The 56,743-nt window shown below is 34.6% G+C and carries 59 protein-coding genes, 3 tRNA genes and 1 pseudogene (1 of these 63 cut by a window edge); 28 read left to right on the plus strand and 35 right to left on the minus strand.

Features of this window, described 5'->3' with window-relative positions:
* The 3 genes and pseudogenes from DNJ73_RS01460 to coaBC form a co-directional block, all read right to left on the minus strand.
* Positions 1-648 (minus strand): annotated as a pseudogene (locus DNJ73_RS01460) (sulfate adenylyltransferase); the annotation flags it as partial.
* A gap of 143 nt (positions 649-791) precedes the next feature.
* Positions 792-1,595, minus strand: a complete 804-nt coding sequence (locus DNJ73_RS01465; RefSeq protein WP_158465961.1) for a photosystem II manganese-stabilizing polypeptide — start codon at positions 1,593-1,595, stop codon at positions 792-794.
* Positions 1,596-1,820: 225 nt separating this feature from the next.
* Complete coding sequence (coaBC, locus tag DNJ73_RS01470) at positions 1,821-3,080, minus strand: bifunctional phosphopantothenoylcysteine decarboxylase/phosphopantothenate--cysteine ligase CoaBC (protein WP_158465962.1); 1,260 nt, start codon at positions 3,078-3,080, stop codon at positions 1,821-1,823.
* 213 nt (positions 3,081-3,293) lie between these two features.
* Here coaBC and DNJ73_RS01475 point away from each other — a divergent pair, with 213 nt between their 5' ends.
* Positions 3,294-3,623 (plus strand): DUF565 domain-containing protein, encoded by a 330-nt coding sequence (locus DNJ73_RS01475; RefSeq protein WP_374027152.1) that lies wholly within the window; start codon positions 3,294-3,296, stop codon positions 3,621-3,623.
* Between the two features lie 6 nt (positions 3,624-3,629).
* On the opposite strand, the gene DNJ73_RS01480 is transcribed toward DNJ73_RS01475, so the two are convergent.
* Both DNJ73_RS01480 and DNJ73_RS01485 read right to left on the minus strand, forming a co-directional pair.
* A complete protein-coding gene (locus tag DNJ73_RS01480; protein WP_158465964.1) occupies positions 3,630-4,649 on the minus strand; it encodes an aspartate carbamoyltransferase catalytic subunit in 1,020 nt (339 codons plus the stop codon).
* Positions 4,646-5,272, minus strand: coding sequence for a DNA-3-methyladenine glycosylase (locus tag DNJ73_RS01485; RefSeq protein ID WP_315968940.1), 627 nt, complete (start codon positions 5,270-5,272; stop codon positions 4,646-4,648). Before DNJ73_RS01485 ends, DNJ73_RS01480 begins: the two co-directional genes overlap by 4 nt.
* Positions 5,273-5,404: 132 nt before the next feature.
* Here DNJ73_RS01485 and gatC point away from each other — a divergent pair, with 132 nt between their 5' ends.
* Positions 5,405-5,692 carry an Asp-tRNA(Asn)/Glu-tRNA(Gln) amidotransferase subunit GatC gene (gene gatC, locus DNJ73_RS01490; protein WP_158465966.1) on the plus strand — a complete coding sequence of 96 codons (288 nt, stop codon included), beginning with the start codon at positions 5,405-5,407 and terminating at the stop codon, positions 5,690-5,692.
* Between the two features lie 12 nt (positions 5,693-5,704).
* Here gatC and crtR read toward each other — a convergent pair whose 3' ends face one another.
* Together crtR and DNJ73_RS01500 are read right to left on the minus strand one after the other, a co-directional pair.
* Positions 5,705-6,739 carry a beta-carotene hydroxylase gene (gene crtR, locus DNJ73_RS01495; RefSeq protein WP_158465967.1) on the minus strand — a complete coding sequence of 345 codons (1,035 nt, stop codon included), beginning with the start codon at positions 6,737-6,739 and terminating at the stop codon, positions 5,705-5,707.
* 50 nt (positions 6,740-6,789) lie between these two features.
* Positions 6,790-6,871, minus strand: a tRNA-Leu gene (locus DNJ73_RS01500).
* Between the two features lie 202 nt (positions 6,872-7,073).
* On the opposite strand from DNJ73_RS01500, the gene DNJ73_RS01505 reads away from it, so the two are divergent.
* Together DNJ73_RS01505 and ileS are read left to right on the plus strand one after the other, a co-directional pair.
* On the plus strand, positions 7,074-7,526 hold the full coding sequence (locus tag DNJ73_RS01505) for a hypothetical protein (protein WP_158465968.1): 453 nt from the start codon (positions 7,074-7,076) through the stop codon (positions 7,524-7,526).
* Between the two features lie 117 nt (positions 7,527-7,643).
* Positions 7,644-10,547 (plus strand): isoleucine--tRNA ligase, encoded by a 2,904-nt coding sequence (ileS, locus tag DNJ73_RS01510; protein ID WP_158465969.1) that lies wholly within the window; start codon positions 7,644-7,646, stop codon positions 10,545-10,547.
* A gap of 34 nt (positions 10,548-10,581) precedes the next feature.
* Here ileS and DNJ73_RS01515 read toward each other — a convergent pair whose 3' ends face one another.
* Positions 10,582-11,193: a DUF3177 family protein gene (locus DNJ73_RS01515; RefSeq protein WP_158465970.1), complete on the minus strand. Its 612-nt coding sequence runs from the start codon at positions 11,191-11,193 to the stop codon at positions 10,582-10,584.
* Between the two features lie 283 nt (positions 11,194-11,476).
* On the opposite strand from DNJ73_RS01515, the gene trmB reads away from it, so the two are divergent.
* Both trmB and DNJ73_RS01525 read left to right on the plus strand, forming a co-directional pair.
* Positions 11,477-12,121, plus strand: coding sequence for a tRNA (guanosine(46)-N7)-methyltransferase TrmB (gene trmB / locus DNJ73_RS01520; RefSeq protein WP_158465971.1), 645 nt, complete (start codon positions 11,477-11,479; stop codon positions 12,119-12,121).
* A gap of 89 nt (positions 12,122-12,210) precedes the next feature.
* Entirely contained in the window at positions 12,211-12,786 is a 576-nt protein-coding gene (locus tag DNJ73_RS01525; RefSeq protein ID WP_158465972.1) for a thioredoxin domain-containing protein, read from the plus strand.
* On the opposite strand, the gene thyX is transcribed toward DNJ73_RS01525, so the two are convergent.
* The 3 genes from thyX to DNJ73_RS01540 are packed head-to-tail and all read right to left on the minus strand — an operon-like array spanning position 12,783 to position 14,614.
* Entirely contained in the window at positions 12,783-13,421 is a 639-nt protein-coding gene (thyX, locus tag DNJ73_RS01530; RefSeq protein WP_158465973.1) for an FAD-dependent thymidylate synthase, read from the minus strand. The genes DNJ73_RS01525 and thyX overlap by 4 nt on opposite strands.
* Positions 13,422-13,423: 2 nt before the next feature.
* Entirely contained in the window at positions 13,424-14,017 is a 594-nt protein-coding gene (dcd, locus tag DNJ73_RS01535; RefSeq protein ID WP_158465974.1) for a dCTP deaminase, read from the minus strand.
* Positions 14,018-14,614, minus strand: coding sequence for a cob(I)yrinic acid a,c-diamide adenosyltransferase (locus DNJ73_RS01540; protein WP_158465975.1), 597 nt, complete (start codon positions 14,612-14,614; stop codon positions 14,018-14,020).
* A gap of 319 nt (positions 14,615-14,933) precedes the next feature.
* On the opposite strand from DNJ73_RS01540, the gene ntcA reads away from it, so the two are divergent.
* From ntcA to DNJ73_RS01555, 3 genes are read left to right on the plus strand one after another with little or no spacing between them, the layout of a single operon-like run.
* A complete protein-coding gene (gene ntcA / locus DNJ73_RS01545) occupies positions 14,934-15,665 on the plus strand; it encodes a global nitrogen regulator NtcA (RefSeq protein WP_158465976.1) in 732 nt (243 codons plus the stop codon).
* A 56-nt stretch (positions 15,666-15,721) separates the two neighbouring features.
* Positions 15,722-16,651, plus strand: a complete 930-nt coding sequence (locus DNJ73_RS01550) for a DUF3084 domain-containing protein (protein WP_158465977.1) — start codon at positions 15,722-15,724, stop codon at positions 16,649-16,651.
* Positions 16,648-17,085: a hypothetical protein gene (locus DNJ73_RS01555; protein ID WP_158465978.1), complete on the plus strand. Its 438-nt coding sequence runs from the start codon at positions 16,648-16,650 to the stop codon at positions 17,083-17,085. The genes DNJ73_RS01550 and DNJ73_RS01555 overlap by 4 nt, the downstream gene beginning before the upstream one ends.
* On the opposite strand, the gene DNJ73_RS01560 is transcribed toward DNJ73_RS01555, so the two are convergent.
* From DNJ73_RS01560 to psbH, 4 genes are all read right to left on the minus strand, one after another.
* The gene (locus DNJ73_RS01560; RefSeq protein WP_158465979.1) at positions 17,069-17,326 is read right to left on the minus strand and encodes a DUF3146 family protein; all 258 of its coding nucleotides are present in this window, start codon (positions 17,324-17,326) and stop codon (positions 17,069-17,071) included. The genes DNJ73_RS01555 and DNJ73_RS01560 overlap by 17 nt on opposite strands.
* A 3-nt stretch (positions 17,327-17,329) precedes the next feature.
* Positions 17,330-17,947, minus strand: coding sequence for an aminoacyl-tRNA hydrolase (gene pth / locus DNJ73_RS01565; protein WP_158465980.1), 618 nt, complete (start codon positions 17,945-17,947; stop codon positions 17,330-17,332).
* Between the two features lie 64 nt (positions 17,948-18,011).
* Positions 18,012-18,227, minus strand: a complete 216-nt coding sequence (locus tag DNJ73_RS01570; RefSeq protein WP_158465981.1) for a TatA/E family twin arginine-targeting protein translocase — start codon at positions 18,225-18,227, stop codon at positions 18,012-18,014.
* Between the two features lie 33 nt (positions 18,228-18,260).
* Positions 18,261-18,458, minus strand: coding sequence for a photosystem II reaction center phosphoprotein PsbH (gene psbH, locus DNJ73_RS01575; RefSeq protein ID WP_158465982.1), 198 nt, complete (start codon positions 18,456-18,458; stop codon positions 18,261-18,263).
* A 372-nt stretch (positions 18,459-18,830) separates the two neighbouring features.
* On the opposite strand from psbH, the gene DNJ73_RS01580 reads away from it, so the two are divergent.
* Both DNJ73_RS01580 and DNJ73_RS01585 read left to right on the plus strand, forming a co-directional pair.
* Positions 18,831-18,959 carry a photosystem II reaction center protein I gene (locus tag DNJ73_RS01580; RefSeq protein ID WP_011294252.1) on the plus strand — a complete coding sequence of 43 codons (129 nt, stop codon included), beginning with the start codon at positions 18,831-18,833 and terminating at the stop codon, positions 18,957-18,959.
* Between the two features lie 81 nt (positions 18,960-19,040).
* Positions 19,041-21,074 carry a DUF3769 domain-containing protein gene (locus DNJ73_RS01585; protein ID WP_261792580.1) on the plus strand — a complete coding sequence of 678 codons (2,034 nt, stop codon included), beginning with the start codon at positions 19,041-19,043 and terminating at the stop codon, positions 21,072-21,074.
* Between the two features lie 2 nt (positions 21,075-21,076).
* Here the strand turns inward: DNJ73_RS01585 and DNJ73_RS01590 are convergent, their stop codons facing one another.
* From DNJ73_RS01590 to DNJ73_RS01610, 5 genes are all read right to left on the minus strand, one after another.
* Positions 21,077-21,691, minus strand: a complete 615-nt coding sequence (locus DNJ73_RS01590) for a 3-isopropylmalate dehydratase small subunit (RefSeq protein WP_158465984.1) — start codon at positions 21,689-21,691, stop codon at positions 21,077-21,079.
* Between the two features lie 23 nt (positions 21,692-21,714).
* Positions 21,715-23,124: a 3-isopropylmalate dehydratase large subunit gene (gene leuC, locus DNJ73_RS01595; RefSeq protein ID WP_158465985.1), complete on the minus strand. Its 1,410-nt coding sequence runs from the start codon at positions 23,122-23,124 to the stop codon at positions 21,715-21,717.
* A 23-nt stretch (positions 23,125-23,147) separates the two neighbouring features.
* Positions 23,148-24,440: a competence/damage-inducible protein A gene (locus DNJ73_RS01600; protein WP_158465986.1), complete on the minus strand. Its 1,293-nt coding sequence runs from the start codon at positions 24,438-24,440 to the stop codon at positions 23,148-23,150.
* Positions 24,427-25,662: a serine hydroxymethyltransferase gene (gene glyA / locus DNJ73_RS01605; protein WP_158466736.1), complete on the minus strand. Its 1,236-nt coding sequence runs from the start codon at positions 25,660-25,662 to the stop codon at positions 24,427-24,429. The genes DNJ73_RS01600 and glyA overlap by 14 nt, the downstream gene beginning before the upstream one ends.
* Before the next feature lie 124 nt (positions 25,663-25,786).
* A tRNA-Arg gene (locus tag DNJ73_RS01610) sits at positions 25,787-25,860 on the minus strand.
* Between the two features lie 172 nt (positions 25,861-26,032).
* Here DNJ73_RS01610 and DNJ73_RS01615 point away from each other — a divergent pair.
* Both DNJ73_RS01615 and DNJ73_RS01620 read left to right on the plus strand, forming a co-directional pair.
* Entirely contained in the window at positions 26,033-26,329 is a 297-nt protein-coding gene (locus tag DNJ73_RS01615) for a DUF3181 family protein (RefSeq protein WP_158465987.1), read from the plus strand.
* A gap of 25 nt (positions 26,330-26,354) precedes the next feature.
* Positions 26,355-26,618 carry a cytochrome-c oxidase gene (locus DNJ73_RS01620; RefSeq protein ID WP_158465988.1) on the plus strand — a complete coding sequence of 88 codons (264 nt, stop codon included), beginning with the start codon at positions 26,355-26,357 and terminating at the stop codon, positions 26,616-26,618.
* On the opposite strand, the gene murJ is transcribed toward DNJ73_RS01620, so the two are convergent.
* Complete coding sequence (gene murJ / locus DNJ73_RS01625; protein WP_158465989.1) at positions 26,605-28,212, minus strand: murein biosynthesis integral membrane protein MurJ; 1,608 nt, start codon at positions 28,210-28,212, stop codon at positions 26,605-26,607. The genes DNJ73_RS01620 and murJ overlap by 14 nt on opposite strands.
* A gap of 73 nt (positions 28,213-28,285) precedes the next feature.
* Here murJ and sfsA point away from each other — a divergent pair, with 73 nt between their 5' ends.
* The 4 genes from sfsA to DNJ73_RS01645 all read left to right on the plus strand — a co-directional run bounded on the left by sfsA (position 28,286) and on the right by DNJ73_RS01645 (position 32,731).
* Positions 28,286-29,050, plus strand: coding sequence for a DNA/RNA nuclease SfsA (gene sfsA, locus DNJ73_RS01630; protein ID WP_158465990.1), 765 nt, complete (start codon positions 28,286-28,288; stop codon positions 29,048-29,050).
* Positions 29,051-29,321: 271 nt separating this feature from the next.
* Positions 29,322-30,812, plus strand: coding sequence for an ammonium transporter (locus DNJ73_RS01635; protein ID WP_158465991.1), 1,491 nt, complete (start codon positions 29,322-29,324; stop codon positions 30,810-30,812).
* A gap of 117 nt (positions 30,813-30,929) precedes the next feature.
* Positions 30,930-32,135 carry a 4-hydroxy-3-methylbut-2-enyl diphosphate reductase gene (locus DNJ73_RS01640; protein ID WP_158465992.1) on the plus strand — a complete coding sequence of 402 codons (1,206 nt, stop codon included), beginning with the start codon at positions 30,930-30,932 and terminating at the stop codon, positions 32,133-32,135.
* Between the two features lie 62 nt (positions 32,136-32,197).
* Positions 32,198-32,731: a DoxX family protein gene (locus tag DNJ73_RS01645; RefSeq protein ID WP_158465993.1), complete on the plus strand. Its 534-nt coding sequence runs from the start codon at positions 32,198-32,200 to the stop codon at positions 32,729-32,731.
* Positions 32,732-32,791: 60 nt separating this feature from the next.
* On the opposite strand, the gene purH is transcribed toward DNJ73_RS01645, so the two are convergent.
* Entirely contained in the window at positions 32,792-34,348 is a 1,557-nt protein-coding gene (gene purH / locus DNJ73_RS01650) for a bifunctional phosphoribosylaminoimidazolecarboxamide formyltransferase/IMP cyclohydrolase (protein WP_158465994.1), read from the minus strand.
* A 60-nt stretch (positions 34,349-34,408) separates the two neighbouring features.
* Between purH and DNJ73_RS01655 the strand changes: the two genes are divergently transcribed.
* A complete protein-coding gene (locus DNJ73_RS01655; RefSeq protein WP_257473284.1) occupies positions 34,409-35,017 on the plus strand; it encodes an alpha/beta hydrolase in 609 nt (202 codons plus the stop codon).
* On the opposite strand, the gene DNJ73_RS01660 is transcribed toward DNJ73_RS01655, so the two are convergent.
* Positions 35,014-35,382 (minus strand): DUF3155 domain-containing protein, encoded by a 369-nt coding sequence (locus DNJ73_RS01660; RefSeq protein ID WP_158465995.1) that lies wholly within the window; start codon positions 35,380-35,382, stop codon positions 35,014-35,016. The genes DNJ73_RS01655 and DNJ73_RS01660 overlap by 4 nt on opposite strands.
* Before the next feature lie 318 nt (positions 35,383-35,700).
* Here DNJ73_RS01660 and DNJ73_RS01665 point away from each other — a divergent pair, with 318 nt between their 5' ends.
* Positions 35,701-36,822 (plus strand): sensor histidine kinase, encoded by a 1,122-nt coding sequence (locus DNJ73_RS01665; RefSeq protein ID WP_158465996.1) that lies wholly within the window; start codon positions 35,701-35,703, stop codon positions 36,820-36,822.
* Here the strand turns inward: DNJ73_RS01665 and DNJ73_RS01670 are convergent.
* Positions 36,803-37,585 carry an adenosylcobinamide-GDP ribazoletransferase gene (locus DNJ73_RS01670; RefSeq protein WP_315968941.1) on the minus strand — a complete coding sequence of 261 codons (783 nt, stop codon included), beginning with the start codon at positions 37,583-37,585 and terminating at the stop codon, positions 36,803-36,805. The genes DNJ73_RS01665 and DNJ73_RS01670 overlap by 20 nt on opposite strands.
* 73 nt (positions 37,586-37,658) lie before the next feature.
* Here DNJ73_RS01670 and tgt point away from each other — a divergent pair, with 73 nt between their 5' ends.
* Both tgt and DNJ73_RS01680 read left to right on the plus strand, forming a co-directional pair.
* Complete coding sequence (gene tgt / locus DNJ73_RS01675) at positions 37,659-38,789, plus strand: tRNA guanosine(34) transglycosylase Tgt (RefSeq protein WP_158465998.1); 1,131 nt, start codon at positions 37,659-37,661, stop codon at positions 38,787-38,789.
* Between the two features lie 34 nt (positions 38,790-38,823).
* Positions 38,824-38,967: a photosystem II reaction center protein K gene (locus tag DNJ73_RS01680; protein ID WP_158465999.1), complete on the plus strand. Its 144-nt coding sequence runs from the start codon at positions 38,824-38,826 to the stop codon at positions 38,965-38,967.
* A gap of 145 nt (positions 38,968-39,112) precedes the next feature.
* Here the strand turns inward: DNJ73_RS01680 and DNJ73_RS01685 are convergent, their stop codons facing one another.
* From DNJ73_RS01685 to DNJ73_RS01695, 3 genes are all read right to left on the minus strand, one after another.
* Entirely contained in the window at positions 39,113-40,135 is a 1,023-nt protein-coding gene (locus DNJ73_RS01685; protein ID WP_158466000.1) for a Gfo/Idh/MocA family protein, read from the minus strand.
* A 37-nt stretch (positions 40,136-40,172) separates the two neighbouring features.
* Positions 40,173-41,441: a hemolysin family protein gene (locus DNJ73_RS01690; RefSeq protein ID WP_158466001.1), complete on the minus strand. Its 1,269-nt coding sequence runs from the start codon at positions 41,439-41,441 to the stop codon at positions 40,173-40,175.
* A 14-nt stretch (positions 41,442-41,455) separates the two neighbouring features.
* A tRNA-Ile gene (locus DNJ73_RS01695) sits at positions 41,456-41,528 on the minus strand.
* 110 nt (positions 41,529-41,638) lie between these two features.
* Between DNJ73_RS01695 and pyrE the strand changes: the two genes are divergently transcribed.
* Positions 41,639-42,217 carry an orotate phosphoribosyltransferase gene (gene pyrE, locus DNJ73_RS01700; protein WP_158466002.1) on the plus strand — a complete coding sequence of 193 codons (579 nt, stop codon included), beginning with the start codon at positions 41,639-41,641 and terminating at the stop codon, positions 42,215-42,217.
* The gene (locus tag DNJ73_RS01705) at positions 42,217-43,065 is read left to right on the plus strand and encodes a folate-binding protein YgfZ (RefSeq protein WP_158466003.1); all 849 of its coding nucleotides are present in this window, start codon (positions 42,217-42,219) and stop codon (positions 43,063-43,065) included. The genes pyrE and DNJ73_RS01705 overlap by 1 nt, the downstream gene beginning before the upstream one ends.
* Positions 43,066-43,081: 16 nt before the next feature.
* Here the strand turns inward: DNJ73_RS01705 and DNJ73_RS01710 are convergent, their stop codons facing one another.
* Positions 43,082-44,536, minus strand: coding sequence for a TM0106 family RecB-like putative nuclease (locus DNJ73_RS01710; RefSeq protein WP_158466004.1), 1,455 nt, complete (start codon positions 44,534-44,536; stop codon positions 43,082-43,084).
* 52 nt (positions 44,537-44,588) lie between these two features.
* Between DNJ73_RS01710 and DNJ73_RS01715 the strand changes: the two genes are divergently transcribed.
* Positions 44,589-46,049, plus strand: coding sequence for a phosphoglucomutase/phosphomannomutase family protein (locus DNJ73_RS01715; RefSeq protein ID WP_158466005.1), 1,461 nt, complete (start codon positions 44,589-44,591; stop codon positions 46,047-46,049).
* Positions 46,042-46,632, plus strand: coding sequence for an RdgB/HAM1 family non-canonical purine NTP pyrophosphatase (gene rdgB, locus DNJ73_RS01720; RefSeq protein ID WP_158466006.1), 591 nt, complete (start codon positions 46,042-46,044; stop codon positions 46,630-46,632). Before DNJ73_RS01715 ends, rdgB begins: the two co-directional genes overlap by 8 nt.
* A 3-nt stretch (positions 46,633-46,635) precedes the next feature.
* Here the strand turns inward: rdgB and DNJ73_RS01725 are convergent, their stop codons facing one another.
* The 3 genes from DNJ73_RS01725 to fabI all read right to left on the minus strand — a co-directional run bounded on the left by DNJ73_RS01725 (position 46,636) and on the right by fabI (position 49,643).
* On the minus strand, positions 46,636-48,129 hold the full coding sequence (locus DNJ73_RS01725) for a carotenoid oxygenase family protein (RefSeq protein ID WP_158466007.1): 1,494 nt from the start codon (positions 48,127-48,129) through the stop codon (positions 46,636-46,638).
* Positions 48,130-48,218: 89 nt separating this feature from the next.
* Positions 48,219-48,830, minus strand: coding sequence for an imidazoleglycerol-phosphate dehydratase HisB (gene hisB, locus DNJ73_RS01730; RefSeq protein ID WP_158466008.1), 612 nt, complete (start codon positions 48,828-48,830; stop codon positions 48,219-48,221).
* A 30-nt stretch (positions 48,831-48,860) separates the two neighbouring features.
* Positions 48,861-49,643: an enoyl-ACP reductase FabI gene (gene fabI, locus DNJ73_RS01735; protein WP_158466009.1), complete on the minus strand. Its 783-nt coding sequence runs from the start codon at positions 49,641-49,643 to the stop codon at positions 48,861-48,863.
* Positions 49,644-49,760: 117 nt separating this feature from the next.
* On the opposite strand from fabI, the gene DNJ73_RS01740 reads away from it, so the two are divergent.
* Together DNJ73_RS01740 and DNJ73_RS01745 are read left to right on the plus strand one after the other, a co-directional pair.
* Positions 49,761-50,381, plus strand: coding sequence for a thioredoxin family protein (locus DNJ73_RS01740; protein ID WP_158466010.1), 621 nt, complete (start codon positions 49,761-49,763; stop codon positions 50,379-50,381).
* Between the two features lie 52 nt (positions 50,382-50,433).
* Positions 50,434-51,603: a DegT/DnrJ/EryC1/StrS family aminotransferase gene (locus tag DNJ73_RS01745; RefSeq protein WP_158466011.1), complete on the plus strand. Its 1,170-nt coding sequence runs from the start codon at positions 50,434-50,436 to the stop codon at positions 51,601-51,603.
* A gap of 1 nt (position 51,604) precedes the next feature.
* Here the strand turns inward: DNJ73_RS01745 and DNJ73_RS01750 are convergent, their stop codons facing one another.
* The 3 genes from DNJ73_RS01750 to folK all read right to left on the minus strand — a co-directional run bounded on the left by DNJ73_RS01750 (position 51,605) and on the right by folK (position 54,293).
* Positions 51,605-53,086 carry a cryptochrome/photolyase family protein gene (locus DNJ73_RS01750; protein WP_158466012.1) on the minus strand — a complete coding sequence of 494 codons (1,482 nt, stop codon included), beginning with the start codon at positions 53,084-53,086 and terminating at the stop codon, positions 51,605-51,607.
* Positions 53,083-53,643, minus strand: coding sequence for an NUDIX hydrolase (locus tag DNJ73_RS01755; RefSeq protein ID WP_158466738.1), 561 nt, complete (start codon positions 53,641-53,643; stop codon positions 53,083-53,085). The genes DNJ73_RS01750 and DNJ73_RS01755 overlap by 4 nt, the downstream gene beginning before the upstream one ends.
* A 68-nt stretch (positions 53,644-53,711) precedes the next feature.
* A complete protein-coding gene (gene folK / locus DNJ73_RS01760; RefSeq protein ID WP_158466013.1) occupies positions 53,712-54,293 on the minus strand; it encodes a 2-amino-4-hydroxy-6-hydroxymethyldihydropteridine diphosphokinase in 582 nt (193 codons plus the stop codon).
* Between the two features lie 47 nt (positions 54,294-54,340).
* Between folK and bchD the strand changes: the two genes are divergently transcribed.
* Positions 54,341-56,488 (plus strand): magnesium chelatase ATPase subunit D, encoded by a 2,148-nt coding sequence (gene bchD, locus DNJ73_RS01765; RefSeq protein ID WP_158466014.1) that lies wholly within the window; start codon positions 54,341-54,343, stop codon positions 56,486-56,488.
* An 11-nt stretch (positions 56,489-56,499) separates the two neighbouring features.
* Here the strand turns inward: bchD and DNJ73_RS01770 are convergent, their stop codons facing one another.
* On the minus strand, positions 56,500-56,743 hold the 3' end of the coding sequence (locus tag DNJ73_RS01770) for an MlaD family protein (protein ID WP_158466015.1). It continues 602 nt past the right edge of the window; only the last 244 of its 846 coding nucleotides appear in the window; the start codon falls outside the window, past its right edge; the stop codon is at positions 56,500-56,502.

A 56,743-nucleotide genomic window follows, 5' to 3' on the forward strand; every position in this document is an offset into this window, starting at 1 on the left:
TGGAGGAAAAGGTGGGCAAGGAGTCATACGAATTGCAAAGGACCTATGAATTGGGTTCCTGCACTGGAATGCAACTACATCTTCTCCAGAAGGAAGGTTTTTTCTTACTTGAGCAGGAGTTTTACAATTAAACACTCTTGTAGGTAATTCCAACCCTTTTATCGAACCTCCCAAATAGTATTTTTTCCTTTCCATAGAAATCATTCTGACCGCAGGATGTTCTAAAGAAGTTGTTCCATAACAAGATTTGGCCTCTATTATCTTGTTGGGTTCCCATTTGTCTTGTATTTCAAAAATTGCTAGATCTTGACCGTTATATCTAAGTAAAGCTGTATCTCCAGGATTTATATCCTCTCTATCTGTATCCATGACAATGGGTAGGCCAAAAAGCAAACCTGATTCGATTCGATTCTCTTGAACAACTGAGTTGTAATTTGCTTCGCTCATGAACCCTCTCAAAGGAGAAAAAGCACCAATGAGCAAAAGTTCAATATCACAAGCATTTCTATCTGAACAACTTAAAACTTGAAATGAACTTTTTTTTACCTCGTTTTTTTCCTTATCTGATGCCATTAGGTTTATTAGCTCTCCGCCATAAGGTTTTATCAAACCTTCAGAATTTTTATTAGAATTTTTTTTGATAATCATTTTCCCTTGAAGTAACCCGGCAAATTCTCCCAGACAAAGGGCCCATATTTGTAATTTTGTTTTCTTCGAATTCAGCAAAGAAAAAAGGGTGGGGGCAATACCCCCCACCCTTTTTTCTTTTGTTGATGATGAATATTCTTTATTTAGGCTTTGCGACCATAAAAGATACCCTTGATTTGAACATCAACAGGATCTTTTGATCCAAGATCGTTGTCTGAAGGCTGGACAGCAACAAATTGGCCACCAAATTCCTCAGTGTCGGCATCAACAGATTCGACAGTAAGTGTTATTTGACCTTTACCGCCAAGATCATCTTTAACATTTTCTCTTGCAAGATCCTCATCATCACCACCAAGAGCAATGAGAGCCTGTGCATATTCAACACCAGTTGATTTTGCGCGACTCTTTGGATCAAGAAAGTCTGCAGATCTATAACTTGGTGTAGTTGTTGGACCAGAGAACTCAGCTCCTGGCTCAATTGATTTTCCTTTCTTTGATTCAGCAACCATTTCTTTTACAGAAAAGGCAAAAGGAAATTCCTCTCCATTTGGAGCTAGAACTGTAATAAGAGAGAAGTCAATACCACCTTTTTCAGTGAATTTTCCTCCAGAAAGATCTCCATAAACTTCATCCAGGCTTGTGTTAAAGCGAGGGCTAATGATTTTTGCAATTGCAAAATCAGATTTATTTCGCTTGTTACCTGGAAGTTTTACTGAAACTTCTGTTGGCTGAAGGCATAAGCTTTTGAACTGACCATCAGCATTAATAGAACCCGATGAACCAGCAGGTAAAACAGTGCAAGCATCTGCTTGGCCAGTATTTACAACGTTGCCAAATCGAGCATTACCTTGTTCGCGCCCTTTTAAAGCTGCAGATGCGCTAGATGGGAGAGTTGTAAAGGTGAGACAAAAAGCCAGCATCAAAGCCAGCAGAGGACGAAATCGCATGAGAGGGCTAGATGACTGCGGTCGAAACCGCCCAATTAATTCAGTTGGGATATTACAGGTGTCAAATACTTCTTATCACAAGCATTTTGCAGCTCTATACAACCCGTAGCTTTTGCTTGGTCAGCCATGAGGTACTTATTTCCTTCAAAACCCTTTTGTAGCAAGCATTTACGGCATTAAGGCCCTGATTCTTGAAAAAAAACTAATACAAAAAATATTTAAAATTTAAGTTTTAAAATCTTGAATTTCATCTAAAAGTTGATGGGATATTGAAAGTTTTGTTGATAAAGGCAAGTTTTTAGCCATTTTTTTTGGACCTAATAAAAAACCACTGTTGAAGTTTTTATCAAATCCCTGCCCATCTCTATCAATTGGATTGGCCATGAGAAGATCACACCCTTTTGAAATTCTTTTTTTCTCTCCCTTTTCTTTGATTTCCATATCACTTCCTGACTCAGCAGCAAAACCAAGGAAAATTTGATTTTCTAATTTCCTGCCAGTTAGATCTTTAATTAAGTCAGGGGTTAGTTCAATATCATCAAAAATCGAATTTAGAAAAAGTTCTTTAGAGATTTTCTTTTTTGTTGGAATCTTTTTTTTGAAATCTGATACTGCTGCAGCCATAACGATAACTTGTGCAAAGGATTTTAAATGTTCGATTTTTTCTCTCATCTCAATTGAGTTTCTGACTGAATAGGTATTGAGACCTTCAAGAAGTTCTCTTGATACGCTTATTGGCCCATGTACTAGATCAACCTCTGCTCCTCTTAACTTTGCAGCTTGAGCTATCAAAATACCCATTCGCCCACTGCTTCGATTTGTTAGTTGTCTAGCCCCATCAAGATCCTCGACGGTCGGTCCAGCTGATACAAGAAACCTTATATTTTTTAGATCTTTGGTAAGAAATTTATTTTGTGCACGGAAAATAAAGGCACTTTCAGCGGCTAATTCAATAACATCTAAACTAATCATTTTTCCATCACCAATTCTGTCGCAAGCTAAAAGTCCCTCGCTTGGTTCTAGGGTAATTACTTGGTCTATTTCCTTTAAGTTCTTCCAGTTATTTTTGACTGCTTGATTTGACCACATTGAAGTGTTCATTGCCGCAGCAACAACGATCTGCGATTCTGCTGCTAGGAGAGTGCTTGCTAAAAGTCCCTCTGCATTTCCATTGATAAATTTTGATAAAGATGTTGCACTCATTGGTGTAACGAGAACTAAATCTGCCCATTCAGCTAAAGCAATATGCAAAGGTTTTGTTTGGTAGTCCTGCCACTGATCTCTATCTTGGTAGCATTTATTTCTGCTTAAAGTAGATAAAGATAAGGGGCTAACTAATTTGGCTGCACTTTGAGTTATTACGCACTTCACTTCTGCCCCAGCTTTAATTAATCGACTAACTAAAATTGGAGTCTTTACAGCTGCAATACTTCCTGTAACTGCAACTAATATTTTTTTTCCAGATACAGAAGTCGGATTATTCATGATCAGTAGATTTTATATCAAGTAGGCCTTTAAAAAGATTTTTTCAAATTTTAAATAATATGGATTTTTTCTATATTAATGAAAATATGAGTTATTATTTACGTTCGATTTTGATTGAAAATATTTTCTTTGCTTTATATTATCTTTCATTTATTATTATGTTGGTTGATAAATATAAAGTAATTTTTTTATCTTTTTCTTATGCCTCAAAGAATGCAGAAAACAATTTTATATAAATCATCTGCAAAGATTATAGATAGGTTAGCGAATTGGGCTGCTAATCCTTGGAGAAGGTATTCATTATTAGTGATAATTTTTTTGTTTGGTTTTTTGATAGGAAGCTCTTTAGGTATGATTAATGGTGTACTTGCATTGATGGATCCAGTTGGAGCATTTATTACATTAATATTTTTGGAGATACTTATCAAAGCTAGATTCTTTTTCCTAGAATCAAAAAAACCAATAATACTTATTAGAATATTTGATATGTTTAGGATTGGAATGGTTTATGGTCTTTTTTCAGAGGGCTTGAAACTTTTATAGATATATTTAATTATTTTTATTTAACCCTAGCAAATACAACAATGCCATTCTTGTAGGTATGCCATTTTCGACTTGTTTGCTAATAAGGTTGATTGAATTATCTTCTACTAACTGACTACTAATTTCAATACCTCTATTTACTGGTCCTGGATGAAGAACAGGAACTTTTTTTTCACACCATTTTAAGCTTTGATGAGTTATGCCGTATGTTTCATGGTAAGTTTCAAGATCTGTAAGCATATTTTGCTTCATTCTCTCTTTCTGTAATCGAAGCGTCATAACTGCATCAGCATTTTTTAATGCATGTTTTAGTGATCTTTCTATTGAAATAGAACCTCGCTTATTAATTGGATCAATTTTTTGCCCTGGCGGAGGATTTAAAACAAAGTCAATGAATTCATTAGGTAGAAGGCTAGAAGGGCCGCAAAGTGTTACGTCTGCTCCACACGCAGTCAAGGACCAAAGATTTGACCTGGCGACTCGAGAATGAAGAATATCTCCAACTATTGTTATTCTTTTATTAATAAGACTATTCGTTGATGGTTCGCTTGGATTAAAAAAAGTGGCAAGAGTATATAAATCCAATAGCCCTTGACTTGGATGACTGTGATATCCATCTCCTGCATTAAGAATTGATGTATTAATATTATTTTTGTCTACATAATTAGCTAAATCTGCGGGGACATTTGTTGACTCATGCCTAATTATTAAAATATCAGCCCCCATCGAGATATAAGTGAGAATAGTGTCTAGAGGAGTCTCTCCTTTGCTTAAAGAACTTGCTGAGACAGAAAAATTTTGAACATCGGCAGAAAGCCTCTTCGCAGCAAGTTCAAAACTTGTTCTTGTTCTTGTACTTGGCTCAAAAAATAAGTTTGTAATTAAACGTCCTTGAAGCGCGGGAAGTTTTCTAGAACTTGATTTATGTACATCTTTAAATCTTGTAGTTAGTTCTAAAACTGTTTGGTAATCATCTAAAGAAAATGTAGACAGATCAAGAATGTGATTATGTTTCCAATTATTCATAATCCCTCATGTGAGGAAGGGTACCAACATTTATTTGTTGGAGGAATTTTATCTCCTTTAACCCTTTTACTAACACTTCTACTACTTTCAAGATACCAGCGCCAAGGTATATCTTTAGCTTTAGATATACCAATTCTTGTTGTTTGAACAATATTGCCCATTTTTTTGAAATCTTTTCTGTTTGTAAACCAAAAATTATTTTCTGGTGATAAGAGTAAATTGTCATGTTTTCTATTTAATCCAAATCTTTTCGCTAATAAGCCAGGTCCAGCGGCAATACGCTCATCTTCGTCTCTAATTGCTATCGATCTAAGGAGAACACCATTGGCCCAATTTTTCTTTCCAGTGACAACATTTACGCAATGATAAATTCCGTATGAAATATATATATATAAATTACCAGGTTCACCAAATAGGGTTTCATTCCTTTTCGTTTTCCCCGAGAAGCCATGGCATGAATCTTCTTCTTGTGAATAGGCTTCAGTTTCAACAATTACACCAGAAAGATTTTTGTTTTTTGAAACACGTTTATTTAAATAGCAGCCTATTAAATCAGGTGCTACCAAATGGGATGGCCTAGAGAAGAATTCTTTTGTAAGAATTGCGATTGCCTTACTGTTTATTCAGAACCTATATTACTAAATAATTATTTCTTTCAATTTTCCTGTTGGCCTAATTTCAATCCTTAGGATTTTGGAAAAAGGTCTTTATACTATTGATTTAGGTTCTTGAAAATTTTCTAACTAAACCAAACTATGAGTAAAATTTCTAAATCAGATGTTCAGAAGGTTGCTCAGTTAGCTCGCTTAGAACTCCCAGATGATCAGATTGAAACTTATACATCTCAACTTGAAGAGATTCTTTCTTATGTTGATCAATTGCAAGAAATAGATACTAAAAACATTCCACCAACCACTAGAGCTGTAGAAGTAGTTAATGCTATGCGAGATGATTTAGTCGAAGTTAATTGCTCAAGGGAGGATATCCTTAATCAAGCACCTCAAAGAGAAGGTGATTTTTTTAGAGTTCCAAAAATACTTTAAATTGATTAGTAATTAATTTTTATTTTCTGTTCTAATAGTTGTTTGGTGTATTAATTTAATATATTTTTTTCTCCAATTATTTATAGGTAATATTCTTGCGATAGATCTCATTTTGCTCCTTCTTTTTTTATGACTTCTAATTCCAACTAGTACATCATAAAGAAAATTTAGACTATCTTTTTTAGTTTCAAAAATCCCCATCCTTTGAGGAGATCCCTTGTGGTCTAAAAGTGGTTTTGTTGTTTCATACGCTGGTTTATATTCAAACCAAGGAATAGAGGGCCATAAATGATGAACTAAATGATAATTCTGCCCCATTATTAATAGATTCATTAATTTACTAGGATAAACCCTTGCATTTTTCCATCTATTTCTTGATTGAAAAGGTCTATGTGGAAGATAATCAAAAAATATTCCTAAAGTCACTCCAACCATTAATGCAGGTCCAAACCATAGATTATAAATAACATTCATAAAATTATATTTAATCCCTGCAATGACAATGCATATGAATATTCCTCTCTCAATTCCCCATTGCATAAGTTCAAACTTTCTCCAAAGTTTTCTCTCAAAGAAAAAATATTCATGATAAAAAAATCTTGGGGCAATTAACCAAACAGGACCAAATGTGCTAACTATATGATCAGGGTCATTATTAGGGTCATTAACATATTTGTGATGCTCGAGATGAACTCTTGTGAAAACGGGGAAACTAAAACCTAACAATATTGCTGCTCCATGCCCCATGAACTGATTGATCCATTTATTGGGATGGGCAGCATTGTGGCATGCGTCATGGATAACTGTTCCCTCCATATGAAGAGCTAGAAAAGATAATGCAACTAAGATTGGTAAAGGCCAATTCCCTTGATACCACTGCCATATGCTTATTATTGCTAGACAATATCCGCCTAAGAAAAGCCCTAAAGTTACGTTTAAAGGCTTAGGGGGATCTAGATATTCCTGGATTTCATTTTGCCAGTCGCGTAATGATTTCAGCTTTTTGGTTGTTTCATTTTTGTCAGACCTCGGTAAGCACTGGGTCATTGCTTGATGTGAATGAGATTAGGTTAAACCTGTACAGCTTAAGTAATAAATGCCCACCGGGAGACTTGAACTCCCACGACCGAAGTCACTGGTACCTAAAACCAGCGCGTCTACCAATTCCGCCAGGTGGGCCAAAGGCTTTCACCGATTGTCAATTAATTCTAGCAGCTCATTGATTGCTATTTAAAGACTATTTTTGATTCGTGATGGTAAAAAGATTAATGTGTTTTTAATATTTATCAATTAAGAATTTGGAATCTTCTTTGTTTTACTCACCATTTTTAGTTTTTAGGTAAGCCTCTATCAAGGCTTCACAAATACATATTGAAAAAAAATGTTTATTTCTATTTTTGGTTACATATTACTTTTTGTTGGATTTTTGATATTGGTTTTACCATTAATTCTTGTCGAATTAAGTAGACCCCGAGATTGGTTAATAAGCGGTCTTTTTTTATTTTTAGGTTTATTTCTTTTGGTGGAGAATGATCTTTTGAGAGGTTCAATAAATTTATTAATTATTTCTATGGTATTTTTGTACGGGAAAATGATGTCAGAAATCATTCAAAACAGATGGAACCATCTTAGCGTAGAAGAAAAAAAACGGATAGGATCTTTCGATAGATGGTTTGAATCTTTTAAACAACTTGGTCAAATTTTTTCTCAACTTGGAAATAGCTTTTTAAATTTGTTTAAAAGCTCTATTAATCAATCTGAAAAACCTCTAAAGGAAAAGAAATGGGTTCATCCTAAATTGAAAGAGGAAATCAATAAGAAAGAAGCTGATTAATCTGATTTTCCTGATACCAATAACATTAGAAATCTAAAATTAACTCAAAAATGAATAGACTTCTTGATATGGTTATAGTGCCTAAGGCACTAAGATGATTATTGAATATTTCTCCAAGTGAATAAGGTCAATAAAGGTTCTCAAAAGGATCGTTCCACTTACAAAGAGACTCTCAACCTTTTGCAAACTGAATTTGGTATGAGAGCAAATGCAACTCTTAGAGAACCTGAGTTGCAAGCTTTTTGGACTGAAAAAAAGATAGATTTTGAGCTGGGTTTGAAAAATGCAGGAGAGACTTTTACTTTGCATGATGGCCCTCCATATGCAAATGGAACTCTTCATATGGGCCATGCACTTAACAAAGTATTAAAGGACATAATAAATAAATACAAAATAATGGAAGGTAAAAAAGTTTGTTACGTTCCCGGATGGGATTGCCATGGATTACCTATTGAATTGAAAGTCCTTCAAGCCTTAGATAAATCTCAACGAGCTGCTTTAACGCCTATTAAGCTGAGAAAAAAAGCTGCTGCTTATGCAAAAAAGCAAGTATCTAATCAAATGGATGGTTTTAAAAGATGGGGAATATGGGGTGATTGGGATAATCCTTATTTAACTTTAGATAAACAATTTGAATCCTCACAGATTAAATTGTTTGGAGAAATGGTGTTCAAAGGATACATATATCGAGGTCTAAAACCAGTTCATTGGAGTCCAAGTTCTCAAACTGCATTGGCTGAAGCGGAATTGGAATATCCCAATGGTCATGTAAGTCAAAGTGTTTACGTAGGATTTAAGGTTAATCAAATACCAAAAATTTTAGCCCAAGAAATATCTAACCAGGCTCCAGATTTATTTGACTCTGAAGGGATTTTAAAAGAAGTTAAACTCTTAATTTGGACTACTACTCCTTGGACACTCCCTGCAAATGAGGCTATATCGGTTAATAAAAAATTAGATTATGTAATTGCTGAAAGACCTGATAAGTCATTTGCAATTATGGCAAATGATCTTTTAGAAAAAGTATCTAATACTTTGGGAATTGACTTTAAAAAAAGATTATTAATTAAAGGATCTTTGCTAGATGGAGTTATATATAATCACCCATTATATGATAAAAAAAGCCCTGTAGTTTTAGGAGGAGATTACATAACAATTGATTCAGGAACGGGATTAGTCCATACTGCGCCAGGACATGGTGTAGATGATTTTAATACTGGAAAAAAATATAACTTACCGATTTCTTGCCCAGTTGATGAAAAAGGATTTCTCACAAATGAAGCTGGTAAATTTAAAGGACTAAATGTATTAAAAGACGCTAATAAAATAATAATTGATGATTTAATTAATGAAGAAGCTTTGATTAAAGAAATTCCATACGAACATAGGTATCCATATGATTGGAGAACTAAGAAACCAACAATTTTCAGAGCTACAGAACAGTGGTTTGCTTCTGTTGAAGGATTTAGAGAAAAGGCACTATCAGCAATAAAAGATGTTACTTGGCTTCCTTTATCAGGAAAAAATAGAATTGACTCTATGGTAAGAGAAAGAGGCGATTGGTGTATTTCTCGTCAAAGGACTTGGGGTTTACCAATACCAGTATTTTATGAAAAGAATGGTAAGGATATTCTGCTAAATAAAGAAACTATTTCTCATATTGCAGATTTATTTTTAACTCATGGAGCAGATATTTGGTGGGAATATGAGGTATCTAAGCTTTTGCCTCCTTCTTATGTTAATGAAGCAGACAGATGGCAGAAAGGAACAGATACTATGGATGTTTGGTTTGACTCTGGATCTAGTTGGTCCTCAGTTATTTCTAAGAAAAATAATTTTAATTACCCAGCAGATTTATATTTGGAAGGATCTGATCAGCATCGTGGTTGGTTTCAATCTTCGCTATTAACATCAGTTGCAGTTAATGAACACGCACCTTTTAAAAAGGTTCTTACACATGGTTTCGCTCTCGATGAGAATGGTAGAAAAATGAGCAAATCTTTAGGAAATATTATTGATCCTTTAGTAATAATTAATGGTGGTTCAAATAAAAAGTTAGATCCTGCATATGGAGCTGATGTTTTGAGGCTATGGGTTAGTTCAGTTGATTATTCTGCGGATGTCCCTATTGGATCAAATATACTCAAGCAAATTTCTGATGTTTATCGTAAGATTAGGAATACTTCTAGATATTTATTAGGTAATATCTATGATTTTGACAAAAATAATGACGCCATTGATATTTCTGAATTGCCTTTGTTAGATAAATGGATGTTGAACAGAACAGCAGAGGTAATAGATGAAATTACTGATGCCTTTTCTAATTTTGAATTTTCGAAGTTTTTTCAAACTATCCAAAATTTTTGCGTAGTAGATTTATCAAATTTTTACTTAGATATCGCAAAAGATAGATTATATGTCAGCTCTAAAAGTGATTTTAGAAGGAGAAGCTGTCAAACAGTTTTGTCCTTAGTGATTGAGACAATATCTGGTTTAATTGCACCTGTTTTATGTCATATGGCAGAAGATATTTGGCAGAACATTCCCTATAGTTTAGAAGAAATATCAGTCTTTAAAAGAGGATGGCCTAAAGCACCTGAAATTTGGAGAAATAACAGTCTTAATGAACATGTTGTTGAACTTCGTAAACTCCGAACAGTTATTAATCGTATGTTGGAGAGTTGCAGAAATAAGCAAGAATTAGGTTCCTCTTTAGAAGCATCAGTTAGAGTTGATATCACTGATGAAAAAGTTCGAACCGCGATTGAATGGTTATCTGGATGCGAATCTAATAATGTTGATGTCCTTAGAGATTGGTTCCTTGTATCATCTTTACAAATTGGAGGTGAACCTTGGGCTGAGGTTTTAGTTAGCGAAGAAAGTGATATTGCTTCAGTCGATATTGCAAAAGCTAGAGGGTTCAAATGTGAAAGGTGCTGGCATTATGAAATTGAAATGAGTAATAATAAAATACACACAAACATCTGTAAGCGATGTGAAAAAGTAGTAATTGCTATTTAAATATTTTCTAAATTGAATATTAGATAAATCTTTTCTAGAATTTACCTGCAAATCGCCCATTTTTTGGTAATTGTACAATTAACCATTGAAATAAACCTGTTAAATATAATATTAAAGCTAAATATCCAAAAAATGTTGAAAGAACAGTAGTCCAATTTCCATCTAAAATAAATCTTATAATTATTTTTGTTGTAATAAATGAGTCGTATGGGATTTCTCTCCATGTGTCGCAATAGATTCCATTAATAGAATTTAAACACCTCCAACTAAATATATGTAGAATAGTATTTAATATACCCCAAAAAGATAAAGTCAATCTCCAAATTCTTGTAGTTAATGAAATGGGCCTGTAAATATACATTTCTTCAATTTCTTCATTTAGATCAACCCAAAACCAAATAGAACCAACCATTAAGATGGGTGAAATCAATGAAAGTAATTGACCTACTTGACTTTCACTACTAAGGAACAAAAGATTAATCGCGTAAAGACTAGAAACTTTCCAGTAAATTGATAGTAGTCGGTCAATAGCGCTTGAATTTGTGATTTTTGCCCAAATCAATAAGAACAATGGTAGTCCAAATGCGAAAGTAGCCGCAATTCGATATGAGAGCCAAACTAGAATTTGGAATTGAGGTTCAGTCAAGAAAAAAATCTCATTCATATTTATTATCAACCTTAATGTATTCTTTTCATGCTTATTCTTAATTATTAAATAGTTTTCTCCATATTTAGAAAAAGTCTGTAATCTGATGATCAAATTCCTTCAAAAGTTTTGTTGATCATTAGTAGTCCATCAAACAAAAAAATAATAATAAACTAGATTAATAAGTTTATTATAAATTGATTTCTTGTTTATATTTCCTTCTGAAACTTTGAATTAACTTGCTAATATAAAAATCTGATTTATCAATATCAGGCTTCATTCTGTGAGACAGCATGTAAATCCTTTAAGTCAATTTTTCCAACTACCTTTATCATTGCCTAGTAAGTCTATTCTTTTTAGGGATTCGCATTACCCAATTCATTTAGATATAGGATCTGCTAAAGGTGAATTCCTAATTGAATTAGCTTTAAAATATCCAAAGTGGAATTTTCTTGGGCTTGAGATAAGAGAACCTCTTGTTGCTTTGTCTGAAATAAAAAGAAAAAAATTAGAATTGCAAAACTTAAAATTCCTCTTTTGCAATGTGAATGTAAGTTTAGACGAATGGCTATCTGATTTGAATCATGGTCAATTGAAAAGAGTTTCAATTCAATTTCCTGACCCATGGTTTAAGAGAAAGCACTTTAAAAGAAGAGTTGTTCAGACAAGCTTGATCAATTCTATAGCTAGATCAATGAGTAAGGATGGAGAATTATTTATTCAAAGTGATATATTTAAGCTTATTAAAACTATGACTGATGTTATTGATAATAGTAGCTATTTTGATAGAAAGAAGTTAAATGGATTGCAATGGCTTGATAAGAATCCTTACGCTGTATGTACAGATAGGGAATTATTCGTTCTCAAGAAAAATTTGCCAATTTATAGAGCTATTTACATTAGAAATAGAAGATTATCTATCGATTAATCAAATTGATAATTTCTACTATTAAATATTCTATTAAATAAAAAATTTTGTATATAATTAGTAAATTAGTTGTATGAAAACAATCAATTATGAATGATACAACAAATACAGATAAAGAGCTTAGTTTCTTGGAGAAATGTTTTTTGGTTTTTCTTAGTATTATTCTAGTTATTTCTTTATTCTTTTTCCGTAGTGGGTTTAGGGCTAATGCAATTTTGGATGAATTGGCAAAAAACTCTCTTTTACCCGAAGTGGCCTTGTCAAATGGCAGACCTACAGTTTTTGAATTTTATGCAGATTGGTGTGAAGCTTGTAAGGAAATGGCTCCTGCAATGATTGATGCGAAAAAACAAAATCCAAACAAATTAGATGTTGTATTACTAAATGTTGATAATCCTAGGTGGGTTGATTGGATTGATAAATATGATGTAAATGGTATACCTAAATTAATTTTCTTTGATGATAAAGGCGAACTTAAGGGCGTTTCTTTGGGTGTAAGAAAATTTAGTGAACTTAATGAGATCTTTTTTGCTTTAATAAATAATTCAGAATTACCTTCTTTTTCTAAATTATCAAATTCAAGTAATTTAACTTCTGAAACTTATTTAGAACAAAGAAATGTTAATAAGATTCTTAACTCTGTAAATCCAAGAGATCACAATTAGGTTAACCAATTTAAGGCTCTTGATACGACAGGATATTCTTGTGAAAAAATATTTTTACATTCTTCTGCAATATTCATATGCTCTTTTTGTGTTCCATGCCCAGTTCTTAGATTTATATAATGAATCCAGGAACGACAAGAACCTGTCATGTAAATTCTGGTAGGTGTAGCTAGTGGCAGTACAAACCTAGCACATTCTTTTGCTATACCAGCTTCTAGCATTTCTTCATAAAGTTGCTTATTTAGATTGAATTGGTGTTTGATTTTTTTATTAAATTCACTAACAAGTTTTTCAGATAAGTCTGAAATAGAATTTTGCCGATTTTTATTATCTTGCCTCCTTAATTCAGGTATAGGAATTTCTCCTAATTGTCTACTATCTGCATAACGTTGTGAGAATTCTTGAAAAGTAAATGACCGATGTCTTAATATTTGTGCAGCAATCCCTCGAGTAGTTTCTATTTGTAAAGTCATATAAGCTTGTTCAAATACACTCCAATGTTCATTTTTTATGCAATATCCAATTAACTTAGTGAAGTCATTATTATCTTGATTCTTTGGATTACTAACCCTGGCAATATATGCCATGCTTTTTTCAGCATCTGGTGTAGAGGTTATTAATTTAACAAGACTCATATTTAAACTTTAGCGAGAGTAACTTTCTCGGGTTGATGCTGATATTTACCTTTCCTATCACTGTAAGTTGTTTCACAAGGGTCACCTTCGAAAAAAAGTAATTGACAAATTCCTTCATCAGCATAAATCCTGCAATCAGCACCAGAGCTATTACTGAATTCAAGGGTAAGATGTCCCTCCCAGCTTGCCTCTGCAGGGGTTGTATTTACTATTATTCCTAAACGTGCGTAGGTGCTTTTCCCAAGGCAAATAACAGTAATATTAGGTGGAACCTTCATTTTTTCTAATGCAACTCCAAGGCCATAAGAGTGAGCAGGCAAAATAAAATATTTACCATCATTATCTTCTTTTAAATCTGTCGGTTCTAAATTTGCGGGATTAAATTTTTTTGGATTCATCACTGTTCCTGGAACATGCCTGAAAATCAAAAACTCTTTTGAAGAAAGACGCAAATCGTATCCATATGATGAGCAACCAAAACTTAAAACAGGGGATTTTTTGGATTCTGGTTCAAGATGTCTTATTAGCTTTTCTTGAAATGGTTCAAGCATTCCTAATGAAGCTTGCTCTGAAATCCAGCGATCGTTTTTTAACATTTAATTGCAGCGTAATTCCGTGATTTGATCAGCCATTTCCATTACTTTAGGAGGAATAGATGGTCCTGTAAGAATAATATCTGTAGATGAAGGACGATTATTGATCATAGAAATTAAATCATTTTCTTCAATGAAACCAAGGCTAATTGCCATTCCTATTTCATCAAGTACAATTTTATCTAAATTTTTTTCAATTAAACGTTTCTTACAAAATTCCCATAGCTCTTTAATGGCTTTTTCTTCATATTTTTTTTTGAAAGATAAATCTTCTGCCAAGGATTGCTCAGGTAAGCATGTTTCAATAGCTGGTCTTAGCCATTCCAGACGCCCGCATAGATTTATGGCTCCATTTGGTCCTTGATTAACTCCACCTTTCAAAAATTGAGATACTAAAACGTTGCTTCCTAATCCTGCAGATCTTAGAGCCTCACTAAGAACAATAGAAAAACTGCCTCTAAAAGTAGAAGTGTGGATTTGAACTTGTCCTTGCGTTGTGACTAGCTGTAAAGGATTGCCATTGGGGACAGGCCGAAGCGAAGGCTCGTTAGGCGTTGATAAACCTCTTTGTTGAGCATTAATGCTGATTTGTGCATTCATCTCAATTTTGACCTTGTTGTCACTTTATTAATCTAGCGGGAGAAAAAATCTAATCAACCAAATAAACACTATCTGTGGTGTCTGAAATAATAAAATCAAAATTTTTATTGCTTTTGAATAAATTAAAGCGGCCATAAGAAAAGATGAAAACAAATGAAACTTTTGATACTTTTTAAGAGAGTTTCAAACTTGAAGGCTTTAAAAGATAGAATTTTAGAGTAAGTAATTATTTAGTTGGTGACTTAGGGCTAAAAAAGTCGCCATGGCTACATATCGTTTTTTCTTAAGTAATTAATGTTCTTTGAACAATAAATTAAATATGGTCACTTCATATCGTGGCTTTACCCGTTTCAACCAACAGAGAAATAGCCAGATGGCTGTTAATTCATCATCTTCTTTGCCTCCAAACAAAACACTTTTGGATGTAATTAAATCTCTTGATGGAGTCTCTACTGAGATCGTTGATAGGTCAAAAACAATTTTTTTTCCTGGCGATCCTGCTGAAAGGGTTTATTTGATAAGGCGAGGAGCAGTTAGATTGAGTAGAGTTTATGAAACGGGCGAAGAAATAACGGTTTCTTTATTGAGAGAAAATAGTCTTTTTGGCGTTCTATCTCTATTGACAGGGCATAGATCTGATCGTTTTTATCATGCCATTGCTTTTACACGTGTAGAGCTTGTTGCGGCTCCAGCTGCTTCAGTGAAAAATGCAATTGAGCAAGATGCTTCAGTGGGATTACTTTTGCTTCAAGGTTTATCAAGTCGAGTACTTCAAACTGAAACGATGATAGAAACCTTGACACACAGAGATATGTCTTCTCGTCTTGCAAGCTTTTTACTTGTTTTGTGCAGAGACTTTGGTGTCCCTGGGGAGCAAGGAGTAACAATTGATTTAAGACTTTCTCATCAAGCTATTGCTGAAGCTATAGGTTCAACAAGAGTTACTATTACGCGATTACTTGGTGAGTTGAAAAGTTCCTCATTATTAGCAATTGATAGAAAAAAAATAACTATATTTGATCCAATTGCTTTAGCAAAAAGATTTAATTGAAGCCCATTGCATACTAATGTTTAGGGGACTTGATTTAATTCTTCCTCTTTCTTTCTGTGACTGGTTGGCTTTTAATTTTCTCACTATTGATCCTAGGTGGGATACTTTCTACTTTGGGAGATCGTTTAGGAACAAGAGTTGGAAAAGCACGTTTAAGTATTTTTAAGTTAAGGCCTAAAAGTACAGCTGTTTTAATAACTGTTTTTACTGGAAGTATTATTAGTGCTATTTCATTCGCAATTATGGTTGCTTTTAATGGTCAGTTAAGGGTTGGATTATTTGAATTAGAGGATATTCAAGCAAAGATTTCGGAAAGGGAGTTGGAATTAAAAAAATTAGAAAAAAATTTATATGCTTTAAGAAGTGGAGATGTGGTAATAAGTAGTGGACAATCGCTTTTAACTAAGACTATACAGATAGATAAAAATGATGATATAAAAAAAGAGATTGAAACTATACTTCAGCAAGCAAACTTATATGCATTCAATTTAGCGAAAACTAATCAATCAAAGTATCGTAGAATACTTTTAGTAAGGAAAGATCATATTGAAAAACTTGAAAAAATAATTTCTGATAATAGGAGTTGGGTAGTCAGTATAAAATCAGCAGGAAATATACTTAGAGGTGAAAACTATGTGTATGCTTTCCCTGAGATTACATTAAATAAAAATATTACTAAAAAAGGAGAAGTTATTGCTAAAGAATATATATATTTAGCTCAATCTAATTCAGATTCGATAAGAAAAAAGATTAAACTTTTACTTGCTTCTACTTTAGCAGAGGTTAAGAGGCGAGGGTCTTTAAGCTCTGAGTTGAAAATCAATGCTAATCAGATTAACAATTTAGGCAAAAACTTAGTTAGTAGAAAATATGGAGATTTCCAAATTATTGCGAAAGCTTTAGACAATAGTCAAAGTGCAGATAAGGTTGCAATATCATTAGAGTTACAAGCTTTAAAGAAAGTTTATAGAAAAGACACAAAATGAGTGTATTTGTATCTATAGATCCTGGAAAGAATAAGTGCGGCTTGATAATAGCTGATATCAAATCTGGAAATGTTATTGAAGCAGGAGTATCTTCATTAAATAGATTTTCTGACTTGGTTTCACTTTGGAATGAAAATTACCAGATTAGTAAAATAATCATTGGTAATGGAACAAATTGTAAGTATATAGAAAATGAATTAAAAATGAAAAATATTTTTAACTTTAACTATGTTAACGAAAGAGGATCAACAATAAGAGCAAGATTTAGATACTGGGAGATTTGGCCACCAAATTGTTTGATTCGCTGGCTTCCAAAAGAAATACTTTTTCCTCCTGAAAATCTTGATCCTATTGTGGCATTGATTTTGTTGGAAGATTTTTCAAAACATACGTTGACTTGGCCGAATACATTAGATATTAAAATTTGGACCTAACTGTAAAAATGTAATCTCCACCAGATTCAAGTTTATAATCTGCTTTAACTAAATAGCGTTCTAACGCATCTTTTATTAGAGCTCTCCCTAGAGGGGGTTCGACAAATAGTTGTCCCTGATTGAAAGCCCAAATAAAGTTCCATTCAAAATCTCCTGCACGTACTATGCCCTCTAATTTTTTTTGATTAAAGCATTGTTTATGAATCTGCAGATAGGCAGTAGTTGATGGCTTATGATACATTTTCTAAAGTTGTGAATTTTCTGGTTTATAAGAATTTAGTCGAGTAGTTATCTTTTCCCAATTATTCTGAGTGATTGACTCAATACAATTCATTACTTCCTTAATGATGAAATTTATTATTTCATATTCTTCTTTTGAAAATCTTCCTAAAACATGAGAAACAGTTTTAGACTTTCTTTCTTTTTGAATATCACTTGGTGCGCCTATTCCAATTTTTAGTCTCTTAAACTCTGTAGTACCAAGATGATTGATAATGCTTTTTAATCCATTATGACCTCCTGAACCTCCTTGAGAACGTACTCTTATTTTTCCTAAAGGAAGATCCATATCATCTACTAAAACTAACAATTGATCGTTTTCAAAATTAAACCAATCTTTTGCGGATCGCACTGATTTTCCGCTTTCGTTCATATATGTGTTAGGCATTAAAAGCCGCGTTTTATTAAGACCTGAGCCAATTTCGCAAGTTTTTCCATAGAGCTTTTTATTTTCACGAAAGGTGCAATTATTTTGTCTCGCTATTTCTTCTAGAACCATAAATCCTACGTTGTGACGAGTTTTCATATATTCATCCCCAGGATTACCTAAGCCAACTAATAATTTCAATTCATCAGAAACCATACCGATGCAAAAGAATCATTGTTGATTCTAGTAGTGAGATATAACTAATTTAGTTTTGGAGTAATTAATTTTCTTTGTCCACAATGTTTTCATTTGCAGACTCGTCTTCAGACATTGCATTTTTGATTTCACGCTCAAATTCTGTCGAGGCGCTTTGAAGACCTTTGAGTGTTTTTCCAATTGTTCGCCCAAGTTCAGGTAGACGTTTTGGACCAAAAATAACAAGTGCTAATCCAGCAATAACTGCTATTTCTGGCAAACCAACCCCAAAAATATTCATGGGCGAACCTTAACTAATCAGAATTTAATCAATTCAGCCATTCCAGTCGACTGAAAAGCCTTGCAAAAGAAGTGATTGGTTATAAATTTGGAGCATAATGACTAAAAAGACCAGTAGTAAAATGCCAATAAATGCCATTACTGGTGTTGCTCCCCAACCTGGTACAACCTTTCCTTGTCCAGAATTGCCGATAGATTTCAGCAAAGATCCAAGTGCTGTTTTTTGTCCCATGTCGTTTTTCTAAGCTCAGATTTGTATGAGTCAAGATATTGTATGAGAACTTGTCCAAAAGAAGAAGATACTGTAGAAACTTGTGATGGAATGTCCTAAAAAATAATGATAATTGGAAAAAATTTTCTGAAATAGTTCGAAAAAAGAAGTGATTTATGAAAAAAAAAAAAAAAAGTTAAGATTTTTGGGGATTTTAATTAGAAAAAAATCTGATCTTTTCATCGATACTCCTTGATTTCATTGGTTTTTGTTTGGATCTCTATGTAAAAATCTATTTTTCTATTTCCAAAAGTCTGTAACACCTTTGATTTTCTGATTGGAGTTATTGACTTTATAGGATAGGTTTATTCTCTAATTAGTTAGTTCGTATTCATGCTTGCCCTCAAGATTTCCGTCTATACGGTCGTCTTTTTCTTTGTCGGGATCTTTTTATTTGGTTTCTTGGCTAGTGATCCAACAAGGACACCAAATAGAAAAGATTTGGAAAGTCCTCAGGACTAATAATGACACGCTAATTACTGGACTAAGCAACCTCCTGTAATTGCTTTATTCAGTATCATTCCTTTCGTCGGCTTAACTGATTTGGCGGCGAAAGAAAAATATATGTATTTGCTAAGCCTTGGATTTCTGGGGTTAGTTAATTTTTTGTCGATATTCGATGCTGCTATTGGAAAAGAGAATTTTTATAGGATTTTAAATAAGGATGAAAATTACAATTTTTCTGTTGGCTCTCTAGCTATTACCTCTCAAAATTTAACTAAAGAAAATTTAAAACTAGAAAACAAAGAAAATATATTTTTGACCTTGAAGGTTTTATCTGATAAGCAATACGACTATGATCAAGATCTTTATCTGGCTGAGGGTAATGTTAAGGCTATAATTAATGGTGGAATTTTAAGATCTGATATATTAAGTTATGAAAAATCAACGGGGATCTTATTCGCAGAGGGTAATATTAGATTTATTAAAGGTGGACAATATTTTAGAGGTGAAGAATTTAGATTTAATTTATTAAAGAAAGAAGGAACTATTAAAGATTCATATGGAATATTAGATATTGAAAATGTATTAGATGATTTAACAATTCATTCAAATAGAGAAATAACAATTGAAAATAATAGATCTATAAACAAATTAAAATCAGAAGAAAAAACTACTTATAAGGATGGACTAGAGTTTAGTCTAGGAAATATAAAAGTACCGCAAAATAAAATCACTAGATCTAATAAATCAATAGGTGCAATTAATAACTGGAGATTTAAATCAGATTTAATAAGCATTAAAGAAAACGGTTGGAAATCTAATAAAATTATTTTTACAAATGATCCATTTGATCCACATCAAATTTCTTTTGAGGGAATAGATGTTATTGCAGAAGAAGATGATGAAAAATTAATTATTACATCTTCTAAAACTAATTTAATTCTCGAGAGGAGAACCAAAATCTATCTTGGTAAAAGAATATTTGGACGGGAGAAAAGTAAGAAAAATAAATTTCAATTAATCTTAGATTCTCAAGATCGAGATGGACTGGTTTTAATAAGAAAAAGTAATTCGACAGAAATTAATAATAATATACAATTTGAATTTCAGCCTCAGTTTTTAATCAATCGAGCTATTTTAGGCAAGACTAATAGTTATAGAAGCACTCAAAGTGAAGATAATAAAAGAATTAATTTTTTCGATTTATTTGGTTTGAATATGAAAATATATGGAAATTATAAAGATTGGAATTTCGAAAGTTTAAATGATTTTAGTACATTAAATACAAATAGGATTTTAAAAGGAATCAGACATTCTTCATCTATTAGAAAATATTTTAAAATGCCTGTTATGGATGATTCAAGTTTTAATATTTTTACTACTTATAGATCTAGAGCTTGGAATGGAACAATTGGTGAGACCGAAATCAAATCTGCATATGGAGGCTTTATTGAAAAGTCTCGCTATTTTAAAGTTGGTGAACTAAGAAATAACTTTAATCTGAAATTCGGAATAGCTAATTATGAAGCAGAGAAACTTAGTAACACTGAAATGATTAGTCTTTGGCGATCTAGCATTTTTTCTTCTTTAGATAGTGAATATGAAATGTGGAAGCCTGATCACAATAATCTTTCTCAAAATAATGAGATTAGTTTCTCTCCTGTTTTAATTAATCCTGAATTAGTTTTTAGAAGTAATATTAATTCAGCTTATTATAAGTATGAAGATGGTAGAGATCAGATTTTTATTAAGTTCAGCATTGGACCTGAGATTAGATTAGGTAAATTAGAGAGAAAATTTCTCGATTATACAAAACTATCTATTATGCCAGGTGTAAAAATTAAAGCTGGAAATAGTCCATTTAAATTTGATAATGCGATTGATTTGAAGACACTAAATATAAGTTTTATGCAGCAAGTATATGGCCCTTTGATTTTTGATATTGATTCAAATTTAAATATCGATAAGAATTCAAAAAATTATGGAGAATATTATGATACAAAATTAGGTCTTATATTGCATAAGAGAGCATATGAATTTGGAATTTATTATCACCCTAATAATGAGGCAGGTGCTTTATACTTTCGTTTAAATGGATTTAATTTTGATAATTCTGTTAAAGCAATTTTTTAGACTTATTGATTAAAATTATTCAGATAAGGTAAACTTTTAACTGTTTTCATAATTCTTTCTCCTTCATCTAGTAGTTGAGAAGTTGCATCCCATTTGCCTGAGTCAAGCATCTTGTATGCTCCTTCTTCAAGGCTCAGTTGTATAAGTTCTTTTTGATTAGTAATTGTCAGATCATTAAGATTGAAAAACCAAATTTGTTTAGGATTTTCATCAACTAAGTTTTGTAATTTAGTAATTTCTTTCTTTGATGCTGTTAGACAAGGTATCCCGAGTGCAAGGCAATTCCCAAAGAAAATTTCTGCGAAACTTTCTCCCACTATTAATCGTATCCCCCATCTCATAAGCGCTTGTGGTGCATGTTCACGACTTGAACCACAACCAAAGTTATCATTAACAATCAGTATATTTGCTCCTTTATTTTGACCAAGATCAAACGGGTGACTACCTTTGAGTTCTTTTCTGTCATCTGCAAATACTTGTTCTCCTAAAGCGGAAAAACTTACACATTTGAGAAATCTTGCAGGAATTATTCTATCGGTATCAATATCGTCGCCTTTAATGACAAAGCCGCGACCTTTGATTGATTTGATTTCACCTTTTGGAAAGTCTTGTTTCATCTAAAGATAAGTTTATTTGGGTTTTAGTCTTTGAGTAGTTTTCGGACATCAGTAATCTTCCCATTTATGGCAGCGGCTGCAACCATTGCTGGACTCATTAATAAAGTTCTACCATTGGCCGAGCCTTGCCTGCCTTTGAAATTTCTATTACTAGAACTAGCACTTATTTGTCTCCCCTCTAATTTGTCTGGGTTCATTGCAAGACACATAGAGCAACCTGGTTCTCTCCATTCAAAACCGGCCTTAAGGAATATCTTGTCAATTCCTTTTTGTTTAGCCTCTTTCGCAACTTTTTGAGAACCAGGAACAACAAATGCTCTAATCCCAGTAGCTACTGTATGACCTTTGACAATTTTAGATGCCTCTTGGAGATCACTTAATCTTCCATTGGTACAGCTACCTATAAAACAAACGTCAATGGATGTTCCTTCTATTGGTTTGTCTGGCGTTAGATCCATATATTTGCATGCGTCTTTAGCTATTTGTTGTTCATTTTGTGGAAGTAACTCAGGGTTAGGAATTTTTTCTTTGATTGAAATTCCTTGACCAGGAGTTATGCCCCAAGTAACTGTAGGTTCTATTGATGATCCATCTAATTGAATCTCATCATCGAATTTAGCTTCTGAATCACTAGCTAAACTTTTCCACCAGGTAATAGCTTTATCCCACTCGTGAGCTTTGGGAGAATATTTTTTCCCTTTTAGATATTGAAAAGTAATTTCATCTGGATTGATATAACCGCATCTAGCACCTCCCTCGATGGCCATATTGCATATAGTCATTCTTCCCTCCATTGAAAGTTTCTCTATAGCAGGACCAGCAAATTCATAAGCAAATCCAACCCCTCCTTTAACTCCAAGATGGCGAATTATGTGAAGAATGAGATCTTTTGCATAAACTCCCTTTTGCAATGAGCCATCTACCCAAATTCTTCTTACTTTTAATTTTTTCATTGCCAAACTTTGACTGGCTAAAACATCTCTTACCTGACTTGTTCCAATACCAAATGCAATTGCTCCAAATGCTCCATGGGTTGATGTATGTGAATCTCCGCAAGCAACCGTCATTCCAGGTTGGGTTAATCCTAATTCTGGTGCCATAACATGAACTACTCCTTGAGAATTGCTCCCAATTCCATGAAACTTAATTCCATGATGTGCGCAGTTTGCTTCTAAAGTAGAAAGCATTTCTTCAGCAAGAGGATCAGCAAAAGGACGCTGCTGGTTAGATGTTGGAACTATATGGTCAACAGTTGCAATTGTTAGATTAGGAAATTTGACTTTAAGATTTTTCTCATGAATGGCTGAAAAAGCTTGTGGGCTAGTTACTTCGTGAATTAAATGAAGGCCAACAAAAAGTTGCGTTGATCCTCCAGGTAGTTCTTTTACCCTATGGAAGTTCCAAACTTTGTCGTAGAGCGTTCCAGAACTCAATTTAAAAATCCAATAATAGTGACTTAGCTTTTCATGAGTATAGATAAACGTAATCTATCAAGAGCATTTATAACGCTTAATTTTTGAATATCTTCTCTTGTCTTATTAGATCCAAATTTTTCTTCCCAAGTTAAAAGTGTTTTTGGACCTTTAATACAAAAATTGACTAAACCAACTGGTTTGATTTTGGTTCCCCCAGTAGGACCTGCAATTCCACTAACTGATATGGCCCAATTGACTTTGAATTTTTTTTGTACACCTTTGGCCATTAATTCAACTACTTCCTTTGAGACTGCTCCATATGTATTAATTACTTCTTCAGGGACATCTAGTATCTCTTGCTTAATTAAATTACTGTATGCGATTACACCACCATAAAAAATTTTTGAAGACCCAGGAATTTTGGTGAGTGTAGAGCCTATACCACCTCCAGTACACGATTCTGCGACAGCAACTGTTTCCTCTCTTTGTAGTAGTAATTTAAATACTGATTCTTCAAGAGTATCATTATCTACTCCAAAACATTTTAATCCATTTAGTTGAATTAATTCTTTTTCAACAGGTGCTATAAATCTATTTGCTTGATCTAAATCCTCTCCTTTTGCTGTGATACGTACTTTTACTTCTCCAGTGCTAGCATAAGTTGCAATAGTAGGATTATTTTTTCTAAGTAAATGAGGAATTTTATCTGCCAATGTTGACTCACTAATGCCAGTAAAGTGCAAGACTTTACTAGAAATAGTTTTTTTTGAAGAATTATTATTAATTAACCATTTTGATCCTTCATTCAGCCACATTTCCTTTAATTCACTAGGCACTCCTGGGAAAGTTAGTATTGTAAAACCATCCTTAGGACTCCAGATAATACCTGGAGCTGTCCCATATTTATTATTTATAACTATGGATCCCTTTGGGACAAAAGATTGCTTTTTTTGACTTTCAGATAATTTTGGATACTTATTTTTTAATTTTGCTTTTAGATCAAGCAAAATCTCACTTCTTTGTTCCAGGGGTGTATTAAAAGATTTAGCAATTACCTGAGTTGTTATATCATCTGGAGTTGGTCCAAGCCCACCAGTTGTGATCAAGAACTCAGCTCGATTAGATGCTTCTATAATTGCTTCTTCCAGTCTTATAGTATTATCTCCAATTACAGTTTGTCGGAAATGAGATATGCCTAAAATTGCCAATTGATCTGCCAACCATCTGGCATTCGTATTGACAATATTTCCAAGAAGTAATTCACTTCCAATGCACAGAATCTCTGCACCGTAGTTATTTTTATTATCAGTAATATTTTCTTCAGATATTTTCACTGTATAAAGGAAATCTATTGCAAAGTTCAGATACTTTTTTGATTGATTTTTCCTTTATTTCATCATCATTAGGATTAAGAAGTCTATTCGCAATAATATTACCAACATCTTTAAATGCTTCGTCATCAAACCCTCTAGTAGTAAGGGCTGCTGAGCCTAGCCTTAGACCGCTAGTAACAAATGGGGATTCAGGGTCAAAAGGAACAGTGTTTTTGTTGGCTGTTATTTTAATGTCACTAACCAATTGATCAGCAATTTTACCTGTCATACCAATGCTTCTTAAATCAAGAAGAACTATGTGGTTGTCAGTTCCTTTGCTCACAATGGATATACCTCTTTTTTGAAGTTGATTAGCTAAAGCTTGTGCATTAGAAATTACTTTTTGACAATAAAGCTTGAATTCGGATTCTGAAGCTTCTTTGAATGCCACTGCCTTGGCAGCTATTACATGTTCTAACGGACCTCCTTGTGTGCCTGGGAATATTGCTTTATCAAGCTTTTTCCCTAGCTCTTCGTTTTTCGAGAGAATCAGTCCACCTCTAGGGCCTCTAAGGGTCTTATGGGTCGTAGTAGTAACTACGTCACAATATGGAATGGGGTTTGGGTGAAGTCCACTGGCAACTAAACCAGCAATATGAGCAATATCAGCTAGTAAGAAAGCATTGACTTCATCAGCAATTGATCTGAAAGCCTGAAAGTCAATTTTCCGTGGATAAGCTGAGAATCCACAAATTATTAGTTTAGGTTGATTTTCAATAGCTTTTTTTCTAATCGCGTCCATATCGAGCATTTCGGTTTCTTTATTAACTTCGTAGTGGCATGTCTTAAACCACTTACCACTAACATTTACGGGAGAGCCATGCGTGAGGTGACCACCGTGGGATAGGTCCATTCCCATAATCGTGTCACCTGGCTTTAGAAGGCTTAGGAAAACGGCAAAGTTTGCTTGAGCCCCACTATGCGGCTGGACATTTGCCCAGTTTGCATTAAAAAGTTTTTTTGCTCTTTCGATTGCTAGCTTTTCAATTTCATCGATATACTCACATCCTCCGTAATAACGTTTGCTTGGAAGACCTTCAGCATATTTGTTTGTTAGTACTGACCCTTGAGCCTCCATCACTGCATTGGAGGCAAAATTTTCACTTGCAATAAGTTCTAAATGAGTTTCTTGTCTTGATAATTCGTTTTTTATTAATTTTGCAACACTAGGATCACATTCCACCAAAGAAGATTTAATAGTCACTTTATACCTTTATTTATGTTGTGATAGTAAACATATGTTTAGTCTAATGAGGGAAAAATTTCTCTTATTTTCTGAATATATAAGGATTTACATATTTTTAAAACGCGCCTGGAGAGATTCGAACTCCCGACCCTCTGATCCGTAGTCAGATGCTCTAATCCGCTGAGCTACAGGCGCACAAAAAAACAATATCAGATTAACTCCCTAAGAATAGAAAAATATCTTTTATCTAGGCTTTAAAAATTCATTAAAATATGAATGTGAACCACAAGCAAGTTTTTCTGCCTTCATTTTTAGACAATAGCCAATCTCTATCTAAGGTCTTTATTAATGATAAAACTTTGATTTCATGTCCACTTCTAATGATTCATCTCAAATTCGTGAGCTAACGATTTCAATAGCTGATCGATTATTTATTAAAGTAGGAAATTGGAATCTTTATTTGGGTGATGCTGGCCTTGCTAAGGATTTAGCTATCGAATGTCAGGCTTATTTTTCACAAGGTTCAAATGTTGCAGCTAGAAAGGGTCTTGAAGCTATTCAAGTCAAACTTGGTGGCGGCGAAACTAGATTGCCGCTATCAAGATTAATTCCATCAAATCAACTTTTTGACCTTGAGGAAATTTTAGAACCATATTGCAGATAAAATTTGAGCAATTGCTTTAATATTCTTGTTAATCATCCAGGTTACTAATGCTCGAGAGGTTGTAAGACAGCGTATTGGTCGATTAGGTGAAAGACTTATTGGTAAAGTAGCCGATGCTGAAGCTCAGGTCGAAAAGGAATTAATGAAAGAAATGGAAATTGCTTTTCAGGAGTTTGGTATCGAAGCAAGAATTCTTTCAGTAAGTGGAGTTAAAACTGATCAATCTAATTGTTTAGAAATTCCACTGAAAGTTAGATCAGAAAAAGATGTATTACTTAAAGAGAAATAAATCTTTTTTTTAAAGACTTATTAATTTCAAAAATACCATCAATTTTAAGAATAATTGCTAGATAATTAAATATAAGAAGACTCATTCCAGATGATATTAAAATTTTGAAAAATAAAAAAATGAATCCATAAGGTAAATTAATTATATTAAAAATAAAAAATGAGTTGGTTCCACAAATAAAACCTATAAAAATAATTCTAAGATTTTGATAGAGTATTTTAACTAAGTTGAGATTATTCAATATTTTATTTAATTTTAATAATAAAAGTATACAAGCAAAAAAGTTAACGAATGTAGTTGAAAATACTAATCCATTTACACCTAGATTTAGAGGCGATAGATCGCCCCATGGACTTGGGCCTCCTATTAGAAACCAATCAAAGAAAAAATTTAGTACTATTGCTATAATTGATATTCTAAATGGTGTTTTTGCATCTTCTATTCCATAAAAAATTCTAACTAAAAGATCTCTTATTAGATAAAAAGGCATACCTATACCATAAGCAATTAAAAGTTGACTTACCACATCTATTGCATTCTGATTAAAGGAACCCCTTCCATATATTAATATTACTATTGGGGTAGAAAGTGAAACAAATATAGAGCCTAAAAATACCATCGAAGTTGAAGAAAGAAAGAATCCCTGATGGATTTTTTTGATCAGTTTTGGATGGTTTTCTCGAGACCTTAAACTAACAAAAACTGGTAATAATGGAATTAAAATTGTATTTGATATTATTCCAAGAGGAGCTTGTATGAGAAAGTTAGCGTAACTTAGAGCAGCTGCGGCACCTATAATTTTTGATGCGAAAAATAAATCAGTAAAAACATTAATTTGCATCATTCCTGAAGAAAGTGATGCAGGAGCAATCATTTTCCAGGCTCTTTTTAGTTCTGAATATTTTGTTTGTATTGAGAAACGTATAGAAAATATTCCTTTGTTGATTAGGAATGGTATTTGAATTAAATATTGAGAGAGAGCTCCAATAAATGTTGCCTTGGCTAGAATAACGCCTCCCTTAATATCTAATTCAGATAGGTCTGTTGTATTTCCTTTGTTTAGCCAAAAGTCGGCAATAGCAATGATAATTATTAAGCTTGAAATTAAAGGTGATATAGAGGGAATAAAAAACTCTTTTTTGGCATTAAGTGATCCAAATCCTAGGCCTATTAAACCTGATATAAATACGATTGGAGACATTATTTTTAATTGAGAGGATGCCATCTCTTTGACTTCAGCAGTTAAACTAGGCCCTACTAAATTGATAAAAAAGTCTGACGAAAAGAAAATAAAAACACTTACTAGTAATAATAATAGAGTTAATATAGTATTTATTGAAGTTATAAATAATTTACTCTCAACTTTATTTTTATCTGCTAAGAGAGTAACCATTGAGTTATGAAATGGTCCATTAACGCCTCCTAAGAGAACTAAGAAAAAGCCAGGTATAATATAAGCATAATTATATGCATCATATGAAGCGCTAATTCCAAAAGCACCAGCAATAACCAATTGTCTTGCCATGCCTCCAAATTTGCTGAATAAAGTTCCTAAAGTTACAATGAAAGCAATTTCTTTTATTGTTTTCGTCATGTTAAATCTGAAAATAGAGAGCTTTCATTTCTTGAATTATTTTGAGTTTTTTGTTCTATTGGATGTTAATTAAGTGATTGAAATTGGAAAAACCATTATTAAGTTTCCTCCTCTTAGAGAGGGAATTTTAATTAAGAGATATAAGAGATTTTTGGCTGATGTTGAGCTTGATGATGGAGAAATTGTTACTGCCCATTGTGCAAATACAGGTCCAATGAAAGGGGTTTTGTGGCCTGGGGGTCGAGTCAGGCTTAGGTATTCTCCTTCACCTAAACGTAAATTAGATTGGTCTTGGGAGCAAGCTGAGGTACCTAGTTATATCGAGAACAAAAAATGTTGGGCAGGTGTTAATACATCTTTGCCAAATAAGTTGATTAAGCATTTAATTGAGGCAAATGGTTTAGAGAAAGAATTGGGTGCAATATCCATAATCAAACCTGAAGTGGTTTATGGCAAAGGAGGTAAAAGTAGAATAGACCTATTGCTTGAGCCAGAAAATAGCAATTTAGATCTTAGGAAGATATATGTTGAGGTTAAAAATACGACTTGGTGCGATAAATCATTAGCATTGTTCCCAGATACAGTTACGACAAGAGGTCAAAAACATCTGAAGGAATTAATGGATGTTTGCCCTGATTCAAGAGCAGTTTTAATTCCCTGTATTAGTCGAAAAGATATGGAAATTTTTGCACCTGGTGATTCTGCTGACCCTCGATATGGAGAACTATTCAGAGATGCCTTAATTAAGGGTTTAGAGGTAATTCCTTGTTCTTTTGGCTTTTTTCATGATCGCATCTCATGGGAGGGGATTAAACCCTTTAGGGAATTCCAAAAATAAGGCTGGAATCACTAAATCTTAAAGGTTTTATTTATATTTGGACTAGATGGTATATCTTATAGTTCATGTGTCAAAACTTTTTTTTCAGAAGAATTAAGTAATAAGTTCTTTAATGAACACAAAAAAAAGTATCAACTAATACAATTCTTAGGTATTAAAGTTTTTTTTTGTATAAACACGTACATCTTTTGTATCTATGTTGCGTGCATATTCATAAATGTATAAATTTTGGATTAACCATCCATTTCTTTTTTCGCAGTAAGCATCATTTATGACCACTGCTTTGCAATCGCCTCCAAGGCGAACTACTTCTCGTCTTCAAGACGCAAGTCTTTTAAACGGGCCAATGCTTCTACTGAGAAGCATTAAAGGTTTTAGAAGAAGTCAGTCTTGGGCATGGCTTGCCTCTGTCCCATTGGCGCTTTTGGGATTAGGTGTATTCACTTTCTCTGCACGCGCCGAGGTCGCTCTTTCAGATTTAACTGGACCTCAGGCAGCTGCATTCTTAGCCGACAACCTTTGGTTATTTATTGCCACAATCCTCGTTATTTTTATGAACGCAGGATTCGCAATGGTTGAAGCTGGTATGTGCCGTCAAAAAAATGCGGTAAATATTTTAGCTAAAAACCTATTCGTTTTTGCTCTTGCTGTTACTGCCTATTGGGTAATTGGATATTCCCTTATGTATGGCGGTTCAGTCATTGATGGTTGGCTTTATTTCCAGGGCTTATTTGTTGATCCTGACCCTTCTGGCGCATTAGAGTGTGCTGCCGCTGGTGATACTGGTTGTCTTGTCCCAGCTGTAGATTTCCTTTTCCAATCTGCTTTTGCTGGTACTGCTGCAACTATCGTTTCTGGTTTGGTGGCTGAAAGAGTCAAATTTGGAGAATTTGTTGTTTTCTCTATTGTTCTAACTGCATTCATCTACCCAATTGCTGGTAGCTGGCAGTGGAATGGAGGTTGGCTTTCTGAACTTGGCTTTATTGATTTTGCTGGTTCATCTATTGTCCACTCAGTAGGAGGCTGGGCTGGTCTTGTTGGAGCGATGCTTCTTGGACCCCGTATTGGCAAATTTGTAGATGGCAAGGCCCAAGCTATGCCTGGTCATAATATGGCTATTGCCACTTTAGGAGCACTAATCTTATGGATTGGTTGGTATGGATTTAATCCTGGCTCCGAATTGGCTATGGATCAATATGTTGCTTATGTAGCAGTAACAACAACTCTGGCTGCAGCTGGCGGTGCAATTGCAGCTACAGTTTTATCTACAATTACTTCCGGAAAGCCTGATTTGACAATGATCATTAATGGCATTCTTGCTGGACTAGTAAGCATTACTGCTGGTTGTGGCAACATGACTTTCGCTGGCTCTTGGCTTGCTGGAGCAGTGGGTGGATTAATCGTAGTAGTTGCAGTAGCTGCTTTAGATTCTGCAGGTATTGATGATCCAGTAGGTGCGTTCTCAGTTCACGGTGTTTGTGGGGTTTGGGGAACTATTGTTATCGGCCTTTGGGGCGTTGATGGTATGGATCCAGGCGCTGCTGGAATTGGTCTTCTCAATGGAGGAGGTATAAACCAATTCTTTATTCAAGCATTAGGTGCAGCTGCTTATGGTATCTGGACTGTTGTTACATGCTGGATCGCTTGGCAAATTATTGGTGGCTTCTTCGGAGGTATCAGAGTTAGCGAAGCAGAGGAGATTCAGGGTCTTGATATTGGAGAGCATGGAATGGAGGCTTATCCTGACTTTGCTTCTAGCTAATTTCTTTGTTTGATTCTCTTACATTAAATTTAAAAAAGCCCGGAATTTATCCGGGCTTTTTAGTGTGGTTTAATATTGATGAGAATCCTATCAATTTTTTTTAACTTTGTAATTGAAATGGATACTCAAGCCTTCAAGCAAACTCTTCATAAATCTGATCGTTATAACCGCAGAGGATTTGGCTCTGCAAATAAGCGAGCTCAGGCACTTGCAGAGGCTTATCAAAGTGGATTAATTGGATCTATCAGAGAAAATGGAAATCTTTTAGAGCATGGAAGATTAAAAGTAAAACTTGCAGAAGCTTTTGGTTTTTGTTGGGGGGTAGAAAGATCAGTAGCAATGGCTTATGAGACGAGGAAGCATTATCCAAATGAAAGAATATGGATCACTAATGAAATTATTCATAACCCTTCTGTGAATGACCATTTAAGAAAAATGAATGTCCTGTTTATTTCTGAAGAAAAAGGTATAAAGGATTTTTCAGCTGTTAAAGATGGAGATGTAGTGATTCTTCCTGCATTTGGAGCAACAGTGCAAGATATGCAGCTTTTACACGATAGAGGTTGCCATATTATTGATACTACTTGTCCTTGGGTATCAAAAGTTTGGCACACAGTTGAAAAGCATAAAAAACATACATTCACATCAATTATTCATGGCAAATATAAACATGAAGAAACACTAGCTACTAGTTCTTTCGCAGGGACTTATCTAGTTCTATTTGACCTTGAGGAGGCAAAATATGTCGCTAATTACATTCTAGGAAAAGGAAATAGAGAAGATTTCTTAAGGCGTTTTTCAAAAGCATCATCTAAAGGTTTTGATCCAGATAAAGATTTGCAAAAAGTTGGAGTTGCTAATCAGACGACAATGTTAAAAAGCGAAACTGAGGAAATAGGAAGATTGTTTGAAAAAACTATGTTGAAGAAATATGGCCCAGCTCAATTGAACGAACATTTTTTAGCTATTAATACTATTTGTGATGCTACCGAAGAAAGGCAAGGAGCAATGTTTTCTCTTGTTGATGAACCTCTTGATCTTATGGTCGTAATTGGTGGATACAATTCTTCTAATACAACTCATCTTCAAGAAATTGCAGTTAGTAGAGGTATTCGTTCATTTCATATTGATACTCCAGAGCGAATTGGGGAGGAAACTAATACAATTACCCACATGCCACTTGAGGGAGAAGAATTGATAACAGAAGAAAGCTTTCTCCAAAAGGGAAATATTAGTGTAGGCATTACTTCGGGGGCTTCAACTCCTGACCGTGTAGTTGAACATGTCATTCAGAAGCTAATGAAATTAAGCGAAAAATTTTGATAAGAAAAAAACACAATTTTGCCCCAATCTCTCGTAGGATAGTTATTAGTTTTTAGTAGAAGATGGCTCAATCAAAAAATTCTAATCTTAATGATCCTGATTCTCAGAAGGTTGAAGTCGTTGTTCAGAGTCCAGAGGGTGAAGTTAATATTCTTGGAGAACTATCGATATTTGTACTCAGGATTAGTTTTAGTTTGTTGATGGTTCACCACGGTTTGGAAAAATTAAGTGATCCAGGAGGATTTGCAGAATTTGTAGTTGGTAAATACTTCAGCTTTCTTCCAGGTGATCCTGTGATATGGACATATATGGCTGCGGTAACCCAAATAGTTTGTCCTATTGGATTAGCAACAGGTGTTTTGGCAAGATTATCTTCCTTAGGTCTTTTATCAACTATGGTGTTTGCTTTGTATTTTCATTTTATAGATACTGGTTTAGAAGGATTTCCTTTTGCGGTAGTTGAAAATCACAATTACATATTTGAATTGTCAGCTATTTATGCAGCCATATCATTTTATTTCTTATGTGCTGGCCCTGGAAGATTATCACTTTTTAGAAAATCGAATAAAATAACTTACTATCCAAAAGGAACATAAAATATATCATCCCAAATTAAAAAATTAGTCTGTCAACCTAACAAATAACTTAAATTTATATCAATGTAAAAAGTGTCTTTTTCCTGTGAAAACCATTTTTATACCTAAGTCATTACATGCACTAATTGAGTCATTGTCTCTTATACTTCCGCCTGGTTGAATAATTGAGGTGATTCCATAATCTGCTGCCATCTTAACTGTGTCGTCGAAAGGGAAAAAACCGTCACTTGCTAAAACAGCCCCTTTTGATTTTATACCAGCAGCCTCTAAAGCAAGTTTTGCTGAGCCTATTCTATTCATTTGACCAGCTCCAATTCCTAAACTTTGTCCATTAGATGCAACTGCTATTGCATTTGATCGTATATGTTTAACAATTTTCCAAGCAAAAGATAAGTCATTTAATTCTATTTCGTTTGGAATTAAGTTTGTAACATTTTTCCATTCTTTTTTATCTACATCGGGTTCATCTGAATCCTGAATTAATAAACCACCAAGAATGCTTCTTATATGTTTTTTAGCCGCTTTTTGGATAGACTCAGCTTTTAATTCTAATAGCCTTAGATTTTTCTTTTTTGACAGTATTTCTTGGGCCTGATTATCAAAACATGGTGCAACAATACATTCAATAAATATATTTTCAAGTTCTTTCGCAGCAGCTTCGTCGACTGTGCAATTGATTGCAATAATTCCACCAAAAGCACTAACTCTATCGCCATCCAATGCTCTTTTTATAGCTAAGTAAGGAGTATCTCCAGTGGCGACGCCACAAGGATTTGTATGTTTAATTACTACTGCTGCTTTTTGGTATGAATCTATATTTGTAGTATTTTCATATCCAAATTCACGCAGAGTAGATAATGCAGCTTCCAGATCTAGGAGATTATTTGTACTTAATTCTTTGCCTTGTAATTGATTAGCCCCACTCCATCCTTTTTCAGGCTCTCCATACCATGAGGCTTTTTGATGTGGATTTTCTCCATACCTAAGTTTTTGTTTTAATGGTACGGCTTGCAACCATGAAGCTTTTTTTGAAGGGATTTTATTGGCAATCCATTTACTTATTGTGAGGTCGTAAATGGCAGTATGCTCAAAAGCCTTCTGTGAATAGATTTTCCGTAATTCATTAGTTATTGTTTTTAATCTATATGCATCAATTAAGTCTGGGTATTGATTTGGATTAGTTACAACAAGAACATCCTGATGGTTTTTTGCTGCTGCTCTAATCATTGCTGGACCTCCGATATCAATATTTTCGATAGCCTCTTCCCAGGAAACATTTTTTTTTGAAATTGTTTGTTCAAATGGATATAAGTTAACAACCACCAAATCTATGGGATTGATGTTTTGTTCATTTAAATCATTTAGATGAGATTTTTTATCTCTTCTAGCCAAAATTCCTCCATGGATTTTGGGATTAAGTGTTTTCACTCTTCCTTCTAGAATCTCTGGAAATCCTGTGTAATCAGCTACTCGGGTCACAGGTAGATTTTCACTCTCTATTAACTTTGCAGTCCCTCCACTTGAAATAATTTTGAAACCAAAGTCATTAACTAATGCTTTAGCTAATGGAATTAAGCCAGTTTTATCTGAGACACTCAGAAGTGCTATCGGTGACATCTTTATTCTTAAGGTCGATTCTTTTGAATAACCTACGCATTCAATTGAAATATTGCATTCATGATGACTGAACTAATCTCCTTAAATTCTGAATCCGCAACAAATAGATTAGTTTTACTTCATGGTTGGGGCGCTGACGCACAGGATTTATTGCCTGTTGGAAAATTATTAATTGAAGGGTTTAAAGATCGTTTTGAAATTCTTTCTCTCTCTGCTCCTCAGACGCATCCAAGCGGTATAGGAAGGCAATGGTATCCTTTGTATCCTCACGAATGGGATAAGGTCCCTAGTGCAGTATTAGATTTGGAAAAGCGTTTAAATACCATTTGCTTTGAAAAGATACCATTAAATAAAACATTGCTTTTAGGCTTTTCTCAAGGAGGAGCTATGGCGCTAGATATTGCTAAAAAAAATAAATTTGAAGGAGTTTTTGCACTTAGTTCTTATCCGCATCCTGAGTGGGAACCATTAAAAGATATGCCTCCTGTATTCCTTTGTCATGGGTCTATGGATCAGGTAGTTCCTAAAGAAGCTTCTCAAAAGAGCTTTAATCTCTTGAGAAAGAATGGAATTGAATCGGAATTATATTTATTTGAAGGGGGGCACGAAATAAACAAAGATCTAATTGATCATTGCAGAGGAATAATTAAACAAAAATTTCTAAGTTAGACAAAAGCGTATTCATACTCTTCGATTTCTTCCCAGTCATCTGCAGTAAGCTCTAATCCTGCGAAAATTTTATCTTCACCAAGAAATTCAACAATTATCCTTAAAGAAGGAAAAAGAAAGTGATTTTCCTCAGCGTACTGAGCGCTAAACAGACCTTTTTCTCCCCAGAAGAAGCGATCAGTAGTGTGCTCATTACGGCGTACATTTAGTATTGCTGGGGCAAATAAACCCTCTTCAGCAATAAATCGTCTAGCTGCAGTTACTGGTTTGTGTTGTCCAGTTCCTAAATGAAAAATAGGAACATGGGACATAACACGCTGACCCGCGAGTCTTCGTCTGCTAATTCTTTTACGCTTTTTTGACATGAAAAAACTACCTTTTTATTTGAGAGTGTGAGTTAGAAGTTTCGCTTTTTATTAGCTCTGGCTGAGGCTAGAGGCTTTTTTTTAGAAAATTAGAGTTGATACTGAAGTGGAAGGTTTTTTCTGAAATTAATTAAAAGTCGACTACAGAGGTTACCCATCAATCTCTGCCGTAGCCTAAAAGTCACTCTAAGTGCTCACTTTTGAATCAATTTTGAGATAACCTCCTAAGTAGTTGTCTAAAATCTTTATTAACATCTTAATACTTTTTTCAAATTTATCAAGTTTTTGAATGCTTCGTTTTTTATCTAGGATTTCATAATGAGCTCAATGAAGTATTCAGAAAGGTTTTTAAATTTTGTTCAACAGCAGTTGGTTGGCTTTCAAGCTGATCAAAAATTAGAACATGTTGTTGTTTATGTAGCAAGATCTGGAGATAGTGGTTCCCCTACGCTAGAAGTAGTAGGACAGTGGCCGAAGTCAGAAAAAGTATTACAACCAGTTGAAACTGATAAAGCCCTTCGTACACCATCATCCAACAGAAGATGGTATCCCTTGCAAGAAGGGTCAATATTGTTAGGTGTTATTCGTGCGGAGAGAATTCCCTCTGAAGAAGATTGGCCTGAGAATCTAGATCATCGCTTGCAATCAATGTCAATTTCTCTCGCAAACTCACTTGCTTCTGAACTTGATAGGAAAAGGTTGCTAGATCAATTAGATGATCAAAAAGAGCAGATTTCTTTAATGGTTCACCAGCTAAGGAATCCATTAGCAGCTTTAGGAACTTATGCAAAACTTCTATTGAGAAAAATAGGCCCTGAAAGTGAACATGAAAATCTTGTAAAAGGTCTTATGACTGAACAAGCACAAGTTAATAAGTACTTGACTGCACTTGATCAACTTAGTCAAGTCAAATTACCTCAATCTGATGATGGCTCAAATAGATTACTTTTGCCTCCTCTTTTACCTAATGAGACTTCTATAAGCGTGAAAAGCTTAATAGAGCCATTGATTGAGAGAGCCAAAGCCAGAGCTAATTTACAAGGAAGAAAATGGTTTAGTCCTTCGCAATGGCCAACTTGGATGGAATCAAGATCCATTTCAGAGGGTGTTATTGCTGAAATTGTGGCAAATCTTTTAGAAAACGCTTTTCGTTATAGCCCTCCTCAATCCCCCATTGGAATAGAAGTCACTGAAGAGGGAATCTGTATTTGGGATGAGGGCATACCAATAAATGAGGAAGAAAGAGAAAAGATTTTCAAGAAAGGTTTTAGAGGTGAAAGTGGTTCAAAAATGTCTGGAAGTGGGATAGGTCTTGCTCTAGCTAGAGATTTAGCTAGACAAGTAGGTGGAGATTTAAAATTAGTAGTTAATCCAAGCCTATTTAAAAAATCGTTACCTGAATCAGGTAACGCTTTTGTTTTTAATTTGGAAATAAAATAATACTTAAAATTAATAAATTAATCGTTTCTGTTATTACTAAGACTGCTCCATAGCTATCACCACTAAGTCCTTTTAAATATTTATTTAAAAAGTATGGGATTAATATTGAAGTAATTAAACCTGATAAAACACAATTTATCAAAAATAAGCTATTAGTTAAATTTATTTGATTTAAAAATAAAAAAAATGTTATTCCTAAGCAAATGATTATTAAAGAAGGTCTTATTTCATACGATATTCCTTTCCAGTATTTTTGATGAAAAGACTTTGATTCTTTCTTAAATATGTATTCATAATTTCCTATAGCAAAAATTTGTGAGATTCTTCCCCAGAAGGCAGCCAAAGGAAAGGCAAAAGGTGCATAAAAACCAAGTTTGATTATTGCTGATATTTGAAGGATTAAAATGACTACTAAACTTTGCACTCCTATTGCCCCAACTCTGCTATCTTTCATTGCCGCAATTCGTTTTAATGGCCCTGCACCAATACCATCTGCAGTATCCATTAAGCCATCAATATGAAGACCACCAGTAAGGACTATGCTAATTGCAATTGATATCAAGGCGATAGAACTAATCGGCCAATTAAAGTAATTCAATAAAAGCCAAAAAAATGATTGTAAAAAGCCAATGAAAATCCCTATCAAAGGAGCAAAACGTGCAATCCTTTTGAATTCAGGTTTAATTATTGGCCATTGAGGTAAAATCGTATAAAAAACCCATGCACCTGCAAGGTCATTTAGCCAGTTTTTAAAAATCAGAATTACAACCTCAACTGTTTCTTAGGTCTCAAATTAGTTATATAACTAATTTAAGTAATTGAATATTTAGGAATAATTGAAAAATCCCTTCTTTGATTTCCAAATAAAAAACAGATGTAATACGACATTAGCTCGTGTTGGTTCTTTTAAAACACCAAACGGAGTCGTAAATACTCCTAGGTTTATGCCAGTAGGGACTTTAGGAACAGTCAAGGGCGTTACATCTGAGCAGCTTAAGAAAACAGGAGCAGAGATGATTCTTGCAAATACTTTTCATCTTCATCTGCAACCTGGAGAAAAGATTGTTCAAGATGCAGGGGGACTACATGAATTTATGTGTTGGAATAAGCCAATACTTACTGACTCAGGAGGCTTTCAAGTCTTTAGTTTGGCAAAGTTAAATAAAATTGATGATGAAGGAGTTTCTTTTCAAAGTCCCAGAGATGGTAAACATATTTTTTTGAGTCCTGAAAAAGCTATTGAAATTCAAATGGCTTTAGGTTCAGATGTCGCCATGGCTTTTGATCAATGCCCCCCTTACCCTGCTAGTGAATCAGATGTTGAGGAGGCTTGTAAAAGGACTCATCACTGGTTGGAGAGATGTATAAATGCACATACCAAAAATGATCAAGCAGTTTTTGGAATAGTTCAAGGTGGGTGCTTCCCTCATTTGAGGAAATTAAGTGCAAAAATTGTCTCAGGATTCGATTTGCCTGGGATTGCTATCGGAGGAGTAAGCGTAGGTGAACCAATAAATCAAATGCACAAAATTGTCCGGGAAACCTGTCCTTTATTACCCCATGATCGACCTAGGTACTTAATGGGAATTGGAACCTTAAGAGAAATGGCAATAGCAGTAGCAAATGGTGTAGATCTGTTTGATTGTGTAATCCCCACGCGCTTGGGAAGACATGGGAGCGCATTAGTAAATGGGGAGACATGGAATTTAAGAAATTCTCGTTTTAAAGACGATTACAGACCGTTAGATTCATCATGTAACTGTGAAGCTTGTACTGGATATACAAGGGCATATATTCATCATTTAATTCGCAACAAAGAATTACTTGGTCTGACACTTTTGAGTCTGCATAATCTCACGCATTTGATCCGTTTTACAGGTGCTATGAGGCAAGCAATTATTGAAGGTTGTTTTTCAGAGGATTTCGCTCCGTGGCAGAGTGACTCTAAAGCGCGTCATACGTGGTAGCGTGCGTGCTTAATACGTCCATTATTTCTTAGGGATGGCACTGTTTAATCTCGACTTACTAGCTGAACTTCCGGTTGCTTACCAGGCTTTTGCACCAACAGTGGATGTACTTCCGCTTATACCTCTTTTCTTCTTTCTGCTTGTTTTTGTTTGGCAAGCGGCAGTTGGTTTTCGTTAAAAACGAAGTTTTTCTTCTGAACTTTTTAAAAAATTAAGTAATCGATTAAAGGTTCTTAATAAAATAAAACTTTTTCTCGAAATAAAAAATCGGGAAAAGTTTTATTTTTATTTTTATTTTTATTTTTATTTTTGAACTTGCTTATTTATATCCCTTTTCCCAGTGAAATGTCTTCACTTGGCATAGATACTGCTTTTTCAATTAAATCAGCTAGATGAAGCGCTCTTGATGCTTGAAGTCCTCCAACAGCAGGTTTCTCCTTGCCTCTAACGCATTGCAAAAAATGCTCCAGCTCTGCATACAACGGCTCGATAGAAGTTGTACTTACTTCTTCAATAAAACCATCGTTCCGATAAAGTAATTCACCATGATCTGCTGAATACCATTCATGAGCCTTTCTATGGATGTGAATATTGTGATTTAGGAAATCTGTTTCTATAAGACTTTGTTTGCAATGAGCGCTCAAACTTCTGATTTTTTTGTGACTCATTTTGCTCGCCGTCAGACTTGCAACGACCCCATTTTGAAATCCTAGTGTCGCGTTAACATAATCCATAGGACCATCTCCACTACATCCTCCAACTGCAGCAAGTCTGATCACTTTTGAATTTGCAAGTTCAATAACTAAATCAATATCGTGAATCATTAAGTCCAAAACAACTGAAACATCGTTAGCTCTCTCGGGATGAGGGCTATGCCTTCTTGCTTCAAGAACTACAACTTCTTCATTAGCAACTACTTTTGTTAATTCTCTAAAAGCAGGATTAAACCTTTCTATATGGCCAACTTGTAACAACTTTTTGGCATTATTTGATGCATTAATCAATGATGAGGCTTCGTCTTTATTTGCGGCTATAGGCTTTTCAATAAGAACATGTTTACCTGAACTTAGACATTCTAGACCTACTTTATGGTGAAATAATGTAGGTACAGCAATACAAACAGCTTCTACTTGATTTAATAAATCCTTGTAATTTTTATACCAAGTACAATTAAATTGCTCCATAGCCAATCTTCCTCGTTCTTCGTCTAAATCTGCTACTCCTATTAGCTCAGCATCTTTGAGAAGACTAAGTACTCTCGCGTGGTGCCACCCCATATTTCCAATTCCTATTACCCCAACTTTTACAGGAATAATATTTTCGTTGGTCTTGGAGATGGTTTTCATATTCAATTTATTATTAATTAATAGACCTGTTAATAAATTATTTAGGAAGGGTTATTTTAACTTTGTTTATTCTTGGCCCTTTCATGGAGATAACTTCAAATACAATTTCATTATGAACGAACGTTTCTCCTGTATTGGGAATTTCTTGGAGTTTTTCTAAAACAAATCCAGCAAGAGTGTAATGATCATCAGCCTCTGGCAATTCTAGTTTAAGTTCTCTATTTAGTTCTATTACTTCAATGTCTCCAGAAGTAATCCATATTTTTTTTAAGTCATCAATAGGTCTTAGTTCAGATTCTTTATTATCAAATTGAATCTCATCACCAACAATTTCACCTGTTAAGTCTGCTGATGTTATTAAGCCTTCAGTTCCTCCATATTCATCAACAACCAACAGTAATGGGTTCCCATTTTTTATGAGGGGTAATAATTCAGCCAAAGTAGAGGTTTCTAACACACGAACAACTGGTTCTATATAAGGTTCTAAAGAAGTGTTGGCTTGCATTTTCCCTTTGGCTATTGGATCAGCAAGTTGCCTTAAATCTAAAACTCCAAGAACACTATCAAGTGAATCATCAATTACTAAGTATCTTGCATGACGAGTTTTATGAACTTCTTCCATCATTTGAGTGAAGGAAACCTCTTTAGGAAGAGTAACCATCCCTGACCTGGGAACCATTACTTCTCTGACTTGTGTATCTCTTAAAGCAAAAACACCTTCAAGTATGTTTCTCTCATCAGGTTTTAATCCTGTTACGCCACCAGTCTCAATTAATTTTTCTAATTCTCCTGCAGAGAATGCAGCTGTAGTAAGACTTTCTGATTTGGTATTGAGTCCAAATAACCTAAGAATTAATAAAGCAACTCCTTCTAGTAAAGAAAGAAATGGTGACATCCATTTTATTGCTGCTTCAATAAGAGGAGATAATTTGAGGGCAAAAGTCTCTGGTTGATTGAGAACAAGTGCTTTTGGAAGAAGGCCAGATATAAGAGTTGCTAAAAGTACAAAAGTGATAAAGAGTCCTAGATCTAAAAAATAGTTAATTGAAGCTATGTTCCCCCACCATTGACTTGCAAAATTTTTGCAGATCCAACCAATTGAAATTAATGAAATAGTTATTCCTAACTCTGCTATTAAAAGGGTTCTTCTTAGCCTTTTCTGCAGACGAATTATGGAATTCGAACCAGGTAGTCCATCTTCAACTAGTCTTTGGACCTTAGTTGAACGAAGTCGCAAAATAGCAAATTGACCTGCATTGAAAAATGCTGGTATTACAAGCAATATACAAAGAAGTAATAAACTCATTAATAATTTTTCTATGGGGGTGGCGAGGATCGAACTCGCCTAAGGCGAATTATGAGTTCGCTGCATTCACCAGATTGCTACACCCCCAAAAAAGCAGAATTAAAAACTTTTTTTGATAATAGTTAATTTGTTTGCCTAAAGTAAATATATATCTAATCCCACCAAGATGTTTAATAATTAAACTTGCATATAAAGATATGACCCCATTGAATCCCTCATTAGATGAAATAAAAGAAAATCTTTTAACTTTGTTAGCTAAAAAAGCTTATAGGTTTGGCGATTTTTCTTTGGCTTCCGGTAAAAAAAGTTCTCATTACGTCAATTGCAAGCCAGTCTCTCTCTCAGGGCCAGGTTTATTGTCGATAAGTTCATTATTTCTAAAACAAATAAATGAAAGTGATAGTGGTGTGGCTGGCTTGACATTGGGTGCTGACCCTCTTGTTAGTGGCGTTGTAATGTTGGCAGCTCAATCAGGCATTGATTTGAGCGGTTTAATAGTAAGGAAAGAAGCTAAAGGTCATGGAACTGGAGCATGGTTAGAAGGGCCTTTGCCTCCTAAGGGCTCAGTGATTACGGTCCTAGAGGATGTTGTTACTACTGGTGGATCTTCTTTAAAAGCTGTTGATAAACTTAGAAATCAAGGGTATTTAGTTAACCAAGTACTAGCAATAGTCGATAGAGAAGAAGGAGGCTTGGATGCCATGTCTAAAGCTGATTTAAATTTAAATAGTCTTTTCTTTTTAAAAGAGATTATTGAGAGAGCTAAAAGCTTGTGATGACAGAGACAAAATCATTGATTTGGGATGAAACATTCCCTTCATTACTTCTAAAAGGGGAGGGGTGTGCAACTTTTTTACATGGTCAAACGACTGCAGATATTTACACTCAGAAACAACTAGAAAGTATCTTCTTGAGCTGTTGTTTATCAACTAAGGGAAGTTTGAAGGCTTTATTGGAAATTCGAATTTCCAATGATATGGCTGAAATAGTTATAATAGCAGGTGAAATTAATTCCATAATTAACGGATTTGAATCAGTTATATTTCCTGCCGATAAAGTAAATCTAGAAGTTTTAGACCCAATAAGAAGAATACAAAAAATAAATAACTATCAATCTTGGAAGAAATCAACTCCTTTATGGATAAGTAATAATGATTTAATTGAAAATGAAATTTATGATTATACTAGAGCAACAAAAGAAGAGTTGGAAATATGGAAAATAAGACAAGGAATACCTGGACTTGATAAAGAAATAAATGGAGAAACAAATCCCTATGAATTGGGTTTAGGAGATATTATAAATCTTGATAAAGGTTGTTATTTAGGCCAGGAAGCAATTGCAAGATTTTTTAGATCTAAATCTTTAAAACATCAACTTCGTTATTGGGAAGCTTATGGGGATGCTGATGATTTTGATATTGGTAAAAAAATTTTGAAAACTAATCATAAAAATGAATTGAATCAAAAAGTAGGATTTATTACATCTTCAATTAAAACTAACGATAATTTTCTTTGTGGACTTGCATTAATCAAAAATAATTTTATTAATAAGGATATTTATTTTTCCGAAAAAGAGGAATCTATGACTATAAAAAAGCCAATCTCGTTCACTCAGCCTTTTTGATATAGTATGATATTTTTTAATCTTGATCTATTAACCATTTTGCGATCATTAAAGTAGCAATACAATCATCACGATTATATTTAAAGATTGAGTTTAAATTTTTAGAGTAAATGTTATTTAATCTACGCGATTCTTTCCATTGCCTCCACCATAAAAGAGCTCTAGCCCCATCAATATTGGACTGTTCCCATTCGAATCCTATGAATTCTGCAATTGATTTAAGTCCATAATTCCTTACAGGAAGGAACCAGGATTCTCTAATTAATAAATGTATGTCAATAAATCTATTTTTTATCGCATCAATTTCATTAGGACTCGCCCCTTGCCTTAATCCTAGCTTTATTAGAGATATTGGCTCTGTTTCTCCGTAATGGAGTATTGGGAAACCTTCATGATGATTTAATTTTCTCTTAATTCTCTTCCATAGGTAATTTTCTGTATCCTTTTCAAGATTAAGCAATGGTGAATATTTGATTTTTTTTAAATCTATCTCTTTATATATATTGCTTGGTATTCGAATGAAACCGTGTAAAAAATCATGTTTAATATCTGGGTCAGATTCAATATCATAAATCAAAAAACCTTTTGCTTTTTTTAGGTTAGTAAGTTTTTTTGCTGAATTTAGCTTGATGGCCTTATTTGTTATTTGCGATTGTGATTGTAAAATAATTTTCTTAGAAATATCACCATGCTGTGTGCCAAATTTATCAAGCTTTTCCTTTAATTTATAATGCTTTATTTTTGCTAATTCCTCTATATTATTTATACCAATCTTGTTTAATAAAATTTCTCTTTTTGCTCCAATGCCACTAATTTCACTCAGATTCCCTTCTTTAATAGCGACAGTATCACAAACTTTTCTCCAAGAACATATTGTGCATTTCTTTCGATTCGAAGTTATTGGTGGAGGTATTTTGGATTGAATATCTCTCTCAAGATTTAATAATACATCTATTAATTCTGTGTTCATATTATCGGTTAATCTTATCTTTTCGACTTTTATAATATCATTATCTTTGTGGAGGATTAAACCTTTTTTAGGTTGATATTTTTGTAAATTATTTATCAATAAACTTGTCATAGAAAGTATTAATCTGTGCTCTCTTGTGACTTTTTTACCTTGCCTGGCTAAGACAGGTTGGTAAGAAAAATTTCCCCAAATACTATCTCCTGATGTCTTTCTTAATATGGGTAAATTTCCTTTGAGAATTCTATTTTTTATTAAAGGAAATTTAAGTCTGATTCCATAAGCTATATTTTTACCCTCTTCACAAGCTTTAATTCCTATCCCATAACTTTCTTGTGAGAGATTATGAAAGCAGTCGATTTGATGATTTAATTGAAGTGTGCTATGAGCTGTCCACAATTTTTTTTGTTTATCACCATAAATTTCAAGCCAAGCTTTTCTTCTGCATCGAATCCAACTCCTTAAAAGGTGATCGTTAATTGGTTTGGATTTATTCCATTTCATACTTAGAGAATAATCTGCATTTCTTTAAGAACAAAGTTTTTCCAGCATAAAGATGAAAAAGAAAAAGTTGAATTTAACTAAGGAGAAAATTTCTTTCGGAACAGATGGTTGGAGAGGGATATTAGGAGTTGATTTCACTTTGGAAAGATTGCTTAAAGTAGCTGCTGCTGCGGCTCAAGAGCTTGCTTATGTAAAGGAGAAAAAAAATAATAAAATAATTATTGGTTATGATCGACGTTTCCTTGCAGAGGAGATGGCTGAGGCGGTTGCCTCTGCGGTTAGGGGAATAGATTTGGTACCTTTGCTGGCATCTTCATCACTGCCAACTCCCTCTTGCAGCTGGGGGATAGTCGAGGAAAGTGCACTTGGCGCACTAGTCCTAACAGCAAGTCATAATCCATCAGAATGGTTGGGTTTGAAAATAAAAGGTCCTTTTGGTGGCTCAGTTGATAGCGCTTTCACCGATTCTGTTCAAAAAAGATTAGACGCTGGAGGGATATCAATTCCAATCGAAGGCGACACTGAGAGAATTGATTTTCGAAAACAACATCTAGTGGGGATTGCTCAGAAATTTGACATACCTTTTATTTCTAATGGTTTGAGAAAATTAGGTGTGAAAATATTTGTCGATCCAATGCATGGATCTGCTTCGGGCTGCATGTCTGAATTATTTGGCTCTGATAGTCATGAACTTATTTATGAAATAAGAACTGAAAGAGACCCATGTTTTGGTGGGAAACCTCCAGAGCCCATGGAAGCTTATCTATCGCAATTAATAGAAGAAGTTCAGCTTGCATCCCAGGAAGGTCAGTTATCGATGGGCTTGGTTTTTGATGGAGATGGAGATCGAATTGCTGCCATAGATGAAAAAGGTAGATATTGCAATACACAGTTAATAATGCCTGTTCTGATAGATCATTTAGCAAGAGTCAGAAATATGGCAGGCTGCGTTGTTAAAACTGTAAGTGGTTCGGACTTAATGAGATTGGTTGCGGAGGATTTGGGGAGAGAAGTGCTAGAAAAGCCAGTTGGATTTAAATATATCGCTGAAGAAATGCTTTCTAGACAAGTTCTCATTGGAGGAGAGGAGTCAGGGGGAGTTGGATTTGGACATCACCTGCCAGAACGCGATGCTTTGTTTACCGCTTTGCTTTTGATGGAGTCAATAGTTGCAGATAATAAATGTTTAGGAGAAAAAATAGATTCCCTTCATGCTCGTTTTGGTAAGAGTCATTTTGAACGTATTGATTTAACTCTCAAAGATATGGAAATGAGAAGGGACTTGGAAAATTTTTTGAAGCATAGGACCCCATCCTCAATTGGTCATAAATCAGTTTTAGAGGTTATTTCAACTGATGGAATAAAACTTGTATTTGATAAAAGTTATTGGCTGATGTTCCGTTTTTCTGGAACAGAGCCTCTTTTAAGAATTTATTGTGAAGCCCCATCAAGAGAAGAAGTTACTTCAACTTTGTATTATGCAAAGCAACTTATAGATAATAGTTTTGGATAATCTCCCTCTAGTAATTGCTAGTAGCAATGAAGGTAAAATTCGGGAATTTCAAAAACTTTTGGCCGATTTCCCATTCGATTTATTGACTCAACCTGTTGGTTTTGAGATTGAGGAAACAGGAAAGACTTTTATGGAAAATGCAAGAATCAAGGCAATTGCTGTTAGTAAAGCAACGGGCCAATTGTCTCTTGCAGATGACTCTGGACTAAGTGTTGAGGCTCTGGGAGGGGCTCCAGGTATTTATTCTGCTAGGTACGCAAAATCAGACAATGAAAGGATTGAAAAATTATTAGCCGAGTTAAAACCTTTTTCAAATAGAAAAGCCAAATTTGAGTGCGCATTATGTATAGCTAGTGGAGAAAATGTGTTGATAGAAGTGTCAGGTTTTTGCGAAGGCCTAATAACTTTTTTCCCAAAAGGGGAAAACGGGTTTGGTTATGATCCGATTTTTGAAGTGGCTAAATCAGGTGAGACTTTTGCAGAAATGGAGCACGAGAAAAAGAAGCAAATTGGTCATAGGGGGAGCGCTTTCAAATTGCTTAAACCTGAATTGAAAAAGCTATTGACTTCTATAAGAAAGTAGTTTTTAGTTTTCAACCCAGCTTCCGTGTAATCCATGGGGTATAGAAATAGGAACTTCAAGAACAGCTTTTTCAGTAAGATTTTTAGAATCAAGGATTATTAAATCAGTTCCAGATCTAATGCTATTCCAAACCAATACAGCAACCCACCCATTGTCTTCTTGAGATTTTGATTCTTGGGAAGGAATAAATATTGGCTCACTAACAAAACCTCTTGGGGCGGCACTCCAACTAATCTCTTTATTGCTTGCCAAGTCGATTTTTTTTATAGCTTGGAGTGGGCCATTACCTTCCTTTTGTTCTGCAGTTGCCATCCAACTGAAGCGTGCCCTTAGTCCTTCAAAATGAGGGTTGACCATTGCAAATTCACAACATTGATTGCTTATGGTTGAGCAGGTAAATGAATTATCTATTGGGTTGATTTCACTTCTTTTTAAAATTCCTTCTGGTAAAAGATCAAAATCTATTTCTCTGAAATTATCCTCTGGACCAATACTAGGAAAATCATCATAAAAAATACTTTCAATATTGATTTTTTCACCATCTTCCCAAGCATTTAGATGATGGAAAACAAAACCCTTTGGTGCATCAACTGATTTTGGAGGTTGACCAGCAAATTTCCCACAATCCCTTGGAATTAATAAGAATTTTGGAGTCCCATCAGATTTAGAAGCTAAACATTGTGCTGCTCCTTTTTGTCCAAGAAGGAATGGGAGAGGATTAAAATTTATCGCATTTTGGAGAAATATTGCCCAGTTTGGTGTGATGGCAAAATCATGCAAAAAAGCAAATCCATTAAAAGAATCTTTTCTATCGCTTAAAAGAGAGCCAATATTTTCCCCTTCATTAGAGAATTCCATCAATCTAATTGTGCTTTTAGGACCAGTAGATACTCCAAAAGTAACCATTCTTTGATCTTTGTGATGGCCAGGGTCGAATCGAGGATGAGCACTAAATGCTTCTCCTTTTTTTAAAACTCCTTTTAAATCAGATAAGCCATTGGTTTCTAGAGTATTTGGATTGAGTGAATATGGACTAGATGCTTCCCATAGCGCTAATAGGTCATTCCCGAGTTTTATTACGTGAGTATTGGCAATATTTTTGAGCCTTACATCAAAAGCATTAGCTAAGACGCCGCCTTCTTTTTGAGTTCCAAATACACCTCTATATAGAAATTTCTGGGATTTTTCCTCTTCTACCCATTCCTTTGTACGAACAAAACGATTAGTCAGGTTTATTTTCCCGTTTTCAAATTGAAAAGCAGCAATCATCCCATCTCCATCAAATGGATGGTGTACCCATCTTCCGCCTCTTTCAAGTCTTCCTGGCCCGTTTCGATAAAAGGTACCAGAAATTTGTTTAGGAATAGATCCTTTTACAAGTTTTAGTTCAGCATGATCTAATTCTTTTTCAACATTGCAATATGCACTTGACCAATCCTCTTTGCTGAAGATTGTTTGCTGTGGTGATGTTTCTCTTTTTAAATAACTAACAGCCACTATTTTCCTTAGATTAGAATTTGATTTTCGCTTAAAATTCTGATTTTTGCGAGCTCCAGCTCAAAAATATTTGTTTGAATATGTCGCTTTTAACCACCAGCTTGTTCAAGAACTCCTTTACTGCTGGGAATTTGACTTGATCTTCTTGGGTCAATTTCAGTAGCCATGCGAAGAGCTCTTGCAAAAGATTTGAAAGTAGCCTCTATTATGTGATGAGTATTATTTCCCGCAAGTTGTCTTATGTGGAGAGTTAAACCACCATTGCTGACAACAGCACCAAAGAATTCTTTAACCAACTCTGTATCGTAAGTTCCAACCTTTTGAGAAGGAATATCTAAATTAAAACTCAAATGTGGTCGCCCGGAGCAATCAACCACAGCTTGAATAAGAGCCTCATCAAGAGGAGCTAAAAAATGACCAAAGCGTTTTATTCCAGCTCGATCACCTAATGCCTTTGATAAGGCTTGTCCAATTGCAATTCCAACATCTTCATTCGTGTGATGATCGTCTATGTGAGTATCTCCATTTGCTTTTACCTCAATATCAAATAATCCATGACTAGATAATTGTTGGATCATATGGTCTAGAAAACCTATACCTGTATTTGCGATGCATTTGCCAGAACCATCAAGATTAATTTGGACAAAAACGTCTGTTTCCTTAGTTATCCGGCTAATTTCTCCTTCTCTGGTTTTCTTCATATTTAATTGGTAATTTGAATTGGCTTAAAATTACATACCGTTGATGCAATAACCTGCATCAACATAAACTGTTTGTCCTGATATACCACTCGAAAGATCGCTAAGCAAGAAAGCGGCAGTATTACCTACTTCGATTTGAGTAACAGTTCTCCTAAGCGGAGCTTTTTCCTCAACATTATGAATCATATCTAGAATTCCTCCAATAGCTGAACTGGCGAGAGTCCTTATTGGCCCAGCACTGATTGCATTAACTCGAACCTGGTTTTCAGGACCAAGTTCCTCCGAAAGATATCTAACTGATGCCTCCAAAGCTGCTTTAGCAACTCCCATTACGTTGTAATTAGGAATTGCTCTTTCTGCTCCTAAATAAGTCAAGGTGACTACGCCTGCACCTTTGCTAAAAAGAGGTTTTGCATATTTACATAGTGGGGCGAGTGAGTAAGCGCTAATTTCTAGGGCTCTTGAGAATCCCTCTGAAGAAGTTGCACTGTAATTTCCTACTAATTCTTCTTTCCCTGCAAAGGCTAAACAGTGAACTAAGCCGTCAAGCTGTCCCCATTGATTTTTAATGGTTTCAAAAACTTCTTCAATTTGAGAAGAGTTTTGAACATTAAGTGGCAAAAACAAGCTTGGATTTAAAGGAGAAGTAAGTTCTTTTACTTTCGCTTCAAATCTACCTTTTTCATCGGGCAAGTATGTAATTCCTAATTCGGCTCCAGCTGCTTTTAACTGTTGTGCAATGCCCCAGGCAATTGATCTGTTGTTTGCTATTCCTGTAACAAGGATTTTTTTGCCACTAAGATCGAGAAGCATCTTTCGGACTCATTTGGTTAGTATTACTAATTGTCCCCTATTTAGGGCTAAGACTCATAGTTAAATGAATATATACTTAAAAGTTCTGTAATCCATTACCCCCCAATTATAAGAATCATGGTTCGAACAGCCTCAACAATGCTTCCATTAGGAACTCCATTACCTGATTTTGAGTTGGGTGTGGTTTCAGGCTTGAACCTTTATCCGAATGATTCTTTAAAAGACCTTAGTCAAATTAGAAGTTTTGATTTAATAAAAAGACCATTGTTTTTGATGGTTATATGCGCTCATTGTCCATTTGTTAAACACGTAGAAAGTGGAATTACAACTTTGTTTAATTCTTTTGGTGAGCATGTTCAATTTTTGGCTATTTCTAGCAATAGCGTTATCACACATCCGCAAGACTCACCAGAATTCTTAGCCTCTCAAGCTAATAAACTTGGATGGAAGTTTCCATATTTATATGATGCTGATCAAAAATTAGCAAAAGCGCTTAAAGCGGCATGTACTCCCGATTTTTATATTTTTTGGCCTTCTCCAGATGGAGAATCAAAATTGAGATACAGGGGACAAATGGACGGAAGTCGACCTGGCAATGAAATACCTGTTTCTGGTGATGATATTCGTCTGGCACTCCGATCATTATTAAAGGGAGAAGATATTTCAGCTAATCAAAAACCTTCTATTGGTTGCAACATTAAATGGCATCCTGGTATGGAGCCTGAGTGGTTTGGATGAATTAATGAGTGTATTTTTAATTTTTCATCGTTGCAACTTAATTTAAATAGTTATGCAAATACCTCCTTTTAGCCTTGAAGCTCAAATTTCTGAAATAGGAGAAGAGATTGAAGAAGCTTTAATTAAAGTTTTTAGAAGCGGAAAATATATTGGTGGAGAGGAAGTAGCTTCATTTGAAAAAGCTTTTGCATTAGCTATAGAAACTTCTTACTCAGTTAGTTGTAATAGTGGAACAGATGCATTAATTCTTGCCTTAAGGTCGCTAAATATTGGTCAAGGTGATGAGGTGATCACCTCATCATTTAGTTTTTTTGCTACTGCAGAAGCAATTACCAGCGTTGGTGCTAGGCCTGTATTTGTAGATATTGATCCTGAAAACTACCTTATGGATCTTGGTCTAATTGAAAACGCAATAACTTCTAGAACAAAAGCTATTTTGCCTGTGCATTTGTTTGGTCATCCTCTAGATATGGATAAAGTAATGGCAATCGCTAAAGAAAATAATCTAAAGGTGGTAGAAGATTGTGCTCAGGCGGCTGGTGCCCATTGGCGAGGTAAACCCGTAGGAAGTTATGGAGATGTAGGTTGTTTTAGTTTTTTTCCTACTAAAAACTTAGGCGCAGCAGGAGATGGAGGAGCTATCACTACTAATGATTTTGATTTGGCAAAAATAATTAGGGAATTAGCTCTTCATGGAAGTCCAAAGAGATATTTCCATACAAATATTGGATATAATAGTAGACTTGATTCATTACAGGCTGCAATCTTAAATGTTAAATTAAACCGATTAAACAAATGGATAGAGCAAAGAAAGACAATAGCAATTAATTATATAAATAATCTATCAATGATAGAAGGAATTAAATTGCCATCTAATACTTTGATCAATAAATCTGGTCATTCTTGGAATCAATTTGTAATAAGAATAATCGACAATTCTTTTTTTGAAAATATAGAATCTGCATCAGAGAATGTTTGTAAAAATTCAAATAGAGATCTATTTAAAACTGAACTTTATAGACTTGGAGTTAATACAATTATTTATTATCCGATACCTATACATCTTCAACCAGCATATAAAGATTTAGGGTATCAAGAAGGTTCTCTTCCTATTACTGAAAAAATATGTAGCCAGGTAATTAGTTTACCAATTTTCCCTGAATTTAAATCTATTCAGCAATCATATGTTATTGATAAAATAAAAGAAATATTTAGAAAATAATCTAATTAATACTTGAATATAATTCTTTGAAGATTGATGTTTGATTTTTGTGGTTTATAATAGGGTTTGGATAGCCTTTTCTCTCCGCAGAAGTTATTTCGCCGGAAAGTAAATTAGGTGTTGAGACATGTGTTAACTCTGGTATCCATTTTCGGATATAGTTGCCATTTTCGTCGAATTTAGAAGCTTGTCTATAAGGATTAAATATTCTCATAGGTTTTGGATCCATTCCACTGCTAGCACTCCATTGCCACCCTCCGTTATTTGATGCTAAGTCACCATCAACTAAGCTTTTCATGAAGAAAAGTTCTCCCCATCTCCAATCAATTAAAAGGTCTTTTACTAGAAAAGAGGCAACAATCATTCTGCATCGATTATGCATCCATCCAGAATACTTAAGTTGTCTCATCGCAGCATCAATTATTGGGATACCAGTTAATCCGGTCTCCCAGGATTTAAACCACTCAGGTTTATTTTGCCATGGAAACTTTAACCATTTTTCTCTATATGGACCTTTCTCTAGCTCTGGAAAATTAATGAGAGCATTTTGATAAAACTCTCTCCAAGCAAGTTCTTTTATCCATGTATCAATAGAATTTATTTGGTATTCATTATTCGCCATTTTTTTTGATATTTGAGCCCCATTCCAAACCGCCCTACAACTTATTGTCCCTAAACTTAACGCCGCACTTAGAGTAGAAGTTGATTCTAAAGATGGAATATCTCTTGCTTGGCTATATGAATTTATACTTCCTGAATTTATGAAAAAGTTTAATTGATTTATTGACTCTGATTCTCCTGGTTTGCAAGGACAGAGGTTAGTATTCTTAAATCTATTTGAAATAAGTAAATCATAAATAGGTTTGCTTTCTTTGGAAATACAATAGTTTAAATCAGAGTTTTTAATTGATAATAATTCTCTCTCATTAAAACCTCTAATCTTTTCAGGCATTCTTGATATTTCTATTAGATTATTAGTTAATATTTTGGTCCTATTGATTATGTTAATCCATTTATGATAAAAAGGTCCATATACCTTGTAAGGGTCATTATTGTTCGTTTTGATATTACTTGGATTAACAATTAATTGATCTAAAAATGTAAATATTTTCCTTTTATCTTTTGATAACTGTTCTTTAATTTTTTTGTCTCTATTGATTTCATAAGGTTCAATATTTTCGTTCCAGTAAATACATTCAGCTTTAACTAAGTCCGCTAATTTAGAAATTAATTTAATAGGATCTCCATTCAATATTAATAACCTACTTCCTCTTCTTTCCCAATTCTTTTGAAGTTCTAAAAGGCTTTCGCCCAAAAACCAATTTTTCGCTTCAGATGTAGTTCTGCTGAGATTTAAAAGATTTGGATCTAAAACATAAACTCCAATTAAATTTTCTGAAGTTTTAGATGCTTCAGATAGGCCTATATTGTCTTCTATTCTTAAATCTCTTCTATGCCAAAATATTGATCGAAACTTAGTCATTTTTTATTCAAGACTTGGCATGCTCTGAACCATGCCGTAATAGTTTTCCCATCAAGTGATTCTTCTCCACTTGCAATAATTTCATTTAATTTTTTGGGCGCAATTTTTAATACTTCAATATCTTCATCTGCATCGCCTTCAGGCTTCTTTTCAAGTTTAGTTAAATCTCTTGCAAGGAAAAGATGAATTTTTTCATCTGAATATCCTGGACAGGGAAGCATTTCTCCCAGATCGTGCCATTCTTTTGCAGAGTAGCCACTTTCTTCTTGAACTTCTCTTTTAATTGATTCAAGTGGGCTTTCACCTGTTTCTAGAGTTCCAGCTGGAAACTCTAGAATTCTTCTTGAGCAAGCAAATCTGTATTGACGAAGAATAATTACATCTCCTGAATTTGTTATTGGGACTGCCAAGGCAGCGCCTGGATGACGAATAACCCCAAACTCGCCCTCCATTGAATTAGGTAAAAGAAACTTATTAATTTCAAAACGAATTTTTTTTGCATCAAGACAAGCTTTTGTCTCGATAATTTCTGAGGGTTCAGGTCCTGGAATAGACATACTTTTTTTTCTATTCATATAGGATGGCTGATTTTTTTAGAAAAGGTTGGTGATTTTTGTTACGAGTTTTATTCAGGCCAAATGTTTGGAGAATGGATTTGTTTCGGTTTCCCTTGAGCTTTTGATAAAACTTCTGCAAGCGGAATTAAAACAAAGTTTCTTTCACTTAATCTGGGATGAGGCAAAATTAGAGTTTCTGTATTTATCTGAAGTCCTCCCCAGGAAATGAAGTCAATATCTAAAGATCTTGGCCCCCAAAAAACTTTTGTATTTTCTCTTTCCCTCCCTGCGATTTTCTCTAAGTCTAAAAATTTTTTCATTAAACACATAGCTGCTTTTTTATTTGGGGTTACTGAGCTAAAATTCTTTCCCTCTACAACCAGTACTGTATTTATAAATTTTGGTTGATCAATTGGCCCCCCTAAAGGTTCAGTCTCAAATAAAGGCGCCCATTGAAAAGATAAAGACTTATCAATATTTTGAGAGTCGATTTTTGGACGATTTAAAGCAACATTCCACTCAAGTATGCTTTTTTCAATTTGCGGCCTCATGGCAGCTATTGTTTTTATGGGATCTCCAAGAATGCCAGGGATATTTGCGCCTATTGAGATGACTAGTTTCAATTTTGTTTTTTGTTTTGCATAAGTCATGCGAATATTAAAAGACTTTTAAAAATTTGCTTGATTTATCCAACCCTATGGTTTCCAGTGGATTGAATAACAACAATATGTCTTCGCCTTCAAAAGACACTGCTGTAATGGATAGAGCTAATCGTTCTTTCCCTTTGGCTGCAATTACAGGCCATGGAACTTTAAAGCTAGCTTTAATGCTTGCCGCAGTTGATCCAGGTTTGGGAGGTGTAATAATTGCTGGTGGTCGTGGTACTGGTAAATCTGTTTTAGCTAGAGGTTTACATGCTCTTCTCCCTCCGATTGAAATAATTGATTTAGAAAAATTAGCTAACAATGATGATGATTCATTGATTTATCCAGCCGGTAGAAATTTAGATCCTTCTTTTTCAGGAGAGTGGGATGATTTAACTAAAAAACTATTTATAAAAAATATAGGAAGTCTGGAAAATATTAATGACTTAGAAAATATCCCTAAGAAAGTTGTTTCCGCTCCTTTTATTCAGGTTCCCCTAGGTGTAACAGAGGATAGGCTTGTTGGTGCTGTTGATGTTGCTGCTTCATTATCAAGTGGAACGCCAGTATTTCAGCCAGGGTTACTAGCCGAAGCTCATAGAGGAGTTTTGTACATAGACGAATTGAATTTGTTGGATGATGGCATTGTTAATCTTCTTTTGGCTTCAGTGGGCGCAGGAGAGAATAGAGTTGAACGAGAAGGTTTGAGCCTTAGTCATCCATGTCGACCTTTATTGATTGCGACCTATAACCCAGAGGAGGGAGCACTAAGGGACCATCTTTTGGACAGATTTGCAATTGTTTTGTCTGCAGATCAATTGATAACAAATGAACAAAGAGTTGAGATTACTCAATCTGCTATTGCTCATGGTCAATCTAGTGAAACTTTTTCTAAGAAATGGGCTGAAGATACGGAATCTCTTTCAACTCAATTGCTTTTAGCAAGACAATGGCTGCCAGATGTTCAAATTACTGCTGAGCAAATTGAGTATTTAGTTTTAGAAGCCATTCGTGGAGGGGTAGAAGGTCATAGGTCAGAGCTTTATGCAGTAAGAGTTGCAAAGGCTCATGCTGCTTTATGCGGAAGAGATTCAGTAGATGCAGAAGATTTGAAGGCTGCAGTGAGACTAGTAATCGCTCCGAGGGCTATGCAAATGCCTGCAGAAGATGAGATGGAGCCTCCTCCTCCAGAAGATCAACAGGCACCTCCCCCGCCTCCTGAGGACTCAGAGGAAAATAACGATCAAGAAGAGGAACAAGAAGAGGAACAAGAAGAGGATCAAGATCAAGAGTCATCTCCTCCCATACCAGAAGAATTTATGCTTGATCCTGAAGCATGTGCTGTTGATCCTGATTTATTATTGTTTTCATCTGCTAAATCGAAGAGTGGAAATAGTGGAAGTCGATCAGCTGTTTTAAGTGATAATCGAGGGAGATATGTAAAACCAATCCTTCCAAAAGGTCCTGTTAGAAGAATTGCAGTAGATGCAACTTTAAGAGCTGCAGCTCCTTATCAAAAAGTTAGAAGAGAAAGAGAGCCCAATAGAAAAGTAATTGTCGAGGAAGGTGATTTGCGTGCAAAATTGCTGCAGCGTAAAGCAGGTGCCTTAGTAATTTTCTTGGTTGATGCAAGTGGTTCTATGGCTCTCAATAGAATGCAAAGTGCAAAAGGAGCTGTTATTCGATTGCTAACAGAAGCTTATGAGAACAGAGATGAAGTTTCTCTTATTCCTTTCCGAGGAGATCAAGCAGAAGTGCTACTTCCTCCGACAAGATCGATCACTGCAGCAAAGAGAAGACTTGAGGCAATGCCATGTGGCGGTGGATCTCCACTTGCTCATGGTTTGACTCAAGCTGCAAGGGTAGGAGCAAATGCTTTGGCGACTGGAGATCTAGGTCAAGTAGTTGTGGTAGCTATTACTGATGGGAGAGGGAATGTTTCATTAAGCACTTCATTAGGTCAACCAGTTCTTGAGGGTGAAGAACCTCCTGATTTGAAACAAGAAGTCCTTGATGTTGCTTCTCGCTACCGATCACTAGGTATTAAGTTGCTTGTCATTGATACAGAAAGGAAGTTTATTGCAAGTGGAATGGGTAAAGATTTAGCTGAAGTATCAGGAGGCAAATATGTTCAATTACCCAAGGCCAGTGATCAAGCGATCGCTTCAATTGCAATGGATGCAATAAATAGTGTCACATAAAATTGTTGTTTTTAAGGATATATTTCATCAAATAATTTACTCAAACCTATAGTTACTCTTTTAAGTGCATCTACAAGTTCTTTGTCTTCCATGATCTTTCCCATATCTGAACTCATTTGGTCTATTTTCTTAGTTAAAGAACTAGAAGTTGAGGCAAGTTCCTGAATATCTTTAAGGGTCTTAGGATTGTCTAAGCTTTCAAGAATATTATTTAAATGATATGAAGCTTTTGTTAATTCAGTAATTATTGGTTTC

The organism is Prochlorococcus marinus XMU1408 (genome assembly GCF_003208055.1).
In the GTDB taxonomy this organism is placed as follows: Bacteria; Cyanobacteriota; Cyanobacteriia; order PCC-6307; family Cyanobiaceae; genus Prochlorococcus_B; species Prochlorococcus_B marinus_A.

Bases quoted from the DNA above. Each gene is read 5' to 3' on its own strand.
- DNJ73_RS01710 (WP_158466004.1), bottom strand. From the start codon at position 44,536: ATGAAATGGAATAAATCCAAACCAATTAACGATCACCTTTTAAGGAGT.
- DNJ73_RS01465 (WP_158465961.1), bottom strand. From the start codon at position 1,595: ATGCGATTTCGTCCTCTGCTGGCTTTGATGCTGGCTTTTTGTCTCACC.
- DNJ73_RS01525 (WP_158465972.1), top strand. From the start codon at position 12,211: ATGAATGATACAACAAATACAGATAAAGAGCTTAGTTTCTTGGAGAAA.
- DNJ73_RS01660 (WP_158465995.1), bottom strand. From the start codon at position 35,382: ATGTCAAAAAAGCGTAAAAGAATTAGCAGACGAAGACTCGCGGGTCAG.
- DNJ73_RS01665 (WP_158465996.1), top strand. From the start codon at position 35,701: ATGAGCTCAATGAAGTATTCAGAAAGGTTTTTAAATTTTGTTCAACAG.
- DNJ73_RS01645 (WP_158465993.1), top strand. From the start codon at position 32,198: ATGGCTCAATCAAAAAATTCTAATCTTAATGATCCTGATTCTCAGAAG.
- DNJ73_RS01755 (WP_158466738.1), bottom strand. From the start codon at position 53,643: ATGTCTATTCCAGGACCTGAACCCTCAGAAATTATCGAGACAAAAGCT.
- hisB (WP_158466008.1), bottom strand. From the start codon at position 48,830: ATGAAGAAAACCAGAGAAGGAGAAATTAGCCGGATAACTAAGGAAACA.
- DNJ73_RS01635 (WP_158465991.1), top strand. From the start codon at position 29,322: ATGACCACTGCTTTGCAATCGCCTCCAAGGCGAACTACTTCTCGTCTT.
- DNJ73_RS01540 (WP_158465975.1), bottom strand. From the start codon at position 14,614: ATGAATGCACAAATCAGCATTAATGCTCAACAAAGAGGTTTATCAACG.
- DNJ73_RS01715 (WP_158466005.1), top strand. From the start codon at position 44,589: ATGAAAAAGAAAAAGTTGAATTTAACTAAGGAGAAAATTTCTTTCGGA.
- dcd (WP_158465974.1), bottom strand. From the start codon at position 14,017: ATGTTAAAAAACGATCGCTGGATTTCAGAGCAAGCTTCATTAGGAATG.
- DNJ73_RS01590 (WP_158465984.1), bottom strand. From the start codon at position 21,691: ATGAAACAAGACTTTCCAAAAGGTGAAATCAAATCAATCAAAGGTCGC.
- coaBC (WP_158465962.1), bottom strand. From the start codon at position 3,080: ATGAATAATCCGACTTCTGTATCTGGAAAAAAAATATTAGTTGCAGTT.
- gatC (WP_158465966.1), top strand. From the start codon at position 5,405: ATGAGTAAAATTTCTAAATCAGATGTTCAGAAGGTTGCTCAGTTAGCT.
- DNJ73_RS01555 (WP_158465978.1), top strand. From the start codon at position 16,648: ATGAGTGTATTTGTATCTATAGATCCTGGAAAGAATAAGTGCGGCTTG.
- DNJ73_RS01655 (WP_257473284.1), top strand. From the start codon at position 34,409: ATGATGACTGAACTAATCTCCTTAAATTCTGAATCCGCAACAAATAGA.
- DNJ73_RS01640 (WP_158465992.1), top strand. From the start codon at position 30,930: ATGGATACTCAAGCCTTCAAGCAAACTCTTCATAAATCTGATCGTTAT.
- purH (WP_158465994.1), bottom strand. From the start codon at position 34,348: ATGTCACCGATAGCACTTCTGAGTGTCTCAGATAAAACTGGCTTAATT.
- DNJ73_RS01480 (WP_158465964.1), bottom strand. From the start codon at position 4,649: ATGAATAATTGGAAACATAATCACATTCTTGATCTGTCTACATTTTCT.
- pyrE (WP_158466002.1), top strand. From the start codon at position 41,639: ATGACCCCATTGAATCCCTCATTAGATGAAATAAAAGAAAATCTTTTA.
- ntcA (WP_158465976.1), top strand. From the start codon at position 14,934: ATGGTCACTTCATATCGTGGCTTTACCCGTTTCAACCAACAGAGAAAT.
- folK (WP_158466013.1), bottom strand. From the start codon at position 54,293: ATGACTTATGCAAAACAAAAAACAAAATTGAAACTAGTCATCTCAATA.
- thyX (WP_158465973.1), bottom strand. From the start codon at position 13,421: ATGAGTCTTGTTAAATTAATAACCTCTACACCAGATGCTGAAAAAAGC.
- DNJ73_RS01570 (WP_158465981.1), bottom strand. From the start codon at position 18,227: ATGAATATTTTTGGGGTTGGTTTGCCAGAAATAGCAGTTATTGCTGGA.
- fabI (WP_158466009.1), bottom strand. From the start codon at position 49,643: ATGCTTCTCGATCTTAGTGGCAAAAAAATCCTTGTTACAGGAATAGCA.
- crtR (WP_158465967.1), bottom strand. From the start codon at position 6,739: ATGACCCAGTGCTTACCGAGGTCTGACAAAAATGAAACAACCAAAAAG.
- DNJ73_RS01745 (WP_158466011.1), top strand. From the start codon at position 50,434: ATGCAAATACCTCCTTTTAGCCTTGAAGCTCAAATTTCTGAAATAGGA.
- DNJ73_RS01705 (WP_158466003.1), top strand. From the start codon at position 42,217: ATGACAGAGACAAAATCATTGATTTGGGATGAAACATTCCCTTCATTA.
- bchD (WP_158466014.1), top strand. From the start codon at position 54,341: ATGGTTTCCAGTGGATTGAATAACAACAATATGTCTTCGCCTTCAAAA.
- DNJ73_RS01750 (WP_158466012.1), bottom strand. From the start codon at position 53,086: ATGACTAAGTTTCGATCAATATTTTGGCATAGAAGAGATTTAAGAATA.
- murJ (WP_158465989.1), bottom strand. From the start codon at position 28,212: ATGACGAAAACAATAAAAGAAATTGCTTTCATTGTAACTTTAGGAACT.
- psbH (WP_158465982.1), bottom strand. From the start codon at position 18,458: ATGGGACAAAAAACAGCACTTGGATCTTTGCTGAAATCTATCGGCAAT.
- DNJ73_RS01740 (WP_158466010.1), top strand. From the start codon at position 49,761: ATGGTTCGAACAGCCTCAACAATGCTTCCATTAGGAACTCCATTACCT.
- DNJ73_RS01685 (WP_158466000.1), bottom strand. From the start codon at position 40,135: ATGAAAACCATCTCCAAGACCAACGAAAATATTATTCCTGTAAAAGTT.
- DNJ73_RS01475 (WP_374027152.1), top strand. From the start codon at position 3,294: ATGCAGAAAACAATTTTATATAAATCATCTGCAAAGATTATAGATAGG.
- DNJ73_RS01505 (WP_158465968.1), top strand. From the start codon at position 7,074: ATGTTTATTTCTATTTTTGGTTACATATTACTTTTTGTTGGATTTTTG.
- DNJ73_RS01580 (WP_011294252.1), top strand. From the start codon at position 18,831: ATGCTTGCCCTCAAGATTTCCGTCTATACGGTCGTCTTTTTCTTTGTC.
- pth (WP_158465980.1), bottom strand. From the start codon at position 17,947: ATGGTTTCTGATGAATTGAAATTATTAGTTGGCTTAGGTAATCCTGGG.
- DNJ73_RS01615 (WP_158465987.1), top strand. From the start codon at position 26,033: ATGTCCACTTCTAATGATTCATCTCAAATTCGTGAGCTAACGATTTCA.
- DNJ73_RS01680 (WP_158465999.1), top strand. From the start codon at position 38,824: ATGGCACTGTTTAATCTCGACTTACTAGCTGAACTTCCGGTTGCTTAC.
- DNJ73_RS01560 (WP_158465979.1), bottom strand. From the start codon at position 17,326: ATGTATCATAAGCCATCAACTACTGCCTATCTGCAGATTCATAAACAA.
- DNJ73_RS01690 (WP_158466001.1), bottom strand. From the start codon at position 41,441: ATGAGTTTATTACTTCTTTGTATATTGCTTGTAATACCAGCATTTTTC.